General features: G+C 69.8%; 55 protein-coding genes and 1 tRNA gene (2 of these 56 cut by a window edge). 40 read left to right on the top strand and 16 right to left on the bottom strand.

Annotated features, from left to right (window positions below):
- Window positions 1-945, top strand: partial view of a glycosyltransferase family 87 protein gene (locus ACEXQC_RS04305; protein WP_374818774.1) — the 3' portion only. 342 nt of this gene lie to the left of the window's left edge; only the last 945 of its 1,287 coding nucleotides appear in the window; its start codon lies beyond the left edge, outside the window; the stop codon is at window positions 943-945.
- Window positions 890-1,219, top strand: a complete 330-nt coding sequence (locus ACEXQC_RS04300; RefSeq protein ID WP_374818772.1) for a thiamine-binding protein — start codon at window positions 890-892, stop codon at window positions 1,217-1,219. Before ACEXQC_RS04305 ends, ACEXQC_RS04300 begins: the two co-directional genes overlap by 56 nt.
- A gap of 15 nt (window positions 1,220-1,234) precedes the next feature.
- On the opposite strand, the gene ACEXQC_RS04295 is transcribed toward ACEXQC_RS04300, so the two are convergent.
- The 6 genes from ACEXQC_RS04295 to ACEXQC_RS04270 all read right to left on the bottom strand — a co-directional run bounded on the left by ACEXQC_RS04295 (window position 1,235) and on the right by ACEXQC_RS04270 (window position 8,434).
- Window positions 1,235-1,942: a response regulator gene (locus ACEXQC_RS04295; RefSeq protein WP_374818771.1), complete on the bottom strand. Its 708-nt coding sequence runs from the start codon at window positions 1,940-1,942 to the stop codon at window positions 1,235-1,237.
- Between the two features lie 21 nt (window positions 1,943-1,963).
- Complete coding sequence (locus ACEXQC_RS04290) at window positions 1,964-3,289, bottom strand: hypothetical protein (protein WP_374818769.1); 1,326 nt, start codon at window positions 3,287-3,289, stop codon at window positions 1,964-1,966.
- Window positions 3,286-4,449: a sensor histidine kinase gene (locus tag ACEXQC_RS04285; protein WP_374818767.1), complete on the bottom strand. Its 1,164-nt coding sequence runs from the start codon at window positions 4,447-4,449 to the stop codon at window positions 3,286-3,288. The genes ACEXQC_RS04290 and ACEXQC_RS04285 overlap by 4 nt, the downstream gene beginning before the upstream one ends.
- 164 nt (window positions 4,450-4,613) lie before the next feature.
- Window positions 4,614-5,834 carry a homoserine O-acetyltransferase MetX gene (metX, locus tag ACEXQC_RS04280; protein ID WP_374818765.1) on the bottom strand — a complete coding sequence of 407 codons (1,221 nt, stop codon included), beginning with the start codon at window positions 5,832-5,834 and terminating at the stop codon, window positions 4,614-4,616.
- A 101-nt stretch (window positions 5,835-5,935) separates the two neighbouring features.
- Window positions 5,936-7,261: a bifunctional o-acetylhomoserine/o-acetylserine sulfhydrylase gene (locus ACEXQC_RS04275; protein WP_374818763.1), complete on the bottom strand. Its 1,326-nt coding sequence runs from the start codon at window positions 7,259-7,261 to the stop codon at window positions 5,936-5,938.
- A gap of 111 nt (window positions 7,262-7,372) precedes the next feature.
- Window positions 7,373-8,434 (bottom strand): acyltransferase family protein, encoded by a 1,062-nt coding sequence (locus ACEXQC_RS04270; RefSeq protein WP_374818761.1) that lies wholly within the window; start codon window positions 8,432-8,434, stop codon window positions 7,373-7,375.
- 66 nt (window positions 8,435-8,500) lie between these two features.
- Here ACEXQC_RS04270 and ACEXQC_RS04265 point away from each other — a divergent pair, with 66 nt between their 5' ends.
- The gene (locus ACEXQC_RS04265; RefSeq protein ID WP_374818759.1) at window positions 8,501-9,280 is read left to right on the top strand and encodes an SDR family oxidoreductase; all 780 of its coding nucleotides are present in this window, start codon (window positions 8,501-8,503) and stop codon (window positions 9,278-9,280) included.
- Here the strand turns inward: ACEXQC_RS04265 and ACEXQC_RS04260 are convergent.
- The gene (locus ACEXQC_RS04260) at window positions 9,261-10,721 is read right to left on the bottom strand and encodes an MFS transporter (protein ID WP_374818757.1); all 1,461 of its coding nucleotides are present in this window, start codon (window positions 10,719-10,721) and stop codon (window positions 9,261-9,263) included. The two genes, ACEXQC_RS04265 and ACEXQC_RS04260, sit on opposite strands and share 20 nt — an antisense overlap.
- A gap of 22 nt (window positions 10,722-10,743) precedes the next feature.
- Between ACEXQC_RS04260 and ACEXQC_RS04255 the strand changes: the two genes are divergently transcribed.
- Genes ACEXQC_RS04255 through ACEXQC_RS04230 form a run of 6 tightly spaced genes read left to right on the top strand, consistent with a single transcriptional unit; the run spans window position 10,744 to window position 15,163 of the window.
- Complete coding sequence (locus ACEXQC_RS04255) at window positions 10,744-11,250, top strand: phosphoribosyltransferase (RefSeq protein WP_374818755.1); 507 nt, start codon at window positions 10,744-10,746, stop codon at window positions 11,248-11,250.
- Window positions 11,247-11,972, top strand: coding sequence for a type 1 glutamine amidotransferase family protein (locus tag ACEXQC_RS04250; protein ID WP_374818753.1), 726 nt, complete (start codon window positions 11,247-11,249; stop codon window positions 11,970-11,972). The genes ACEXQC_RS04255 and ACEXQC_RS04250 overlap by 4 nt, the downstream gene beginning before the upstream one ends.
- 23 nt (window positions 11,973-11,995) lie before the next feature.
- Window positions 11,996-12,688 carry a uracil-DNA glycosylase gene (locus ACEXQC_RS04245; protein ID WP_374818751.1) on the top strand — a complete coding sequence of 231 codons (693 nt, stop codon included), beginning with the start codon at window positions 11,996-11,998 and terminating at the stop codon, window positions 12,686-12,688.
- A 4-nt stretch (window positions 12,689-12,692) separates the two neighbouring features.
- On the top strand, window positions 12,693-13,283 hold the full coding sequence (locus ACEXQC_RS04240; RefSeq protein ID WP_374818749.1) for a GNAT family N-acetyltransferase: 591 nt from the start codon (window positions 12,693-12,695) through the stop codon (window positions 13,281-13,283).
- A gap of 12 nt (window positions 13,284-13,295) precedes the next feature.
- Window positions 13,296-14,726 carry an amidase gene (locus ACEXQC_RS04235; RefSeq protein WP_374818747.1) on the top strand — a complete coding sequence of 477 codons (1,431 nt, stop codon included), beginning with the start codon at window positions 13,296-13,298 and terminating at the stop codon, window positions 14,724-14,726.
- A 56-nt stretch (window positions 14,727-14,782) separates the two neighbouring features.
- The gene (locus tag ACEXQC_RS04230) at window positions 14,783-15,163 is read left to right on the top strand and encodes an SIP domain-containing protein (protein WP_374818745.1); all 381 of its coding nucleotides are present in this window, start codon (window positions 14,783-14,785) and stop codon (window positions 15,161-15,163) included.
- Here the strand turns inward: ACEXQC_RS04230 and ACEXQC_RS04225 are convergent.
- The 5 genes from ACEXQC_RS04225 to ACEXQC_RS04205 all read right to left on the bottom strand — a co-directional run bounded on the left by ACEXQC_RS04225 (window position 15,160) and on the right by ACEXQC_RS04205 (window position 20,828).
- The gene (locus tag ACEXQC_RS04225; RefSeq protein ID WP_374818744.1) at window positions 15,160-15,570 is read right to left on the bottom strand and encodes a Fe-S oxidoreductase; all 411 of its coding nucleotides are present in this window, start codon (window positions 15,568-15,570) and stop codon (window positions 15,160-15,162) included. The genes ACEXQC_RS04230 and ACEXQC_RS04225 overlap by 4 nt on opposite strands.
- Complete coding sequence (locus ACEXQC_RS04220) at window positions 15,567-17,012, bottom strand: dihydrolipoyl dehydrogenase family protein (protein WP_374818742.1); 1,446 nt, start codon at window positions 17,010-17,012, stop codon at window positions 15,567-15,569. The genes ACEXQC_RS04225 and ACEXQC_RS04220 overlap by 4 nt, the downstream gene beginning before the upstream one ends.
- 23 nt (window positions 17,013-17,035) lie before the next feature.
- Window positions 17,036-17,860 carry an arginase family protein gene (locus ACEXQC_RS04215; protein ID WP_374818740.1) on the bottom strand — a complete coding sequence of 275 codons (825 nt, stop codon included), beginning with the start codon at window positions 17,858-17,860 and terminating at the stop codon, window positions 17,036-17,038.
- 13 nt (window positions 17,861-17,873) lie between these two features.
- Complete coding sequence (locus ACEXQC_RS04210) at window positions 17,874-18,617, bottom strand: PspA/IM30 family protein (protein ID WP_374818738.1); 744 nt, start codon at window positions 18,615-18,617, stop codon at window positions 17,874-17,876.
- Window positions 18,618-18,698: 81 nt separating this feature from the next.
- Complete coding sequence (locus tag ACEXQC_RS04205) at window positions 18,699-20,828, bottom strand: TPM domain-containing protein (RefSeq protein ID WP_374818736.1); 2,130 nt, start codon at window positions 20,826-20,828, stop codon at window positions 18,699-18,701.
- Window positions 20,829-20,993: 165 nt separating this feature from the next.
- Here ACEXQC_RS04205 and ACEXQC_RS04200 point away from each other — a divergent pair, with 165 nt between their 5' ends.
- Both ACEXQC_RS04200 and ACEXQC_RS04195 read left to right on the top strand, forming a co-directional pair.
- Window positions 20,994-21,728: a gamma-glutamyl-gamma-aminobutyrate hydrolase family protein gene (locus ACEXQC_RS04200; RefSeq protein ID WP_374818734.1), complete on the top strand. Its 735-nt coding sequence runs from the start codon at window positions 20,994-20,996 to the stop codon at window positions 21,726-21,728.
- A 187-nt stretch (window positions 21,729-21,915) separates the two neighbouring features.
- Window positions 21,916-23,223 carry a C40 family peptidase gene (locus ACEXQC_RS04195; protein WP_374818732.1) on the top strand — a complete coding sequence of 436 codons (1,308 nt, stop codon included), beginning with the start codon at window positions 21,916-21,918 and terminating at the stop codon, window positions 23,221-23,223.
- On the opposite strand, the gene ACEXQC_RS04190 is transcribed toward ACEXQC_RS04195, so the two are convergent.
- Both ACEXQC_RS04190 and ACEXQC_RS04185 read right to left on the bottom strand, forming a co-directional pair.
- Window positions 23,220-23,432, bottom strand: coding sequence for a hypothetical protein (locus tag ACEXQC_RS04190; protein ID WP_374818730.1), 213 nt, complete (start codon window positions 23,430-23,432; stop codon window positions 23,220-23,222). The two genes, ACEXQC_RS04195 and ACEXQC_RS04190, sit on opposite strands and share 4 nt — an antisense overlap.
- A 144-nt stretch (window positions 23,433-23,576) precedes the next feature.
- Window positions 23,577-23,649, bottom strand: a tRNA-Arg gene (locus ACEXQC_RS04185).
- 78 nt (window positions 23,650-23,727) lie between these two features.
- Here ACEXQC_RS04185 and ACEXQC_RS04180 point away from each other — a divergent pair.
- The 23 genes from ACEXQC_RS04180 (at window position 23,728) to ACEXQC_RS04070 (ending at window position 47,220) form a co-directional block, all read left to right on the top strand.
- Window positions 23,728-24,522, top strand: coding sequence for a transglutaminase-like domain-containing protein (locus tag ACEXQC_RS04180; protein WP_374818728.1), 795 nt, complete (start codon window positions 23,728-23,730; stop codon window positions 24,520-24,522).
- A gap of 27 nt (window positions 24,523-24,549) precedes the next feature.
- Window positions 24,550-26,217, top strand: a complete 1,668-nt coding sequence (locus tag ACEXQC_RS04175; protein WP_374818726.1) for an arginine--tRNA ligase — start codon at window positions 24,550-24,552, stop codon at window positions 26,215-26,217.
- A gap of 28 nt (window positions 26,218-26,245) precedes the next feature.
- Window positions 26,246-27,046, top strand: a complete 801-nt coding sequence (locus ACEXQC_RS04170) for an LmeA family phospholipid-binding protein (protein WP_374818724.1) — start codon at window positions 26,246-26,248, stop codon at window positions 27,044-27,046.
- A 110-nt stretch (window positions 27,047-27,156) separates the two neighbouring features.
- Window positions 27,157-28,632, top strand: a complete 1,476-nt coding sequence (lysA, locus tag ACEXQC_RS04165; protein ID WP_374818722.1) for a diaminopimelate decarboxylase — start codon at window positions 27,157-27,159, stop codon at window positions 28,630-28,632.
- Entirely contained in the window at window positions 28,629-29,981 is a 1,353-nt protein-coding gene (locus ACEXQC_RS04160; protein ID WP_374818720.1) for a homoserine dehydrogenase, read from the top strand. Before lysA ends, ACEXQC_RS04160 begins: the two co-directional genes overlap by 4 nt.
- Entirely contained in the window at window positions 29,981-31,102 is a 1,122-nt protein-coding gene (gene thrC / locus ACEXQC_RS04155) for a threonine synthase (RefSeq protein ID WP_374818718.1), read from the top strand. The genes ACEXQC_RS04160 and thrC overlap by 1 nt, the downstream gene beginning before the upstream one ends.
- Window positions 31,099-32,046, top strand: a complete 948-nt coding sequence (gene thrB, locus ACEXQC_RS04150; RefSeq protein ID WP_374818716.1) for a homoserine kinase — start codon at window positions 31,099-31,101, stop codon at window positions 32,044-32,046. Before thrC ends, thrB begins: the two co-directional genes overlap by 4 nt.
- Before the next feature lie 194 nt (window positions 32,047-32,240).
- Window positions 32,241-34,823 carry a transcription termination factor Rho gene (gene rho / locus ACEXQC_RS04145; protein ID WP_374818714.1) on the top strand — a complete coding sequence of 861 codons (2,583 nt, stop codon included), beginning with the start codon at window positions 32,241-32,243 and terminating at the stop codon, window positions 34,821-34,823.
- On the top strand, window positions 34,823-35,902 hold the full coding sequence (gene prfA / locus ACEXQC_RS04140; protein WP_374818712.1) for a peptide chain release factor 1: 1,080 nt from the start codon (window positions 34,823-34,825) through the stop codon (window positions 35,900-35,902). Before rho ends, prfA begins: the two co-directional genes overlap by 1 nt.
- A gap of 19 nt (window positions 35,903-35,921) precedes the next feature.
- On the top strand, window positions 35,922-36,815 hold the full coding sequence (gene prmC, locus ACEXQC_RS04135) for a peptide chain release factor N(5)-glutamine methyltransferase (protein ID WP_374818709.1): 894 nt from the start codon (window positions 35,922-35,924) through the stop codon (window positions 36,813-36,815).
- 22 nt (window positions 36,816-36,837) lie between these two features.
- A complete protein-coding gene (locus ACEXQC_RS04130; protein ID WP_374818706.1) occupies window positions 36,838-37,026 on the top strand; it encodes a PLDc N-terminal domain-containing protein in 189 nt (62 codons plus the stop codon).
- Between the two features lie 52 nt (window positions 37,027-37,078).
- Window positions 37,079-37,729, top strand: coding sequence for an L-threonylcarbamoyladenylate synthase (locus ACEXQC_RS04125; protein WP_374818703.1), 651 nt, complete (start codon window positions 37,079-37,081; stop codon window positions 37,727-37,729).
- Window positions 37,730-37,732: 3 nt separating this feature from the next.
- Entirely contained in the window at window positions 37,733-38,929 is a 1,197-nt protein-coding gene (locus tag ACEXQC_RS04120) for an MraY family glycosyltransferase (protein WP_374818700.1), read from the top strand.
- A 3-nt stretch (window positions 38,930-38,932) separates the two neighbouring features.
- A complete protein-coding gene (locus tag ACEXQC_RS04115; RefSeq protein WP_374818697.1) occupies window positions 38,933-39,403 on the top strand; it encodes a Cg1360 family ATP-synthase-associated protein in 471 nt (156 codons plus the stop codon).
- 191 nt (window positions 39,404-39,594) lie between these two features.
- Entirely contained in the window at window positions 39,595-40,377 is a 783-nt protein-coding gene (gene atpB, locus ACEXQC_RS04110) for a F0F1 ATP synthase subunit A (RefSeq protein WP_374818695.1), read from the top strand.
- 92 nt (window positions 40,378-40,469) lie between these two features.
- Complete coding sequence (atpE, locus tag ACEXQC_RS04105; RefSeq protein WP_173181709.1) at window positions 40,470-40,658, top strand: ATP synthase F0 subunit C; 189 nt, start codon at window positions 40,470-40,472, stop codon at window positions 40,656-40,658.
- A gap of 31 nt (window positions 40,659-40,689) precedes the next feature.
- The gene (locus ACEXQC_RS04100; protein ID WP_374818692.1) at window positions 40,690-41,241 is read left to right on the top strand and encodes a F0F1 ATP synthase subunit B; all 552 of its coding nucleotides are present in this window, start codon (window positions 40,690-40,692) and stop codon (window positions 41,239-41,241) included.
- Between the two features lie 3 nt (window positions 41,242-41,244).
- Window positions 41,245-42,042, top strand: a complete 798-nt coding sequence (locus ACEXQC_RS04095; protein WP_374818689.1) for a F0F1 ATP synthase subunit delta — start codon at window positions 41,245-41,247, stop codon at window positions 42,040-42,042.
- Window positions 42,043-42,095: 53 nt separating this feature from the next.
- Complete coding sequence (gene atpA, locus ACEXQC_RS04090; protein ID WP_374818686.1) at window positions 42,096-43,733, top strand: F0F1 ATP synthase subunit alpha; 1,638 nt, start codon at window positions 42,096-42,098, stop codon at window positions 43,731-43,733.
- A gap of 2 nt (window positions 43,734-43,735) precedes the next feature.
- Complete coding sequence (locus ACEXQC_RS04085; RefSeq protein ID WP_374818683.1) at window positions 43,736-44,638, top strand: F0F1 ATP synthase subunit gamma; 903 nt, start codon at window positions 43,736-43,738, stop codon at window positions 44,636-44,638.
- Between the two features lie 24 nt (window positions 44,639-44,662).
- Window positions 44,663-46,123: a F0F1 ATP synthase subunit beta gene (gene atpD / locus ACEXQC_RS04080; RefSeq protein WP_259527232.1), complete on the top strand. Its 1,461-nt coding sequence runs from the start codon at window positions 44,663-44,665 to the stop codon at window positions 46,121-46,123.
- A gap of 2 nt (window positions 46,124-46,125) precedes the next feature.
- The gene (locus ACEXQC_RS04075) at window positions 46,126-46,392 is read left to right on the top strand and encodes a F0F1 ATP synthase subunit epsilon (protein WP_374818680.1); all 267 of its coding nucleotides are present in this window, start codon (window positions 46,126-46,128) and stop codon (window positions 46,390-46,392) included.
- 87 nt (window positions 46,393-46,479) lie between these two features.
- Entirely contained in the window at window positions 46,480-47,220 is a 741-nt protein-coding gene (locus tag ACEXQC_RS04070; RefSeq protein ID WP_374818677.1) for a YaaA family protein, read from the top strand.
- 19 nt (window positions 47,221-47,239) lie between these two features.
- Here the strand turns inward: ACEXQC_RS04070 and ACEXQC_RS04065 are convergent, their stop codons facing one another.
- Window positions 47,240-47,755 (bottom strand): methylated-DNA--[protein]-cysteine S-methyltransferase, encoded by a 516-nt coding sequence (locus tag ACEXQC_RS04065; protein WP_374818674.1) that lies wholly within the window; start codon window positions 47,753-47,755, stop codon window positions 47,240-47,242.
- A 107-nt stretch (window positions 47,756-47,862) separates the two neighbouring features.
- Here ACEXQC_RS04065 and ACEXQC_RS04060 point away from each other — a divergent pair, with 107 nt between their 5' ends.
- The 5 genes from ACEXQC_RS04060 to rbfA all read left to right on the top strand — a co-directional run bounded on the left by ACEXQC_RS04060 (window position 47,863) and on the right by rbfA (window position 54,636).
- Entirely contained in the window at window positions 47,863-49,626 is a 1,764-nt protein-coding gene (locus ACEXQC_RS04060) for a proline--tRNA ligase (protein WP_374818672.1), read from the top strand.
- Between the two features lie 60 nt (window positions 49,627-49,686).
- Window positions 49,687-50,685, top strand: coding sequence for a transcription termination factor NusA (gene nusA, locus ACEXQC_RS04055; protein WP_374818669.1), 999 nt, complete (start codon window positions 49,687-49,689; stop codon window positions 50,683-50,685).
- Window positions 50,686-50,752: 67 nt separating this feature from the next.
- Complete coding sequence (locus ACEXQC_RS04050) at window positions 50,753-51,082, top strand: YlxR family protein (protein WP_374818666.1); 330 nt, start codon at window positions 50,753-50,755, stop codon at window positions 51,080-51,082.
- Window positions 51,083-51,167: 85 nt separating this feature from the next.
- Window positions 51,168-54,056 carry a translation initiation factor IF-2 gene (gene infB, locus ACEXQC_RS04045; protein WP_374818663.1) on the top strand — a complete coding sequence of 963 codons (2,889 nt, stop codon included), beginning with the start codon at window positions 51,168-51,170 and terminating at the stop codon, window positions 54,054-54,056.
- A gap of 124 nt (window positions 54,057-54,180) precedes the next feature.
- On the top strand, window positions 54,181-54,636 hold the full coding sequence (gene rbfA, locus ACEXQC_RS04040) for a 30S ribosome-binding factor RbfA (RefSeq protein WP_374818660.1): 456 nt from the start codon (window positions 54,181-54,183) through the stop codon (window positions 54,634-54,636).
- Here the strand turns inward: rbfA and ACEXQC_RS04035 are convergent.
- Window positions 54,633-55,520, bottom strand: coding sequence for an iron-sulfur binding domain-containing protein (locus ACEXQC_RS04035; protein ID WP_374818657.1), 888 nt, complete (start codon window positions 55,518-55,520; stop codon window positions 54,633-54,635). The two genes, rbfA and ACEXQC_RS04035, sit on opposite strands and share 4 nt — an antisense overlap.
- Window positions 55,521-55,542: 22 nt before the next feature.
- Here ACEXQC_RS04035 and ACEXQC_RS04030 point away from each other — a divergent pair, with 22 nt between their 5' ends.
- Window positions 55,543-55,573, top strand: partial view of a nucleoside/nucleotide kinase family protein gene (locus ACEXQC_RS04030; protein ID WP_374818654.1) — the start only. It continues 584 nt past the right edge of the window; the window shows 31 of its 615 coding nt (coding positions 1-31); it begins with the start codon at window positions 55,543-55,545; its stop codon lies off the right edge, out of view.

The following is a 55,573-nucleotide window of genomic DNA, read 5'->3' as shown; positions in this document are numbered from 1 at the left end:
GGCTGGCTGCGCATCGTGGCCGCCTGGTGGTGGCTCGCCTTCCTGCTGCTCGTGGGCCCCGTGGCGGTGGGCAGGATCGACGTGTTCACGGTGGCACTCGCCATCGTGGGGCTGCTCCTCGCCCGCAACCGGCCCGCCGTGGCCGGTGTGCTGCTGGGGCTCGCCACCTGGGTCAAGGTGTGGCCGGCCGTGCTCATCGCGGCGGCCGTCGTGGCGGTGCGCCGCCGACTGCGGTTCGCGGTGGCCGCGGCGTCGACGCTCGTGGCCGTGGCGGCCGGTGCGCTGGCCGCAGGCGGTGGGCTCAACGTCTTCAGCTTCGTGACCGAGCAGACGGGTCGCGGCCTGCAGGTCGAGTCGCCCGTGTCGACCATCTGGATGTGGCTCGCCAGGGCCTCGGATCCGAGCCGGGTCTACTACGACTTCGACATCCTCACCTTCCAGGTCTCGGGCCCCGGCAGCGACGTGGCGGCGGCGGTGATGACGCCCCTCCTCGTGGTGGCCGTGCTCGCTGTGCTGGTGATCGCGGTGCTGGTGACCGCATCCGGCGCCTCGCCCACCTCGGTGCTCCCTCCGCTCTCGCTCGCGCTCGTGATGGCGCTCATCGTGTTCAACAAGGTGGGGTCGCCGCAGTTCATGGTGTGGATCGCCGCCCCCGTCATCCTGGGCATCGTGACCCAGGGCAGGCGCTTCCAGGTGCCGGCCCTCCTGGCCTTCGTGATGGCGGGGCTCACCCAGGTGATCTATCCGATCGCCTACGACTGGCTGCTCTACCTCGACCCCGTGATGCTCGTGGTGCTCACGGTGCGCAACACTCTGAGCATCGCGCTCCTCGTGATCGCGGTGCGCATGCTGTGGAAGAGTAGGAAGCCCACGACGCTTGGAGACGAACATGCTGGTGGCTTTCTCGGTGGCTCCCTCAGGGGGCTCCTCCCACGCAACCGGTGACGGTGACGCGGCGAGTGTCCACGACGCCGTCGCCGCCGCGGTCGAGATCGTGCGCTCCTCGGGGCTGCCCAACTCCACCGACTCGATGTTCACGACCATCGAGGGGGAGTGGGACGAGGTCTTCGACGTCATCAAGCGCGCCACCGAGGCCGTGCAGGCCTACGGATCGCGCGTCTCGCTCGTGCTGAAGGCCGACATCCGCCCCGGGCGCACCGGGGAGCTCACCGGCAAGGTCGAGCGCCTGCAGAAGGCCCTCGACGAGAGACAGCAGTAAGGGGACCGAGCTGCTCTAGCTCGGCAGCACGTCGTCTTCGAAGGTCTCGGCGGTCTGGTTGCCGAGGTACTCGTCGCGCGGCAGAAGGCCGTCCTGGATGGCGCGCTTGCGGAGCGCCACCTTGGTGCCCACGTCGATGCCCACGAGGCGGTACTTCTCGCGGATGCGCTTGAGGTACGACTTCGCGGTCTCCTCGGAGATCTCGAGGGCCTTCGCCACCTGCTTGACGGGCTCGCCGCCGCCGTAGAGCGCCATCACGCGGCGCTCCTGGGCGCTCAGCCGCGGGGATGACTCGAGGTCGTCGGCCGCGAGGGCGAGGTCGAGCTCGGTGGAGATGAAGCTGTCGCCCACCGAGGCAGCACGGATGGCCTCCACGATCATGTCGGCCTCCTCGCTCTTCACGAGGTAGCCGAGCGCGCCGGCGGCGATCGCCTCGCGCACCACCACGGGCTCGGAGTAGGTGCTCATGAGCACCGTCTTGACCCCGGCCGACTTGAGAGCGCGGAGCTTGACCGAGACGGGCAGGTTGTCCTTCAGGTCGAGGTCGAGCAGCACCACGTCGACCGGGAACTCGGGGTGCGTGAGCAACTCAGGCCAGGTCGTGACCGCGGCCACCATGGTGATGTCGTCGGCCGCGCCGCGGATCCACTCGGTGAGGGCACCGAGGAGCATGCGATGGTCGTCGACGATGGCCAGTCGGATCGGTTCACGGGTGATCGTCACGGGGAGCTCCTTACGACCGGATCAGCGTGCGGCGTCCGGTACTACGACATGGGCGTCGACGCTGACTCGGAGGCGGCCCGTGCGGGTCTCCAGCGAGTACTCCCCGACTCGGGACAGTGCGGACCAGACGGCCGGATCGATGCGGCGGCGGGTGATCCCGCCGATCGAGATGGCTATCGGGAGCACCATCCTATCGTCAGCCCTGGCCTGTCCCGCGGCACCTGGGCGACCGATCTCGAGATCGATTGTGGGTGTGGATCGGCCGGATTCGTCGACCAGCAGCCAGATCGCCGAGAGCAGTCCGTCGCGTTGCACGGGCTCGAGGTAGCCGGCGAGGCCGTCGGGGTCGGTCAGGGTGACCGCGGGCCCCAGGTACTCGGACTCGGAGATCGCGTGGCGCAGCCAGGTGTCTCGCCTGCCCGCCACGAGCATGCGTCGGAGATCGGTGGCGAGGCCGGAGGCGGTGGCGGCCAGATCCTTGTCGAGGGGGAGCGGCACGCGCTCGGTCGCCACATCCTGCAGCAGCTCCTCGGCCGCGAGGTCGAGGCGGGCGAGCTCGGTGGAGGCGAGCAGGCCTAGGCCATAGCGGGGAGCGCCGATGGTGCTCTCGGCCACCGTGCGGTCGAGCTCGCGCTGCACGAGGTTGCCGAACGAGCCCACCACGAGGATCCCCGCGAACACCGGCACCACGGTGAGCACGAGCTGCCCCACGCCGATGCTCGCGCTCAGGGGATCGCCGACGCCGGCCCAGATGATGCTGACCACCGAGAGGCCCGTGAGCACGAGGGTGGCGACGAGCACGTTCGAGCTCGGCCGGAAGGTGACGCTGGCCAGCAGGGTCGCTCCCACACCGATGCCCACGGAGCCGTAGCTCGCCCCGTCGCTCATCCCCAGCGCCACTTCGTCGAGCACGAGGGCGACGGCATCGGCGGTGAGCAGCAGCACGAACGCCCGCATCGGCAGGTGACCGCGGATGCGGCGGGCGGTCAGCACCGCCCACCCGAACGCCGCGATCACGATGACCCAGCCGAGGGTCGAGAGGATCCGCCCGTCGTTGACCTGCCAGGTCCAGCCGAGCGAGACCAGGCCGCGCCCGATGAGGATGACGCCGACGATCACGGCACCGATGCCGAGGTAGCCGAGACCGAGGCGGGAATCGCGCTCGATGTTCTGGCGCACCTCGTCGACTGCCCTGGGGCCGATCCGGCGAGCTCGTACGAGCTGGGTGAGGGTGCCGTCGGTGGCCTCCTCGGTTGCACCGGAGCGGCTCCTGCTTCTGGTGCCCTGGCCCTTGGTGTTCTGGCCTTTGGTGTTCTGGCGCGTGCGGGCAGCGGGCGGCTCCGTCATTTCGGCACCTCGAGCACCACGGTGGTGCCGGAGCCCGGCGAGGAGAACAGCCGCACCTTGCCGCCCACGTCGCGGATGCGGGCCATCACCGATTCCGCGAGGCCGAGGCGGCCGAGATCCACCGCGTCGAGGTCGAAGCCCACGCCCGCGTCGGTGACCATGGCGCGCACGGTCGTGTCGTCCTCGGTGATCGTGACATCGGCCGATCCCACCTCAGCGTGCCGGCGCACGTTCTCGAGGCACTCCGAGAGCGAGAGCAGGAAGGCGTCGAGCACGTGGCTCGGCAGGAGGATCTGCCCCGAGCCGTGCCAGGCGACGTGCAGGCCCATGCGGCCGAAGCGCTGCTTGACCGATTCGAGGGTGTGGCCGAGATCGCTCGTCTCCACGCGCTCGAGCGTGTAGCCGCCGGAGGAGCGCGGCATGGGAGTGCCGCCGAGCCTGAGCTGGCGCAGCAGCCTGGCGTCTTCGGCGGCCTGGTTGCGGAGGGCATCCGGATTCACGCCGATGCCGGAGTGCGCCAGCAGCGTGAGGGTGGCGAGCACCGTGTCGTGCAGGAGCCTGGCGCCGTGGCGGCGCTGGGCCTCCCGCTCGCTCGACTGGCGCTCGGCCACGTGGGCGCGACTGAGCCTCGCCATGCCCGCGAAGGCGCGCTGGAGGCTGGCCGAGAGCCAGGTGGCCGCCACGTAGAGCGCCACCCAGCCCACCACGACCGAGGCGATCACGAACGCCCCGCGACCGCTCTGCCAGGTGGCCACGGTCACGAGCACGAGCACCGGCACGTAGCCGGGCAGCACGATCCAGAGCAGGCGGGGGCTCGAGGCGAGGGTGCAGATGAGGGAGGGGATGGCGGTGGAGGCGAACAGCGTGACGCCGTTCGTGGTCGAGAGGTCGTCGACCCGCACACCGGGCAGGCTGAAGGCGGCCAGGGCGGCGAGGGCCGTCACGTAGGTCGCGAGGGGCAGCACCCAGGTGCGCGTGGAGCCGAGCAGGTAGAAGCCGAGGGCCGTGAGTGCCATGAGGAGCAGCGGCGGGGCGATCGATCCGAGGTCGGCGAGGTTGGGGACGATCACGCAGGTCATCGACGACGACGTGAAGAGGAGCCCGAAATTGCGCGCCGTGCGGGTGAGGAGCTTGTGGCGTTCGCGCTCGGTCCGTGGCACCCTCGCATCATACAGACGGCGGGTACCCCCTGAACTGGGGCGAGAACAAGTCGACAGGTGTCGGTAATGTCTACTTCAGTTCTGGGGGGAATTGGCCGGGGATCCGCACGAGAGTGGGATCCCCGGCCGCTTTTGCGTTCGGGTGGTCGTGCGAGGCCGGGCGGTTATGCCGGGTCGGCGAAGAGACGAGCGATCTCACGCCCCACCGCGTCGAACTCGATCAGGAACCCGTCGTGCCCGAACTTCGATTCGATCACCACGGGATCCGTGCCGTCGAGCGTGTTGGGCAGATGGCGGGCGATGAGCACCTGGTCCTCCACCGGGAAGAGCCTGTCGCTGTCGATGCCGAGCACGAGGGCGCGCGCGGTCACCGATTCGAGGGCGGCCACCACACCGGCCCGACCGCGGCCGATGTCGTGCGAGTTCATCGCCTCCACGAGGGTGATGTAGGTGTTGGCGTCGAAGCGACGGGTGAACTTGTTGCCGTGGAAGTCGAGGTACGACTCCACGGCGAAGCGACCGCCCCCGCCGAGCGGGCTGATGCCGCTCTGCCAGCTGCGCTGGAAGCGGTCGTTGAGCTCGCTCGGGCTGCGGTAGTTGAGCAGAGCCATGCGCCTGGCCAGCGCGAGACCCTGGTGCGGGCCTTCGCCGTCTGGGGCGTCGTAGTAATCGCCGCCGCGGAAGGCCGAGTCGGCGCGGATGGCTTCGATCTGCACGGAGTTCAGCGCGATCTGGTCGGCCGAGCTGAGGGCGGGGGCCGCGATCACGGCCACGCGACGCATCGCATCCGGATAGCGCACCGCCCACTCGAGCACCTGCATGCCGCCCATCGAGCCGCCCACCACCGCGAACCAGTCCTCGATGCCGATCGTCTCGGCGAGGGCGTGCTGCGCCCTCACCTGGTCGGCGATCGTGGTGTACGGGAAGCGGGCGCCCCACTCGGCGCCGTCGGGGGCGATGGAGGAGGGGCCGGTGGAGCCCTGGCAGCTCCCGAGCATGTTGGGGGCCACCACGAACCAGCGGTCGGTGTCGATCGGCAGGCCGGGGCCCACGAGGCCCGACCACCAGCCGTCGGTCGGATGGCCGGGCTCGGCGGGGTGGTTGAGGTTGCTGTCGCCCGTGAGCGCGTGCAGCACGAGCACGGCGTTGTCGCGCTCGGGCGAGAGGGTGCCGTAGGTCTGGTAGGCCATCCGCACGTGCGGCACGACCGCGCCGTTCTCGAACACGAACTCCCCGATGTCGGCGAACAGCCGCCGCCCCACGGGGTCGCCCTCCCGCCACGCCCCCGACGCCGGCGGCTTGCCCAGCACCGACCGGATCTGCGCATCCGTCACGAACCCACTGGGTACCGTGTCCTCGTTCGTCTGGTTGGTCTGCCAGTCCATTTTTCTCTTTCTGCGCCGTCACTGCCGAACTCGAGTCTCGCGCACGAAGAAGGCCCCCCGCGGAATGTTACGCGTGGGGGGCCTTCGTTCTGGTGCTGGAGCTAGATGGCGTTGGCGCGGACCACTTCGCGGGCTGCTGCCAGGCCGCTTTCGAGGTCGGTTTTGAGGTCGTCGATGTTCTCGAGGCCCACCGAGAGGCGCACGAGGCCCGGGGTCACGCCCGTGGTGAGCTGCTGCTCGGGGGTGAGCTGCGAGTGCGTGGTGCTGGCCGGGTGGATGACGAGCGAGCGCACGTCGCCGATGTTGGCCAGGTGGCTGAACAGCGAGAGGCTCTCCACGAAGGTGCGCCCCGCATCCACCCCGCCCTTGAGCTCGAACGAGAGCACCGCACCGACACCCTTGGGGGCGTACTTGTTGGCGGCGGCGTACCAGGGGCTCGAAGGAAGACCCGCGTAGTACACGGTGGCGATGTCGTCGTGGGCGTCGAGCCACTCGGCGATCTCCTGCGCGTTCTGCACGTGCCGTTCGATGCGGAGCGACAGCGTCTCGATGCCCTGGATGAGCTGCCAGGCGCTGGCCGGGGCGATCGAGGCGCCGAGGTCGCGGAGCAGCTGCACACGCGCCTTGATGATGTAGGCGATGCCGTCGCCGAGCACACCCGTGTAGCTCGCCCCGTGGTACGACGGGTCGGGCTCGGTGAGGCCCGGGAACTTCTCGACGTTCTTCGACCACTCGAACTTGCCGCCGTCGACGATGATGCCGCCGATCACGGTGCCGTGGCCGCCGAGGAACTTGGTGGCCGAGTGCACCACGATGTCGGCGCCGTGCTCGAGCGGCCGGATGAGGTACGGGGTGGCGATCGTGTTGTCGACGATGAGCGGCACGCCGGCCTCGTGGGCGACCGTCGAGACGAGGCCGATGTCGAGGATGTTGATCTTCGGGTTGCCGATCGTCTCGGCGAAGAACAGCTTGGTGTTGGGGCGCACCGCACGGCGCCACTCCTCGGCGTCGTCCTGGTCCTCCACGAACGTGGTCTCGATGCCGAGCTTCGCGAGCGTGTACTTGAAGAGGTTGTAGGTGCCGCCGTAGATCGACGACGACGACACGATGTGGTCGCCGGCCTGCGCGATGTTGAGCACGGCGAATGTCTCGGCCGCCTGACCCGAGGCGACCAGCAACGCCGCTGTTCCGCCTTCCAGAGCCGCGACCCGCTGCTCCACGACGTCTTGCGTGGGGTTCTGGATGCGGGTGTAGATGTTGCCGAACTCCGCGAGGGCGAAGAGGTTCTTGGCGTGCTCGGAGCTGTCGAACACGTAGGAGGTGGTCTGGTAGATCGGCGTGGCGCGGGCGTTCGTGGTGGGGTCCGGCTGCGCCCCGGTGTGGATCTGCTTCGTCTCGAACTTCCAGTTCGCGGCATTGTCGGTCATGGAGGACTCCAAAGTCAGGGGATCGGAACTGCTGGAAGCGTACGGTCGGGCCGAGCCGCCGCGCAACGAGGCCCGACGCGCGGCGTAACGTACCAGCGGCCCGGGCGATCCCTACCCGCGCCGAACGAAGAGCCAGTCGGCCCTGGGCTCCACGAGCGGCCGGAACACGCGGCGCACGAACGGCTGCGAGAGCACCACCGCCACGAGCACGCTGAACACGATCAGGCCAGGCAGCATCCACCACGGCTGCTCCCCGTCGAGCCACCCCGACTGGCGGAACGGATAGAGCACGAAGGTGTGCAGCAGATACACGTAGAGCGTGGCCTGGCCGTACGACGAGAACCACGTGGTGCCGCGCGGCACGAGGGCGAGGAAGGCGAACACGAGCAGCCCCGCCACCCCGATCGCGACGAGACGCAGAGCACCGGCCCACCACTCGTCGTAGCCGAACGAGGGATAGGCCTCCTGGAAGAGGAACACGCGCCGGATGCTCACCTCGCGCCAGAACGGGAGGCCGACGGCGATCACGACCGCCAGCACGCCGAAGAGAGCCACCGCGCCGGCACGCACGAGCAGCACGGTGCGGGTCGACGCCGTGAGCCACAGCTCGGTGAGCGGCAGCTGCCTGAGCTTCCAGCCGAGCACGAAGAACGGCAGCAGCGCGAACGTGCGGTCGAGCGCGAGCACCCCGTTGAGGGCGGGGAGGTAGCCGCTCGCCACCGAGACGACCACGGAGATGAGCAACGGGAACCGCAGCAGGGCGAGATAGGGGAGCGCCACTCGCCACATGATGAGCGCGAGCAGGAACCACAGCGTCCACGAGGGGCTCACGAAGTCGATCCGAGCCCGACCGGTGACGGCCCACTGGATGCCCGTCCAGATGGTCTCGAAGATGAGGTATGGCAGCAGCAGGTCGGTCACCAGGCGCTTGAGCTGCTTCGGCCCCGGTGCATCCGCCTTGGCGAAGTAGCCCGCCACGGCCACGAAGACCGGCACGTGGAAGGCGTAGATGAAGAGGTAGACGCCGTAGGCCTCATCCGATTCGCCGATGAGCTTGAGGATGGCGTGACCCACCACCACGAGCGTGATCGCCACGAAGCGGGCGTTGTCCCACAGCGGTTGACGCGTCGTGGGCGCTGTCGTCGGGGGAGTGGAGGCGACCGGTGACGACACCGTCTCACACTACCTTTGTAATTACGGAAGGGACCGGGGAGGTCCCGGTCCGTCGAAGGGACGCGGATGAAGCGCGCAGTGGTCACAGGAGCGAGTTCGGGCATCGGGGCGGCCACGGTGCGCCTCTTGCGCACCCACGGCTGGGAGGTGGTGGGCGTCGCCCGTCGCGAGGACAGGCTGCAGGAACTCGCCGCCGAGACGGGAGCCACGTACTTCGTGGCCGACCTCACCGAGCAGGAGGACGTGCAGGCGCTCCGCGACCACCTCGAGGCCACGGGAGGCGTCTCCACCCTCGTCAACAACGCCGGCGGGGCCATGGGCCTCGACCCCGTGGAGGGCGGCACGGCCGACGACTGGCGCTGGATGTACGAGATCAACGTCATCGCCGTGCAGCAGGTGACCCAGGCGCTGCTGCCGATGCTGCGCGCCTCGGTCGAGCCCGGCGGCTCGGCCGACATCCTCACCGTCACCTCGATCGCCGGCCACACCCCCTACGAGGGCGGCGGTGGTTACAACGCGGCCAAGTTCGCCGAGCACGCCATGCTCGACGTGCTGCGGCTCGAGCTCTCGGGCGAGCCCATCCGGGTGCTCGAGATCGCGCCCGGCATGGTGCACACCGAGGAGTTCTCGCTCAACCGCTTCAAGGGCGACCAGGATCGCGCCGACTCGGTCTACGCGAACGTGCCCGATCCGCTGAGCGCCGACGACGTGGCCGCCACGATCGTGTCGATGCTCGAGCTGCCCCCGCACATCAGCCTCGACCTCGTGGTGATCAAGCCCGTGGCCCAGTCGGCGCCCTACAAGGTGGCGCGCGGCGAGCTGAAGGTCAAGCAGCCGGAGAAGTGAGAACGGGCTCCTCCAGCACCGGGTCGGCGAAGGCCAGCTTGGGCACGAAGAAGAGGAGCACGGCAGCCACGAGGGCTCCGGCCGCGCAGATGCTCCACACCGCTAGGTAGCCGCTCAGGCTCGAGGCCGTGGCCGTCACGGCGGTCGAGGCGCCCTGGAAGAGCACCACGGCGAACACCGCCGAGGCGAACGATCCGCCGATCGTCTTGGTGGTGTTCGTGAGGCCCGCCGCGATGCCGGTGTGTCCGAGGGGTGCTGCGGCCGCGGCGGCGGCGGGCAGGGCTCCCACGAGCGCACCCGATCCGATGCCCGCGATCGCCATGTTGACGAACACCTGCCAGGTCTCGACGTGGAACGGCAGGAACAGGCCGTAGCCGATGGCTACGAGGAACGTTGCGGCGATGAGGGCGACCCGCGGACTCGTGCGCCGGGAGACCACGGGGAACAGCAGGGCGCCCACGATCATCGAGATGAGGTAGGCACCGATGAGGTACGAGATCGACGAGGCGGGGAGGCCGAGGCCGTAGCCGTTCACTGGATCCGTGCCGGCGAAGGTGCTGAGCGGGGCCTGCGCGCCGAGCAGGCTGATGCCCACGAGACCGGCGGTGAGCTGCACGGGCCACATGGTGGGCTGCCGCAGCATGCGCAGGTCGATGGCCGGATCCTTCTGCCGCAGCTCGTAGGCGCCGAACGGCAGGAACGAGAGCACCCCGAGGGCGATGAGCGCCCAGACCCACCACGTCTCCGGACCGTTGATGCGCAGGAAGGTGAGCCCGCTGGTCACGAGCAGCAGCCCGAGGGTGAGCAGTGTGAAGCCCAGGATGTCGAGCCGTCGCCCGGGGCTCGGGGTCGACTCGGGCACCCCGAACAGGATGGCGAAGAACACGAGCGTCACGGCGATCGCCGGCACCATCATGGTGAGCGGCACGTCGCCGCCGAGCGCCGTGAAGATCTGCCCGCTCGAGAGAGCGCCGATGATGGCCCCCGCCTCGAGCGCCACCACGAGCAGCCCGGCCGCGCGGCGGGTCTGCGAGGCGGCCCGGCCGGTGCGCCGGCCCCTGTCGAAGATGAGCGCCACCTCGAGCGGCAGCCACACCACGTAGAAGCCCTGCAGCGCCCACGCGATGAGGAAGCTCGTGAAGTCGCCCGCGAGCACGAGCCACCAGCTCGCGAGGGCCGTGAGCACGGTCGAGATGAGCAGGATGCGCTTGTGCCCCACCATGTCGCCCAGCTTGGCGAGCACGGGCACCACGATGGCCGAGAGCAGCAGCTGCGCGGCCTCGAACCAGTTGAAGTCGGCGTCGCGGATGCCGAGGTGACGCACCAGATCCGGGATGAGGGGCACGTAGTAGCCCTGGATGATGCCGCTCGTGATCTCGACGAGGAAGAGGAATCCGATGAGCGAGGCGGTGACGCCCACGACGCCGCTCGGCGACCTCATCGCGTCCGGTAGCCTGGCGTGCATGGAATCGAGCATAGAACCCACCGAGGCCGACACACCCGAGCGGGAGGTGCTCGGCTGGCTCGAGTTCGGAGAGGCGTCCCGCTCGCTCGCGCAGGACATCGTGGAGTCCGGTTTCGAGCCCGATTTCGTGATCGCCATCGCGCGCGGCGGCCTCATCCCTGGCGGTGCCCTCGCCTACGCCCTCGGCGTGAAGAGCTGCGGCAGCCTCAACGTGGAGTTCTACTCCGACATCGAGGAGACGCTGCCGGAGCCCATCATCCTCCCGCCGCTGCTCGACAACGAGCCGCTGATCGGCAAGAACGTGCTTCTCGTCGACGACGTCGCCGACTCCGGCCGCACGCTCGCGCTCGTGGTGGAGCTGCTCGAGAAGGTCGACATCACCGTGAAGTCGGCCACCCTCTACATCAAGCCTCGCTCGGTCATCGCGCCCGACTTCCACTGGAAGACCACCGACCGCTGGATCGTCTTCCCCTGGTCGGCGCACCCGCCCGTGGGTGCCGAATGAGCATCCACCTGGTCGGCGGCGGCTGGCCGGTCGAAGCCGAGGGCGAGGTGTACCGCCCGTTCTTCGAGGAGGTCGCCGCGCACGCCGAAGCGGCGGGCAAGCTCGAAGGGGGCCGGCTGGCCATCGTGCTCGTGCGCGACGGCGACGGCCCGGAGAAGTTCGCCGAGCTCCTGGCGGCCTTCGAGCTGCTCGGCAGGTTCGATCCCGTGGCGGTGCTGGCGCTCGAGAACGCGCCCATCCAGCCCTCCGCGTTCGCGGAGGTCGACGGCATCGTGGTGTGGGGCGGGCTCACCCCCGCCTACCGCACGTCTCTCGAGCCCTCGTTCGGCGAGCTGCGACGACTCGTGGCCGCCGGCGTGCCCTACCTCGGGTTCTCGGCGGGAGCGGCGATCGTGGCCGAGAAGGCCGTGGTGGGCGGCTGGAAGATCGACACCGTCGAGATCGGTGCCGAGGAGGCTGCGGAGGATCTCGAGCAGCTCACCGTGGCTCCCGGCATCGGCCTCATCGACCTCGCCGTCGACGTGCACGCCGCGCAGTGGGGGTCGGTGACTCGGCTCATCGCCGCCACCGAGGCCGGAGTCGTCGACGGAGGGGTCGCGATCGACGAGCACACCGCCCTGGTGATCGGCGAAGGGCCCCTGCGCGTGATCGGCCGCGGCTCGGTGTGGAAGATCACACCCGACTCCGGCAGCGTGCGGGTCTCGACCGTCGGCGCGGGCTGAGCCCGGGCGCCCCGCTCCTCTCCATGCCACCGCTCTCCCTGACCGAGCTCGCCCAAAGCGGGTCGATGGACCCCGACTGGGCCCTGGCTCTCGAGCCCATCGGCGACCGTCTCGCCGCCCTCGGCGACTTCCTTCGCGCCGAGAACGCCGCCGGGCGGGGATACCTGCCGGCCGGCCCCGACGTGCTGAGGGCCTTCCGGGCACCGCTCGACGATGTGCGGGTGCTCATCGTGGGCCAGGATCCCTACCCCACCCCCGGCCACCCGATCGGACTCTCGTTCGCCACCGCGCGCGATGTGCGGCCGATCCCGCGGAGCCTCGCCAACATCTACCGCGAGCTGCACGACGATCTCGGCATCCCACCGGCCGAGCACGGCGACCTCTCGTCGTGGGAGGCCAACGGAGTCCTGCTGCTCAACAGGGTGCTCACGGTCACGCCGGGTGAGGCCGGATCCCATCGCCGCAAGGGCTGGGAGGAGGTGACCGCGCACGCCATCCAGGTGCTGGCCGAGCGCGGTGGGCCGCTCGTGGCGATCCTGTGGGGCAAGGATGCCGAGGGGCTCGTGCCGATGCTCGGCGACGTGCCCTCGATCGCCTCGGCGCATCCGAGTCCCCTCTCCGCGCACCGCGGCTTCTTCGGCTCGAAGCCCTTCAGCAGGGCCGACGCGCTGCTCGCCGAGCAGGGAGCGGATCCCGTGGACTGGCACGTAGGCTGATCGCATGTTGGAAGAGGAGTACCAGCCGCGCCGCCGGCTGCCGAGGAACCTCAGGCCGGCCGTCGACGAGAAGCCCCCGCTCGAGGTGCCGTTCGAGTACACGATCCGGGATGCGGTGGAGAGCGACCTGCCCTACATCCGCGAGATCTACAACCACTACGTCGCCAACACGGTCGTGACCTTCGACGAAGACGCCATGACGCTCAAGGAGTGGCGCCAGAAGTTCGCCTGGACCCGCAAGTTCGACTACCCCTTCCTCGTGGCGCTCTCGCCAGCAGGCACCCTGCTCGGCTTCGCCTACGTCTCGGCCTGGAAGCAGAAGGCCGCGTACCGCCGCACGGTCGAGAACTCGATCTACCTCGGCCCTGCCGCCACGGGCAAGGGGCTCGGCAAGGCCCTGCTCGCCGAGCTCATCACGCGGTCGAAGCAGGCCGGCATCAAGGAGATGCTCGCGGTGATCGCCGATCAGGGGGCCGACGCCTCGATCCGCCTGCACGAGGCCTTCGGCTTCAAGGAGGTCGGTCGGCTCGGCCGCGTGGGCTTCAAGTTCGGACACTGGCTCGGCACGGTGCTGCTGCAGAAGTCGCTCAAGTAGCGCTCGGTCGTCATGAGCGATGCCCTGCACGACCTGAGCGCCCTCGAGCAGTACCGGCTCGTGCAGCGCCGCGAGCTCGGCGTGCTCGAGCTGACCGATCACTACCTCGAGCGCATCGAACGCCTCGATCCCTCGCTCGGTGCCTTCCACACGGTCACGGCGGAGAAGGCCAGGCAGAGGGCGCGCGAGCTCGACTCCGCCGACGACCGCACAGCGCCGCTCTTCGGCCTGCCCTCGGGCGACAAGGATCTCGCCCGCCGGGCGGGGGTGCGCACGACCTTCGGATCCCGTCTCTTCGAGCATGTCGTGCCCGAGGCGAGCGACGAGATCGTGCGGCAGCTCGACGCCGCGGGCACCGTGAGCCTCGGCAAGACCGCCACTCCCGAGTTCGGGCTGTCGGGGTACACCGAGAGCTCCGTGGCGCCCCCCGCCCGTGACCCCTACGACACCCGGCTGGGCCCAGGCGGGTCGAGCGGGGGAGCGGCGGTGGCCGTGGCGGCGGGCCTGCTGCCGTTCGCGCCCGGATCGGACGGCGGGGGTTCCATCCGCATCCCCGCGGCTGCGTGCGGTCTCGTGGGGCTCAAGCCCACCAGGGGGCTCGTGCCCGCGCTCTCGGGCATCGGATCGCTCGGGGGGCTCAGCGTGGCCGGCCCTCTGGCCCGGTCGGTCACGGATGCGGCGATGCTGCTCGACGGCATGATCGCGCGTCGGGGCGGCCGCATCGTGCACCCCTTCACGCTTCGGGCGCCCGAGTACGACGACGGGCCCTACCTCGGTGCCGCCGTGCGCGGAGAGGGACGGTTCCAGATCGGTGTCACCACCGACTCCCCGTGGCGGCACGACTACGACATCACGGTGGCGCCGGAGGCCGAGGCCGCCCTCGCCGTGGCGCGCGACGGCCTCGTGGAGCTCGGGCACGGCATGGAGGAGCTCTCGCTCGAGCCCTCGCCCGAGTACTACGCGGCGTTCCGCACCATCTGGCAGGTGGGCGCCTCCCAGATCGCCGCCGACGACGACACCGAGCACCTGCTCGAACCACTCACCCGGTGGCTCATGCACCGCGGGCGGGCGCTCTCGGCACAGCAGCTCGCGGCGGCGCTCAGCACGCTGTCGGCGTTCGAGCGGTCCATCATCCGGCAGTTCGACCGCTTCGACGCCGTGCTCACTCCCACGCTCGCACTGACGCCGCGCCCGATCGGCTGGCACGACCCCGACGACGGCGAGAGGAACTTCGAGCAGCAGGTGCTCTACTCGCCCTTCACCTCGTTCGTGAACGTGAGCGGACTGCCGGCCATCACCCTCCCGGTGCACCGCACGGTGGAGGGGCTGCCGATGGGGGCGCAGCTCATCGGACGGCCGGGAGGCGAGGCCACGCTGCTCGCGCTGGGCCGTCAGCTCGAGCGCCGGTTGCGCTGGGAGACGGTGCACCCGCCGCAGTGGTGATCGGCACGCGGTGAGGTGTGGCAATCCTAAGTAAGGCATGCCTATACTGAGGTCAAATGTATGTGATCGCCTCTGACGCCACCGACGTGTCCCGTGCCACCGGCCGTGTCCTCATCGCAGGCACCGAAGCCGATCTCGACTCCATCCGCGCGATCGTCGCCCTCCTCGGCGACAAGGCCCGCGGCCAGGTCTTCGTGGAGGTCGCCACGGCATCCGACATCGACCCGATCGCCACTCCCGAGCGGGTCACCGTGGCCTGGCTGCCGCGCGACGTGCGCTCCGGTGCCATGGGATCGGGCCTCGCCTGCGCTCCCGGCCAGGCCGTCGAGCGCGCCGTCACCGCCTGGATGGGCGAGATGTCGACCGGCCTCGCCGACTTCGACGGCGACGACCTGTGCGTCTGGTTCGCCGGAGACGCCGAGATCCTCAGCCGCTAGCCCTTGCGCCGCGGCAGGTAGTTGCCGTCCTCGAGCCCGGCCTCGATCTCGAAGTGGTTGGTGAGCGGATTCTGCCCGGCCAGGGCGTACAGCAGCGGGAACACCATGCCGTACGTCTGCCACTGCCGACGATGCACGGCCTCGTGCCGCAGCACCGACGGGGCGTCGTTGATGCGCGTGAGGTAGACGCCGCCCACGCACGTGCCGCCGCGGCGGAACGCCCACGACGGCAGGCCCGTGAACACGAACAGACCGTCGACCCGTCTGGCCTTGGCGCCGGCGAGCACCACGCCTAGCGATCCGAGCACGAGTCCGACACCGGTGGCGTAGAGGTAGCCGGCTCGAGCGATCGGCGGCGCGTAGAGCACCGCCCGCACCCGCTCCATGCCGTGCCTCCGCTCCGTCATGCGCTCTGCCTGCCGTAGCCCTCGAGCAGGCGCAGCCAGACCTCGCTGATGGTGGGGTAGGAGGGCACGGCGTGCCAGAGCCGGGAGAGCGGCACCTCGCCCACCACGGCCACCGTGGCGGAGTGCAGCAGCTCCTGCATGTCTGGCCCCACGAAGGTCACGCCCACGATCACCTGGCGATCCTCGTCCACCACCATGCGCGCGGTGCCCGTGTAGCCGTCGCTGTGCACGCTCGCGCCGGCCACGCTGCCGATCTCGTAGTCGACCACCCGGGTGCGCAGGCCCTCCTTCTCGGCGGCGGCCGCCGTGAGGCCGATCGAGGCGACGGGCGGGTCGGTGAAGGTCACCTGCGGCACGGCGCGGTGGTCGGCGGTGGCCGCGTGCTTGCCCCAGGGGCCGTCGTGCACGGTCTCGCCCGTGGCGCGTGCCACGATCGCGTCGCCGGCCGCGCGGGCCTGGTACTTGCCCTGGTGGGTGAGCAGGGCGCGGTGGTTCACGTCTCCCGTGGCGTACAGCCAGCCCTCGCCGAGGGGAGCGCCGTCGTCGCCGAGCACGCGCAGGCTGTCGTCGACGTGGAGCCAGTCGCCCGGGGTCAGCCCGATGGCCTCGAGGCCGAGGTCGCCCGTGCGCGGGAGTCGACCGGTGGCCACGAGGATCTCCTCCGACTCCAGCACGGTGCCGTCGTCGAGGGTCGTGCGCACCACGCCGTCGTCTCCGCGCCGCACCTCGGTGGGGGAGTGCTCGAGGTGCAGGCGCACCCCGAGGCCCTCGAGCGAGGTGGCCACGATCTCGCCGGCGAAGGGCTCCTGGGTGGCCAGCAGCTTTCCGCGCGAGACGAGGTCGACCTCGGCGCCGAGCGAGGCGTAGGCGGTGGCCATCTCGACGGCCACGACCCCGCCGCCCACCACGGTGAGGCGCGCGGGGATGCTCTTCGCGCTCGTGGCCTCGCGACTCGTCCACGGGCGCGCCTCGGCGAGGCCGGGCACGTCGGGGAGCAGGGCGGTCGAACCCGTCGAGACCACCACGGCGTGCCGGGCCACGAGGGTGCTCTCTGCGCCGCCCTCCGCGGTGACGCGCAGCTCCTTGACGCCCGTGAACATGGCGTGGCCTCGCACGAGCTCGATGCCGGCGCCCCGCACCCACTCCACCTGGCCTGAATCGTCCCAGCCGCTCGTGAACGAGTCGCGCCGCTTCAGCACGGCCGCCACGTCGATGTCACCCGTCACGGCCTCGGCGGCGCCTCCCACGTGCTGGGCGGACCGCACGGCCTCGCCGCTCCTGAGGAGGGCCTTCGACGGCATGCAGGCCCAGTACGAGCACTCGCCGCCCACCAGTTCCGCCTCCACGAGAGCGACGGTGAGGCCGCCCTGCACGGCGCGGTCGGCCACGTTCTCGCCCACCGCTCCCGCTCCGATCACGATGACATCGAATTCCTGGCTCATGGTCACTCCTCTGGGGTGGGTCTTCAACGTACGAGAGCGGAGACGATCCGCAGGATGGTGGGGAGGTCGCCGACGGCGGCACCCGGATCGGCCGGGGCGAACTCGGTGATCCCCGAGCCGACGAGCTCGAACTCCGCCCGCACCGCCCTGATGGCGTCGGTGAGCTCCGTGACCCCGACGCCGAAGGGCTCGGGGAAGGCGACCCCGGTGATCTCGGCCGGATCGAGCACGTCGAGATCGACGTGCAGGTACACCGAGCGGGCGCCGGTGGCGCGCACGGCGGCCACGACGGCCTCGGGGGTGCGCAGCCTCTCGGGAGGCAGCAGCACGATGCCGGCCTCGGCCACATGGTCGGCCTCGGCGTCGTCGAGCGAGCGCGTGCCGGCGAGGATGAGCCGCCCGGGCTCGAGCAGGGGAGACGGCGCGAGGTCGGCGGGGCCGCCGCCGAGCAGAGTGCGCACGACCATGCCGTGGAACGCACCGGAGGGCGACGACTCCGGGGTGTTGAGGTCGGCGTGCGCGTCGAACCACACCACGGCCACGTCGTCGCGACCGGCCAGGGCGTGCCTGATGGCCGCGAACTCGACCCCGCAGTCGCCGCCGACGATGAGCGGCGTGCCGGTGACCTGCTCGAGCGCCGCCGTCAGCGACTCGGCGATCTGGGCGATCGAGGAGTAGCGGTGCACCCCCGTGTCGAGGGATTCACCCGCGCCCGCCGGCACCTCCACCACCGTGGTGGAGGCGGCCGGCAGATCTCCGCGAATGGCGTCGGCGCCGTCGATCAACCGCATGGCCCTGCTCGAACCCGAGCCCTGCCACGCGGGGACGACGACGAAGTGCGTGCTCACGCCTCGACCGGCGCTACTGGCCGTCGGTGACGGTCTTCTGAGCCGAGCCGGCCTTGAGGGCGGCGAGTCGCGCCTCGACCTCGGTGAGCTCGCCCAGATCGTCGAGGCTCTCGAACTGCGAGTCGAGGCTCGAGGCGTTGAGCTCCTCCTGGCCACGCACGCGGGCCTCCTCGCGGCGGATCTTGTCCTCGAAGCGGCCGAGGTCGCTCGTGGGGTCGAGCACGTTGATGTTCTTCAGCGCATCCTGCACCTTGCCCTGCGCCTCGGCCGTCTTGGCACGGGCCACGAGGTTGTCGCGCTTCGACTTGAGCTGGCCGAGCTTCTCCTTCATGGAGGTGAGGCCCGTCTTGAGCTTCTCGACCGACTCGGTCTGCGAGGCGATCGAGGGCTCGGCGTCGCGCGCCTCGTTCTCGGCGTTCAGCTGGCGGGTGAGAGCCACCTTGGCGAGGGCGTCGAACTTGTCGGCGTCTGCGGTGCTGCCTGCGGCGCGGAACTCATCGGCCTTCGTGCTCGCCGCGAGAGCCTTGCGGCCCCAGTCGGCGGCGGCGGCCACGTCGGCGCGGTGGTCGTCCTCGAGCAGACGCAGGTTGCCGATGGTCTGCGCGATCGCGCTCTCGGCGTCGGCGATGTTCGACGTGTAGTCGCGCACGAGCTGGTCGATCATGAGCTGGGGGTCTTCGGCCTGATCGATCAGGTTGTTGATGTTGGCCTTCGCGAGCTGCGCGATGCGGCCGAAGATCGACTGCTTGGTGGACATCGTGTTCTCCTTCTGTTCTGGTTCTGATCGATGAGGTTCTGATCGATGAGGTCGTGTGTACGGGGGTGGGGGGCGAAGCGGCTAGAAGCGGCCGCCACCGCCTCGGCGGCCCGAGGAGCGCCCGCCGCTCGAACGACGCGAGCCCGAGCTCGAGGAGCGCGAGCGGCCGCTGTAGCCACCCCCGCGGCTGCCGCCGCCCCAGCCGCCGCTGGATCCGCTGCTCCAACTGCTGCCTCCGCCGCCCCCGCCGCTGAGGAGACCGCCGAGGATGCCGCCGAGCAGCCCTCCGCTGAAGCTGTCGTCGTCGTCGCCGCGACCGCCGCCGTCGTACGCGCCGTTCGAGCTCTGGCCGTACGAGCCCTGAGCGGTCGACACGTCGAGTCTGGCGGCCGAGGTGGCGCGGCTCGCGAGCTGGGAGGCCGTGGTGGCATCGCGCAGGGAGGCCTCCGGATCGGTCGTGGCCGTGGCGAGTGCCTGGTCGAGGTGGCGCTGCGCCTCCGAGAGCCGTGTGCGCGCATCCGGCCCCACGGCGCCGCGGCGGGTCTGCAGGAAGCTCTGCGCCTGGCCCACCTCGTTCTGGGCGGTCGCGATGGCACGGTCGCGCTGCACGATGAGCCTGGCGGCGCGCTCCTGCTCACCGCGGATGGCGGCGAGAGCCGTGTCGAGGGGTGCGTCGGCGGCCTCGAGGGCGGCGCGGGCGGTGAGCGGGTCGCGGGCGCCGATGCTGCGCGAGCGGTCGAGCTCCACGCTCACGGTCTGGGCGAGGGGTGCGAGGTCGGCGGGCGCCTGACCTGCTGCCTGCAGCCGGGCGGCCTCGGCGACGTCGCGTTCCGCATCGCCCACGACGGCGGCCAGACTGCCGGCCGCACTCTCGAGCTCGGTCTCGAGAGTGGCGATGGCCCCCACGAGGGTGCGCGACTGGCCGATGGCCTGGCGGGCGGCGCGGATGCCCAGGGCCGCCTCGGCGGTCTTGCCCGCGGCGATCTCCGTGCGCGCGGCCTCGAGCTCGTTCGTGGCGAAGGTGCGCAGGCTCTCGAGCTGGGTCACGCTGCCGTCGACCGTGCTCAGGGCGTTCGCGTCGTACCGCTCCACGAGGCGGGTCACCCTGGCCTTCGCGTCCGTGGTCTCGGTGGCGAGGGCGGCGAGATCGGTGTCGGCCGCGGCGAGGGAGGCCGCGGGGTCGCGCTCCACCTCGCGGAGGGCCGCGAAGGAGTCGACCTGGGCGTCGAGCTGGTCGGAGGCCGAGTCGCACATCGCGATGATCTGCTCGCACCAGGCGCGCCGCTCCTCGTCGGTGTCCGGCACCGCGTCGTCGAGCTTCTGCTTGAGCGCGAAGGCCTCGCTGCGCGTCGTCTTCACGGCGGCGAGCACCTGGGAGTACTGCGCGGTCGCCTCGGTGCCGAACTGGGCCACGGCGAAGCCGAGCTCCTCCTCGCTCGAGGTCACGGCATCGTCGAGGTCCACGAGCACGGCGCCCACCCGCTGCTCGAGCTCCTTGAGGCTGGGACCTGCGACGGCCGCCTTCTCGGTGGCCACCGCGTCGAGGCGACGACGACGGCGGATGACGAGCGCGATCACGAGGGCGGCCACGATCACGATCACGAGGATCGCGATGAGCCAGAACACGGCGGCGGGGAGGCCGCCCGGCGTGCTCTCCGAGTCGCCGCCCGAGGCGCCGAGCTCGCGGTCGAGCCCCTCGGCCACGGCCACGCCGGCCCCTGCCCAGTCGTCGTCGCGCAGGGCGGGGATGAGGTCGTCGGTCTCGATCCGGGAGAGCGTCTCGTCGTCGAGCGCGAAGTCGGAGGCCACGGAGAACTGGTACAGCCGGTCGTCGACGGCCACCGCGAGCAGCACGTCGTTGGTGCCGAACTGGTTGATGTCGGCCACCTCGTCGGCCCAGGCCCCGCGGTCGGAGGGGTTCTCGAAGCGGTCGGTGTAGATGACGAAGAGGTTGACGCCCTGCTCGGTGGCGAGCGTGTCAACGGCCTCCTGCACCTCGGACTCGGCGGAGCCGAGCACTCCCACCTCGTCGACGACGTACCGGCCGTCGAGCGAGACGGGGTCACCCGCGTGGGCGGCGAGCGGCGTCAGGAGGCCACCCGGGGTGGCGAGCAGTGCCGCGGCGGCCACGAGGGCGGCTGCGGCGGCGAAGACGGCGGCGGACAGGGGGCGGCGAGTGGCCGCGCGACGGAGGCGGTGCGGTGCTCTCATTGCCTGAATCCTAGGAGGGCTGACTCCTCACCGCTACGGAACCGGGTGTTCTCCCCGTGATTGCTGAACGTCCTCCGAGCGGGCGGCCCCGGATGCGGCGTCGCGGATGTGTCGTCCCGTTACGGGGCGCGTGCGACCGGGAGCCGAGATCGCGAGGATGGATGCATGACCTCCGGAGCCCGCCTCAGCGTCGTGGTCGCCACGCGCGACCGGCCGCTCGCCCTGGAGTACGCCGCCTACTCGAAGCTCCTGCTCGCACGTGCCGTGGCCGACTCCGAGGCCGTGGGCTGGCAGGTCGATGTGGTCTCCGCCGCGGAGGAGGGCGCGCTCGGCACTCTGCGCCGCACCGAGCGCTCGGCGGCGATCGTGGTGCTGGGCGGCGAGGACATCGCGCCCGAGTACTACGGCGCGGCGCGCGGCTACGCGAGGGAGGGCGCCCACCTCGAGCGTGCCGACGACGCGCAGCTCGCACTCGTGCGGCGCGCGGCCGAGCGCGCGACGCCGCTCGTGGGCGTCTGCCGTGGCCACCAGATCATCAACGTGGCCCTCGGCGGCACACTCCTGCAGGATCTCGGCGACTCCTCCTCGCACCGCAACGAGGGTGTTCCTGTGCACCGCGTGATGTCGACGCACGACGTGGCGCTCGCGGCGGAGTCGAGGCTCGCCGCGCGCTTCGGCGGCGCACTCAGCACTCGGAGCGCCCACCACCAGGCCATCGACCGGCTCGGCCGGGGTCTCCGCATCGCCGCCACGGCGGAGGACGGGCTCATCGAGGCGGTCGAGCACCGCGAGCTGCCGATCGTGGGCGTGCAGTGGCACCCCGAAGACGTGCGGGCGGAGCGCGGCCAGTTCGCCGGCATCCTCTCGTCGGTCACGCGCGCCGCAGCTCTCGCCGCCTGATCGCGCGCGCTGCCTGATCGCCCGTCTGATCACCCTCCCTGCCCGAGGGAAGGGCCGCTTATAACCCCGATTCCCACCTCGGGGCTGACATTGTGCTCGGCGTGTTGCTAATGTGATCGATGTTGTTGCTGTGACTCGTGTGACGTAAGTGTTCACGATCGCCTGATCCGATCACCGGGGGAGACCCATGCGCCGCACCGAGACATCCGCCTTCCGGGCTCCACGCCGACTGGCCGGGCCCTGCGCGCTGTTCTCGGCCACGGTGCTCGCCGCCACCCTGCTCATCTCGTCTCCCGCGATGGCCACCGACTACCCCTCGTGGGACGACGTGCAGGCCGCGCAGCAGAGCGAGAGCGCCAAGGCCGCCCAGATCAGCGAGCTCGAGGGCCTCATAGCCGGTCTCCAGGACGACGTCGACGCCGCCCAGGTCGTGGCGAACGAGGCGTGGCAGGTGGATCAGACGGCGCAGAAGGCTCTGGCCGCCGGTCAGCGGAAGGCCGACGGCCTGGCTTCTCAGGCGGAGCAGGCGAAAGCCGACGCCGCCGCCTCGAGCAAGCGTGCCGCGGGTCTCGCGGCCCAGTTCGCCCGCAGTGCGGGCAACGACCTCACGTCGCAGCTCATGGTCTCCGGCGATGGCAGCGACGACCTGCTCTACCAGCTCGGCGCCATGTCGAAGCTCAGTGAGACGAGCAAGACCGTCTTCGACCAGGCCGAGCAGGATTCGAACACCGCGGACTCGCTGAGCGAGCAGGCCGCCGTGGCCGAGTCCAAGCTCGAGGGCCTCGCCACCGCGGCCGCCGAGTCGCTCCAGTCGGCGCGCGACGCGCAGCAGACCGTGCAGAGCGCCCTGCTCGAGCAGGAGGCGCACGAGGCCGAGCTCACGGTGCAGCTCGACGCCCTCAAGACCAACACCGCCCTCACTCAGGCGCAGTTCGAGGAGGGAGTGCGCGTGGCCGAGCAGGCCCGCATCGCCAAGGAGCAGGAGGAGGCGGCGGCGCAAGCGGCCGCCGAGGCGGAGCGTCAGCGTCAGGAGGCGGCCGACGCCGCCGAAGGCGGTTCCGGTTCCGGCGGCGGGGGAGGCGGCGGTGGTGGCGGTTCCGCTCCCGCCCCGGCACCGTCTGCACCCGTCAACGTGTCGCCGCCCGCGCAGTCGTACAGCGGCCAGGCGGTCGTGGACTACGCCGAGCAGTTCGTGGGCGTCGTGCCCTACGGCTACGGAGCCGACCCCAACGACAGCTTCGGCTGCGACGGCCTCACCCAGTACGTCTACGGCCAGTTCGGCATCCAGCTACCGCGTCTCGTGAGCCGCCAGGCGGCCATGGGTGTGCGTGTGTCGGCGCAGGATGCGCAGCCGGGCGACCTCGTGGTCTGGCCGGGATCGCACATCGGCATCTACGACGGGCACGGCGGAGTCATCCACTCGCCCGACTGGGGCCGGTACGTGACCCACGCCAACGGGCTGTGGGGCAGCTACTACTTCGTGCGCCTGGTCTAGACCGAGGTCGGGCGCTTGGCGTAGGGAGTGACCGACTCGATCGAGCCGTCGGCCTTCCGCACGATGTGGTCGCACTGGCGCGTCCGCGCCCAGGTGCGGCCTTCGGCGATGGCCTGGGTGCGGATGACGTGTGATGACAGATCGGTGTCTTCGCCCTGCATGCGGTTGTGCCACATGTTGTGGCTCCGGTAGGTCTCGATGGCGCTCATGCTCTCGGATCCTCTTCATCGATGGACTGCCCTGATGTGCGCGGATGGGTGGTCCGCGTGGCGCTCATCCTAGAGGCCCGAGAGGGGGAAGATGAGGATTTCGAGGGAAATCGACTCGGCCGAGACGGCGGGTGGTGACGAGGGTGCCCCCAGCAGGATTTGAACCTGCGGCCTTCTGCTCCGGAGGCAGACGCTCTATCCCCTGAGCTATGGGGGCCCGGGTGCCTCCAGGTTAGCAGGGTCGGCGGAGCGATCCTGTCACCGGAGGGCCTCAGGCCGTGTCAGGATCGGGAGCATGCAGCGCACCGTCTTCGCCTCGATCGACGCGACCGTCGACAAGGCCACCACCGTCGTCTTCTCCCTCGCCGTCGCCGAAGGCGTCGAGACCTCCCGAGAGCTCATCGAGTACCGCGCAGGCGGCGAGCTCGTGACTCCCGAGGAGGTGTTCGACCAGCACGGCACCCGACTGCACACCTTCGAGGTGCCGGCCGGTACGCTCACCGCACGTTACGAAGCGGTGGTCGACGGTCGGGTGGAGCCCGCCCCCGTGCTGCCGATGGACCTCATCCGCTATCTCCGGCCGAGCCGCTACTGCGAGTCGGACACCCTTCTGCCCACCGCGGTGGCCGAGTTCCACGGCCTGCACGGGCGCGTGCTGCTCGAGGCGGTGAGCTCGTGGGTGGGATCGGAGCTCAGCTACGTGCCCGGTTCGAGCGCGCCCACCGACGGCGCGGTGCAGACCCTGCTGCTCCGCCAGGGCGTGTGCCGCGACTACGCGCACCTCGTGATCGCGCTGCTGCGCGCGCTCGACGTGCCGGCCCGCCTCGCCTCGGTCTACGCCCCCGGTCTCTCGCCCATGGACTTCCACGCCGTGGCCGAGGCCTACGTCGACGGCGCATGGCAGGTGGTCGACGCCACGACCCTCGCGCCGAGGCAGAGCCTCGTGCGCATCGCCACGGGCCGAGACGCCTCCGACACGGCGTTCCTCACCACCAACGGCGGCTTCCTCCGCCTCGACCGGCTCGAGGTCGGCGCCGTGGTCGACGAGCTGCCCACCGACGACATCCGGGAGCTCGTGCAGCTCGGCTGAACCGCGGCGGCGGTAGGATTGTTCGCCGTGACTCCTGAAGCCCTCTCCGCCGCCCTCTTCACGATCGTGAGCACCCATCTCGCGGGCTCCACAGCCGCCGAGGGTGTCGTGATCACCGAGGCCGACACGGTGCTGGAGCGCCCCCGCAACCGCGACCACGGCGACTGGGCGTCGAACATCGCCATGAAGCTCGCCAAGCGGCTCGGCCGCAACCCGCGCGAGTTCGCGCTCGAGCTCGTACCCGCCATCGAGGCCGTCGAGGGCGTCGACGCCGTGGAGGTGGCCGGCCCCGGCTTCATCAACATCCGGCTCGATGCCGCCGCGGCGGGCGAGATCGCTCGCTCCGTGGTGGAGGCGGGCGACTCGTACGGGCACAACACGGCCCTCGCCGGCCACGTGATCAACATGGAGTTCGTCTCGGCCAACCCCACCGGTCCGCTGCACATCGGCCACACGAGGTGGGCGGCGCTCGGCGACTCGATCGCGCGCGTGCTCAAGGCCTCGGGGGCCGCCGTCACGACGGAGTACTACATCAACGACGCCGGCAGCCAGATGGACGTCTTCGGCCTCTCGGTGCTCGCCGCAGCCAAGGGTGAGCCCACCCCGGAGAAGGGCTACCCCGGCGCCTACATCGGCGAGCTCGCCCAGCGGGTGCTCGCCGAGCGCCCCGATCTGCTCGACCTGCCCCAGGAGGAGGCCGTGGCGATCGCGCGCGACCTTGCCTACGGATTCCAGCTGGCCGAGATCAAGCAGTCGCTCGAGAGCTTCCGGGTGCACTTCGATGTGTTCTTCTCCGAGCTCTCGCTGCACGCGGCAGACCCCGAGACCGGTCGCACCGCGATCGACGACGCCGAGTCGCGCCTGCGCGCCCAGGGCCATGTCTTCGAGGCCGACGACGCGGTCTGGGTGCGCACCACCGACTTCGGCGACGACAAGGATCGTGTGCTCACGCGCGGCAACGGCGTGGTCACCTACTTCGCGGCGGACGCGGCGTACTACCTCAGCAAGAAGGATCGCGGCTTCGGCGAGAAGATCTACCTCCTGGGTGCCGATCACCACGGCTACGTGGGCCGCCTCAAGGCCCTCGCCGCCGCCGCGGGCGACGACCCGGCCGTGAGCCTCAGCGTGCTGATCGGCCAGCTCGTCAACCTCAACGGCGCCAAGCTCTCCAAGCGCGCGGGCAACATCATCGAGCTCGACGACCTGCTCTCCTGGCTCGGTGCGGATGCGCTGCGCTACTGGCTCGCACGCTACCCCGCCGACTCGCCGCTCTCGCTCGACGGCGAGCAGCTGCGCTCGCGCTCGAACGACAACCCCGTCTTCTACGTGCAGTACGCCCACGCGCGCACCCGCTCGGTGGCCAGGAACGCGGCGGCGGCCGGCGTCACGCGGGACGACTTCGAGCCCGCGCTGCTCGTGCATCCCACCGAGACGGCGCTCATCGGCGCCCTGCAGGAGTTCCCCCGCGTGGTGGCCCACGCGGCGGAGCTGCGCGAGCCGCACCGCGTGGCGCGCTACCTCGAGGAGCTCGCCGGCCAGTTCCACCGCTGGTACGACGCCACGCGTGTGCTGCCGCTCGGCGACGAGCAGATCGCGCCCGTGCACGGCACGAGGCTCTGGCTCAACGACGCCACGGGGCAGGTCATCCGCAACGGCCTCGACCTCATCGGAGTCGCAGCGCCCGACCGCATGTGACCTGCGGCACCCGTGGGAGGATGTGCGCATGAGCACCGCGCCGACCCTGCCCATCGAGCCGACCCCCGGCTTCCAGCCCGCTCCCGCGAGGCGCCGTGCGCGGCGGTGGCCGTGGGTGCTGCTCATCGTGATCGTGCTGCTCGCGGTGGCCGTCGTGGTGGCCGACATCGCCCTGCGCGCCTACGCCGAGGGGCGGGCCGCCGAGGAGATCTCGGCGCAGCTGCCCGAGAACATCGAGGGCGACATCGACGTGACGATCGGCGGCACGTCGTTCCTCGCCCAGGTGCTCGCGGGTTCGCTCGAGCGCGTCGACCTCGATGCGCCGCAGCTCACGGCGAACGGCATCCCGCTCGCCGCCCACGTGGTGGCCACGGGGGTGCCGACCGATCTGTCGAAGCCCATCGCCGACGTCACGGCCACGGTCACACTCGATCAGACCGCCGTCGACGAGGTGGCGCAGCTGCCCGGCGACGCCACGCTCAAGCTCGGCGACGCCGGCCAGGTCTCGTTCGACGGCACGGTGAGCCTCTTCGGCTTCTCGCTCGGCTACACCGTCGCGGGCACCGTGGAGGGCTCGGGCACCGAGGTGACCGTCGTGCCCGTGAGCGCCACCCTCACGCAGGGCGCAGGCAGCCTCGACATCGACCTCGACCAGCTGCTCGGCACGGTGGCCGACAGCCCCATCCCGCTGTGCGTGGCCGAGTACCTCCCGCAGGGTGCCGAGATCGACGACATCGCCATCGACGGGGGCGAGGCCACCGTGCAGCTCTCCGCCCAGGACTTCGTGGCCGACGAGCAGGGCCTCAGCACCTTCGGCACCTGCAGCTGACAGGCTAGGATCGACTGCATCCGAGTGCTCACACCTCGGAGTCGGCTTCAGGGACCAAGCCAGGTCCGCTCGCCCCTTGTGCCTTCCGACACAGCAAAGGGATCCGCTTCATGACGTCCAGCCCGCTCGCCCCCGCGTGGCTCGGCCATCCGGCCGACGCGAACACGCTCACCGCGCCGATCTGGTCGCGCACCGCCGAACGCGACGGCCACGGCGGCCTCGCCCTCGGCGGCATCGCGGCCACCGAGCTCGCGAGCCGCTTCGGCACCCCGCTCTACGTCATCGACGAGAAGGAGGCGCGGGAGCGCGCCGCCGAGGTGCTCGCCGCCTTCCGCGCCGCCGCCCTGCGCATCGGCACGACCGCCACGGTCTACTACGCCGCCAAGGCCTTCCTCAGCATCGAGGTCGCGCGCTGGATGGCCGAGGCCGGCCTCTCCATCGACGTCTGCAGCGGGGGTGAGCTCGCGGTGGCCCTCGCGGCCGGCGCCGACCCCGCGCGCCTCGCTCTGCACGGCAACAACAAGTCGGTCGTTGAGATCGAGCGCGCCGTGCAGGCCGGAGTGGGCGTGATCGTGATCGACAGCGCCCTCGAGATCCAGCGGGTCGCCGCGGCGGCCGAGCGGAACGGCGTGCAGCAGACCGTGCGCCTGCGCGTCAACAGCGGCGTGCACGCCCACACCCACGACTTCCTCGCCACCGCGCACGAGGACCAGAAGTTCGGGGTGCGGCTCGACCAGGGCGCCGAGTACGTGGCCGCCATCCGCTCGCACGCCTCGCTGCGCTTCCTCGGCCTGCACTGCCACATCGGCTCGCAGATCTTCGGCGTCGACGGTTTCAGCGAGTCGGCCGCCCGGCTGCTCGAGCTGCACGCCGAGCTGCTCGAGGGCGGCGAGGTGCCCGGCCTCAACCTCGGCGGCGGCTTCGGCATCGCCTACACCGAGGCCGACGACCCCGAGCGCATCGAGGTGCTCGCCGACGGTCTCGCCGACGCGGTGGCCGCCGAGTGCGAGCGCCTCGGCATCCCCGTGCCCGCCCTCGCGTTCGAGCCGGGTCGCTCGATCATCGGCACCGCGGGAGCCACCCTCTACGAGGTCGGCACCATCAAGGACGTGCTCGTGCAGGTGCCGGCCGACGACGGCACGGCCACCGACCACGTGCGCCGCTACGTGAGCGTCGACGGCGGCATGAGCGACAACGCGCGCCCCTCGCTCTACGGCGCCGACTACACCGTGCGGCTCGCGAACCGGTCGTCCGAGGCGGATCCGGCGCTCGTGCGCGTGGCGGGCAAGCACTGCGAGAGCGGTGACATCGTGGTGAACGCGGCCTACCTGCCTGGCGACGTCGCCCCAGGTGACCTCCTCGCGGTGCCGGCCACGGGGGCGTACTGCCATTCGCTCGCCTCCAACTACAACTACCTGGGCCGACCGGCCGTGGTGGCGGTGCAGGGCGGTGAGGCGAGGGTGCTCATCCGTCGCGAGACCGAGCACGACCTGCTCTCACGCGACACGGCCTTCGCCCCCCAAGCCAGCACAGACGCCCGCACAGATGTCAGCACCGACGCCAGCACCCGTGGAGACGAACGATGAACATCGAGTACCGCAACCTCAGGATCGCCCTGCTCGGCGCCGGCTCCGTGGGCAGCCAGGTGGCCCGCCTGCTGCTTGAGCAGCGCGACGAGCTCGCCTCCCGCGTGGGTGCGGGGCTCGAGCTCGTGGGTGTCGCCGTGCGCGACGTCGACGCGGCGCGCGACTTCGACATCCCGCGCGAGCTGCTCACCACGGATGCGCACACGCTCATCCGGTCGGCTGACATCGTGATCGAGCTCATGGGCGGCCTCGAGCCGGCCCGTGAGTACATCCACCTCGCCATCGCCTCCGGTGCCGACGTGGTCACGGGCAACAAGGCGCTGCTCGCCACCTACGGGCCCGAGCTGTTCGCCGCTGCCGACCAGGTGGGCGCCCAGCTCTACTACGAGGCGGCCGCGGGCGGTGCCATCCCCATCATCCGACCGCTCCGCGACTCGCTCGCGGGCGACAGGGTCGTGCGCGTCATGGGCATCGTGAACGGCACCACCAACTTCATCCTCGACCGCATGGACGTGGAGGGCGACACCTTCGAGAACGCCCTCGCCATCGCCACCGAGCTCGGCTACGCCGAGGCCGACCCGACAGCAGACGTCGAGGGCTTCGACGCCGCGCAGAAGGCGGCCATCCTCGCGAGCCTCGCCTTCCACACCGCCGTGCCCGTCGAGTCGGTGCACCGCGAGGGCATGACGACCGTCACGGCCGCGCAGGTCGACGCCGCCCGCAAAGCCGGTTACGTCGTGAAGCTGCTCGCCATCTGCGAGCGGCTGACCGATCCGGAGACGGGTGTCGAGGGCGTGGTGGCCCGCGTGCACCCCGCTCTCATCAGCGCCCGGCATCCGCTCGCCGCCGTGCACGCCGCGAAGAACGCGGTGTTCGTGCAGGCCGAGGCCGCCGGCGACCTCATGTTCTACGGCGCGGGAGCCGGGGGAGTGGAGACGGCCTCCGCCGTGCTCGGCGACCTCGTCTCCGCCGCACGACGACACGTGGCGGGCGGCCCGGGCGTGGGCGAGTCGACGCACGCCAACCTCGCGGTGCTCGGCATCGGATCCGTCACCACGCGCTACCAGCTCACGCTGGTGGTCACCGACAAGCCGGGAGTGCTCGCGCAGATCGCCGGGCTGTTCAGCGAGCACGGCGTCTCGGTGGAGGCCGTGCAGCAGACGGTGGCGAGCGCACCGCTGGCCGCCGACGGGTCGCGGTCGGGCGACCAGCCGCTCACCGCTACCCTGGTAATCGTCACGCATGAAGCCACCGAAGCCGCTCTCGCGGCCACGGTGGCGGCTGTTTCCGCCCACGACGCCGTCGTGCGCGTGGAATCAGTCCTACGAGTTGAAGGAGACACGCCCTAGTGGCCGACAGCACCCCGAGCATCCCCTCCCGCGGCATCCCTTCACGGCAGTGGCGGGGTGTGCTGCACGAGTACGCCGACCGTCTCGACATCACGGATGCGACGCCCATCGTGACGCTCGGTGAGGGTGGAACCCCGCTCATCCCGGCCCCTGCGCTCTCCGCCCGCACGGGTGCCAAGGTCTTCGTCAAGTACGAGGGCATGAACCCCACGGGCTCCTTCAAGGACCGCGGCATGACGATGGCCATCTCGAAGGCCGTCGAGCACGGCGCCAAGGCCGTCATCTGCGCCTCCACGGGCAACACCTCGGCCTCGGCCGCCGCCTACGCCACGCACGCGGGCATCACCGCAGCCGTGCTCGTGCCCGAGGGCAAGATCGCCATGGGCAAGCTCAGCCAGGCCATCGCGCACAACGCCGAGCTCATCCAGGTGCAGGGCAACTTCGACGACTGCCTCGACCTTGCCCGCGACCTCTCGGCCAACTACCCCGTGCACCTCGTGAACTCGGTCAACCCCGACCGCATCAACGGCCAGAAGACCGCGGCCTTCGAGGTCGTCGAGGCGCTGCAGGATGCGCCCGACTTCCACCTGCTGCCGGTGGGCAACGCGGGCAACTACACCGCGTACTCGCGCGGCTACACCGAGGAGCTCGAGCGCGGCGTCATCACCAAGCTGCCCCGGATGTTCGGCTTCCAGGCCGCCGGTTCCGCCCCCATCGTGCTCGGCCGCCCGGTCAAGAACCCCGACACCATCGCGAGCGCGATCCGCATCGGCAACCCCGCCTCGTGGGAGCTGGCCCTCGCCGCCCGCGAGGCCACCGACGGCTACTTCGGCGCCATCAGCGACGAGCACATCCTCGCCGCCCACCGCCTGCTCTCGGCCGAGGTCGGCATCTTCGTGGAGCCCGCCTCCGCCATCGGTGTCGCAGGTCTCCTCGAGCGCGCGGAGGCCGGGCAGATCCCCGCCGGCTCCACCGTGGTGATCACCGTCACCGGTCACGGCCTCAAGGACCCGCAGTGGGCGCTCCGCACCGCTGACGGCGACGACATCACCCCCACGATCGTGTCGGTGGACTCCGCCGAGATCGCGGGCGTGCTCGGCCTGAAGAAGTCGGCGTCGTGAGCTACGCAGACGGCTTGCTCGCCGGTCGCTCCGTGACCGTGCGCGTGCCGGGAACCACCGCCAACCTCGGCCCCGGATTCGACACGCTCGGCCTCGCTCTGGCGATCTACGACGAGCTCACGGTCGCCGTGCGCGACGAGCCCGGCGCGTTCGTGCAGGTCGAGGGCGTGGGCGCAGGTGAGGTGCCCACCGACGAGTCGAACCTCGTGGTGCGGGCCATCGCGCACACATTCGCCGCCTACGGCCAGGAGCTGCCCGGGCTGCACCTCACCGCGAAGAACGTCATCCCGCACGGCCGCGGCCTCGGCTCCTCCGGTGCCGCGATCGTCTCGGGCGTGATGGCCGCAAAGGGGCTGCTCGAGGGCATCGTGGAGATCGATCCGCTCGGCCTGCTCGCGCGCGCCACCGAGATGGAGGGCCACCCGGACAACGTGGCGCCCGCCCTCTTCGGCGGTCTCACCATCGCGTGGGTCACTCCCGAGGGCCCCCAGTTCAAGAAGCTCATCGTGCACCGCGGCGTCTCGCCCCTCGTGCTCGTGCCGGAGAAGACCATGTCGACCGCGCTCGCGCGGAGCCTGCAGCCCGAATCCGTGCCGCACGCCGACGCCATCTTCAACGTCTCGCGCTCCACCCTGCTCATCGCCGCCCTCATCCAGAGCCCCGAGCTGCTGCTCGCCGCCACGGAGGACAAGCTGCACCAGAGCTACCGTGCGAGCGCCATGCCCGAGACGGACAGGCTCATCCAGGCACTCCGCGCCGAGGGCTTCCCCGCCGTGGTGTCGGGGGCCGGCCCCAGCATCCTCGTGCTGTGCAGCGACCCGGGCCAGCGGCTCGCGGCCGCCGATCTCGTGGCTTCGCTCAGCGACACTCCCTGGAGATCGCTCGTTCTGGCCGTGGATTTCAAAGGTGCTACAGTGATAACGCACCCGGACGAAGTCGAATAGCCTTCTGGCCTAAGAATGCCGTCCCGGTCGCTTTCACTCAACCTCATTCCTGCCGCGTGCAGAGACGTATCCGGCTCCTCGAACGACCATGGCGGTTCTCCGTCCGGTCGTTCGCAGCCCAGGTGCACACCCTTCACGCCGACAGTTCTCTGCCTGGCTTTTCGTAGCCGACAGGGGAAGGACACCGAATCCCCGTGACTGACGTCAACACCCCCGCTCCCGATCTCTCGACCCTCAAGGTCTCCGAGCTGCAGGCCATCGCCGCGCAGCTGGGCATGGCCGGAGCCTCCAAGCTCCGCAAGGGCGAGCTGATCGACGCCATCAAGAAGGTCCAGGCCGGCGCCGTCGAAGCGCTGCCCGAGGCCATCACCCTCGACTTCGAGGCCGCCGCCGAGGAGGCGCCGGCCGCTCAGGCCGCGCCCGCTGCTGAGGCTGCCCCCGTCGTCGAGGCTCCCGCAGCGGAGGCCGCTCCCGAGCAGCCTGCCGCCGAGGCGCCCGCCGCCGCCGTGTTCGACGGGCCGATCGTGCCCGACGAGCTGCTGCGCTCGGCTCCCACCAGCACCGCACCCCGCGAGCCGATCGTCATCGATCTGCCCGAGGGCCCCGTGACCCCCAAGCGCCGCTCGCGCCGCGTCACCACCGAGCGTGTGTCGACCGACCGCGTGCCGGCCGGTGGCCACGTGAACCACACCGAGGGCGTCGAGGCGCCCGTGGTGCCCGCAGACGCACCCGCCGTGTCGGCCGATGCCCCCTTCTCGTTCGAGACGCCGCAGCGCGACGCCGCGCAGGCCGGTGCCGAGCAGAACGGTGCCGCGCAGGCCGAGTCCGCTCCATCGAGCAGCGCCGCGTCCGGCACCGTCGAGTCCGAGGCCCCCCAGGCGGCCGACGGCGACGACTCCGCCGAGGCACCCCAGCCCGAGCAGCGTCGCGGCAACCGCCGCGACATCGCCCGCCTGAGCCGCGCCGAGCGCGAGCAGGCCCGTCGCGAGCGCATCGAGGCGGCCCGCGCCGCGCAGAACGGCGGCGAGCAGAGCCGTCCCACGCAGAACGACGGCGATGCCGCTCAGAACGACGCCGCGCAGGCCGTGCAGGCCGAAGCAGCGCAGCCCACCACCGAGGCGGATGACGCACCGGTGGAGCAGTCGAACGAGTCGAGCGACTCCGGCGAGCAGAACGAGCGCGGCGAGGGCACCGAGCGCGAGGGTCGCGGCCGTGGCCGCAACCGTCGCAGCCGCGGTGGCTCCGGCAACGGCGACCAGAACTCCAACGGCGGCCAGCAGAACGGCAACCAGCAGAACAACGGTGGCCAGCAGAACAACGGCAACCAGAACAACGGCCAGCAGAACGGTGGCCAGAACGCCCAGGGCGGCGCCCGCGGCGGCGAGCAGAAGCAGGATGCGCAGCTCGAGGAGCGCGGCAACGACCGCGGCCAGGGCAACCAGAACCGCGACGCCAACCGCGACAGGGACGCCAACCGCGACCGCGATGCCAACCTCGGCGAAGACCGTGGAGCCCGCAGCCGCTACCGCGACCGCAAGCGCCGCGGCCAGACCGGTGGCGACGAGATCGAGCCCGAGATCTCGGAAGACGACGTGCTCATCCCCGTCGCCGGAATCCTCGACATCCTCGACAACTACGCCTTCGTGCGCACGAGCGGCTACCTCCCGGGCAACAGCGACGTCTACGTCTCGCTCGGTCAGGTCAAGAAGTACAACCTGCGCAAGGGCGACGCGATCGTCGGCTCCATCCGTCAGCCGCGCGAGAACGACTCCAACGGCCGCCAGAAGTACAACGCCATCGTGCGCATCGAGTCGATCAACGGCCTGCCCGTCGAAGAGGCTCAGAACCGCGTGGAGTTCGGCAAGCTCACCCCGCTCTACCCGCAGGAGCGCCTGCGCCTCGAGACCGAGCCCGGCAAGCTGACCCAGCGCATCATCGACCTCGTCGCCCCCATCGGCAAGGGCCAGCGCGGCCTCATCGTGGCGCCGCCGAAGGCCGGCAAGACGATCGTGCTGCAGCAGATCGCCAACGCGATCTCCACGAACAACCCCGAGGTGCACCTCATGGTCGTGCTCGTCGACGAGCGGCCCGAAGAGGTCACCGACATGCAGCGCACGGTGAAGGGCGAGGTCATCGCCTCCACCTTCGACCGCCCCGCCGAGGACCACACCACGGTCGCCGAGCTCGCCATCGAGCGCGCCAAGCGCCTCGTGGAGCTCGGTCACGACGTGGTCGTGCTGCTCGACTCCATCACCCGCCTCGGCCGCGCCTACAACCTGGCGTCGCCGGCCTCCGGCCGCATCCTCTCGGGCGGTGTCGACGCCTCGGCGCTCTACCCGCCGAAGCGCTTCTTCGGAGCCGCTCGCAACATCGAGAACGGCGGATCGCTCACGATCCTCGCCACCGCGCTCGTGGAGACCGGTTCGAAGATGGACGAGGTGATCTTCGAGGAGTTCAAGGGCACCGGCAACTCGGAGCTGCGCCTCTCGCGTCAGCTCGCCGACAAGCGCATCTTCCCGGCCGTCGACGTCAACGCGTCGAGCACCCGCCGCGAGGAGCTGCTCATGGGCGCCGACGAGACCAAGATCACCTGGAAGCTGCGTCGCGCCCTCGCCGGTGTCGACCAGCAGCAGGCCCTCGAGATCGTTCTCGGCCGCCTCAAGGAGACCTCCTCGAACGTGGAGTTCCTCATGCAGGTGCAGAAGTCGATGCCCGCTCCCGCCACCGGTCACGTCACCAACGGCCACAACGGGCACAGCACGCACAAGGGCGAGTGATGTTCGAGTCCGTCAGCGCGCTGCAGGCCGAGCACGACGACCTGCAGCAGCAGCTGTCCGATCCCGAGCTGCACGGCGATCCGGCGCGCTCCAAGCGCGTCAACCGCCGCTACGCCGAGCTCAGCCGCATCGTGGCCGCGCACCTCGCATGGCAGCAGAGTGTCGACGACCTCGCCGCCGCCCGCGAGTTCGCGGGGGAGGACGAGGCGTTCGCCGCCGAGGTGCCCGCTCTCGAGGAGCAGGTCGTGCAGACCGAGGAGAAGCTCAGGCGACTCCTCATCCCGCGCGACCCGGATGACGCACGCGACGTGATCATGGAGATCAAGGGCGGCGAGGGCGGTGCCGAGAGCATGCTCTTCGTGGCCGATCTGCTGCGCATGTACCTGCACTACGCCGAGTCGAAGGGCTGGAAGACCGAGCTCCTCGAGCGCACCGAGAGCGATCTCGGTGGCTACAAGGACGTGCAGGTCGCCGTGAAGGGCAAGTCGACCGACCCCGCGGAGGGCGTCTGGGCTCACCTCAAGTACGAGGGCGGCGTGCACCGCGTGCAGCGCGTTCCCGCCACCGAGTCGCAGGGGCGCATCCACACCTCGGCCGCCGGCGTGCTCGTGTTCCCCGAGGTTGACGAGCCCGAAGAGGTCGAGATCAGCCCCAACGACCTCAAGATCGACGTGTTCCGCTCGTCGGGCCCCGGTGGTCAGTCGGTCAACACCACCGACTCCGCCGTGCGCATCACCCACCTGCCCACGGGCATCGTGGTGTCGATGCAGAACGAGAAGAGCCAGCTGCAGAACCGCGAGGCCGGCATGCGCGTGCTGCGCGCCCGCATCCTCGCCAAGCAGCAGGAGGAGCTCGACGCCGAGGCGAGTGCCGCGCGCAGGAGCCAGATCCGCTCCGTGGACCGCTCCGAGCGCATCCGCACCTACAACTACCCCGAGAACCGCATCGCCGATCACCGCACCGGCTACAAGGCGTACAACCTCGACCAGGTGATGGACGGCGCGCTCGAGCCCATCATCCAGTCGGCCATCACGGCCGACGAGGAGGCGCGCCTCGCCGCGATCGGCGGGGACTCATGAGCTCGGTGAAGGCTGCAGCATGAGCGACGTCTCCGTGATCGAGCGCCCCGTGACCGTGCGGTCGCTCTTCGAGCGCGCCGTCGACATCCTGGCCTCGAGCGGCATCCTCGACCCCCGGGTCGACGCCGAACTGCTCATCGGGCACGTTCTCGGAGCCTCGCGCGGCCGCGTGCAGTCGCTCACGGTGACGGATGCGCCGATCGGCCCCGAGGAGACGCTCGCCATCCTCGAGGCCGTCGAGCGCCGAGCCGCTCGCGAGCCGCTGCAGCACATCACGGGCACCGCCTGGTTCCGCTCGCTAGAGCTCTCCGTGGGCCCCGGCGTCTTCGTGCCGCGACCCGAGACGGAGTTCGTGGCCGGCCTCGCCATCGACGCACTCCGCGCCGTGGTGCCGGCAGCCGAGGGCGCACCCTCCGCCGTCGACCTCGGAACGGGGAGCGGCGCCATCGCGCTCGCCCTCGCCACCGAGGTGCCGCACGCCGAGGTCGTGGCCGTGGAGAACTCCACCGCCGCGTTCATCTGGGCCAAGGAGAACTTCCGCCGGGTCGGCGCCGCCAACGCGCGCCTGGTCTTCATCGATCTCGCCGCCGCCCTGCCCGAGGTGCACGGTACCGTCGACGTCGTCGTCTCGAACCCCCCGTACATCCCGCTCGGAGCCATCCCGCGCGACCCCGAGGTGCGGCTGCACGATCCCGAGCACGCCCTCTACGGGGGCGAGGACGGTCTCGACGTCGTGCGCAGCGTCTCGAGCACGGCCGCACGACTCCTCCGCCCCGGCGGCACCCTCGTGATCGAGCACGGCGAGCTCCAGGGCGCCGAGATCCGGGCTCTGCTCGAGGCCGACGGCTGGCGCGCCACGGCCACCCACCGCGACCTCACGGGCCGCGATCGCGCCACCACCGCGCTACGCTAGAACCCCACGCCAGGAGGCAATCATGGAACCGGTCTCATTCACCTTCGGGGTCGTCGGCCTCATCATCTTCATCATCACGGTCGTGTCGATCGTGAAGAACCCGAACCACGGCGGCGTGGGCAAGTTCGTCTGGATCCTGGTGGCGTTCTTCCTCTCGATCCTCGGTTCCATCCTCTGGCTGATCTTCGGGCGGGGCCGGGTCGCCAAGTAGCCGCCCTGCCGCCGAGGGGCGGCAGACGGCTCCGGCTATCATGGACCACGAGATGGCTGCACTTTACGACTGCTCCGCACCGACGGAGCTCCTCACCGGAATGCGCCTCTCGAGGGCCGCGATCGCCAAGGGCGAGCTCGTGGTGCTCCCCACCGACACGGTCTACGGCGTCGCCGCCGACGCCTTCACCCCGGCGGCCGTGCAGCGGCTCCTCGACGCGAAGGGCCGCACCCGGCAGTCGCCGCCCCCCGTGCTGATCCCCGGGCTCACCACGCTCGACGCGCTCGCCACGAGCATCCCGGATGCCGTGCGCGACCTCGTGGGCGCGTTCTGGCCCGGCGGCCTCACCATCATCCTGCAGGCCACGCCCTCGCTGGCCTGGGATCTCGGCGAGACGGGCGGAACGGTCGCCCTGCGCATGCCGGATGACGAGATCGCGCTCGCGCTGCTCGCCGAGACCGGTCCGCTCGCCGTCTCGAGCGCCAACCTCACCGGCCGCCCCGCGGCCACCACAGCGGCAGAGGCCGAGGCGATGCTCGGAGACAGCGTGTCGGTGTACCTCGACGGGGGAGCGCGCACCGGGGGAGCGGCCTCCACCATCCTCGACGCCACCGACCCCGCCTCCTTCCGCATCGTGCGCCACGGCGCCGTGAGCGACGAGCGCCTGCGCGAGGTCATCGGCGACCTCCTGGCAGGTGCCTGACCCATGCGGTTCTACCTCCTCGTCGCCCTCGTCTCCGCCGTGGTCACCTTCGGCCTCGCGTTCGTCATCTACCGGTTGAGCAACAAGTTCCGGCTCTACCCCAAGATCCGTGAGCGCGACGTGCACACGCGGCCGACCCCGCGCCTCGGCGGCATCGCGATGTTCCTCGGCGTCGTGATCGCCATCGGCGTCGCCTCGCAGATCAGCTGGTTCCGGCTCGTCTTCGCGGAGCCGGGCAAGGTCTGGGCCATCCTCGGTGCCGCCCTCATCATCGTTCTCATCGGCGTGGCCGACGACATCTGGGATCTGGACTGGCTCACCAAGCTCGCCGGCCAGATCATCGCGGCGTTCCTCCTGGCCTGGCAGGGCGTGCAGATCGTCTCGCTGCCGATCGGCGGGTTGACCATCGGATCGAGCGGCATGTCGCTCGTCATCACGATCCTCGCGGTCGTGCTGGTCATGAACGCCATCAACTTCATCGATGGTCTTGACGGCCTCGTGGCGGGTGTGGCGCTCATCGCCAACGGCGTCTTCTTCATCTACAGCTACCTGTTGGCGCAGGACACCTCGCCCACCGACTACTTCAACCTCGCCTCGCTCATCACGGCCGTGCTGATCGGCGCGTGCGCGGGCTTCCTGCCCCTCAACTTCCACCCCGCGAAGCTCTTCATGGGCGATGCGGGAGCCCTGCTCGTGGGCCTGCTCATGGCCACGAGCGCCATCGCCGTCACGGGCCAGATCGACCCCGCGCAGCTCGGCCGGTCGCAGCTGCTGCCCGCGTTCCTGCCGATCCTCCTGCCCTTCGCCATCCTCGTCATCCCGCTCCTCGACTTCGGGCTGGCCATCTTCCGGCGTCTCCGCGCGGGCAAGAGCCCGTTCAGCGCCGACCGCAAGCACCTGCACCACCGTCTGCTCGACATGGGGCACTCGCACCTGCAGGCCGTGCTCATCTTCTACGCGTGGACCACGGTCGTCTCGGTGGGCTGCCTGCTGCTGTTCGTGCTGCAGCCCTACTGGCTCGCGTTCATCTTCCTCGGGGTGGGCATCGTGGTCTGCACCGTGGTGACCCTCGCCCCGCTCAGCCCGCTGAAGCGGCGCGAGATCGAAGCCCAGACCGCGGATGCGGGCACCCTCGAGGCCTCACGCCGAGCCGGCGACGACCCGCTCGACGCCGCCGCCGACGACATCAAGGAGCACTAGACCGTGACAGACCCCACCCTCCGCGGCGACTATCCCAAGCCCGCCGCCAACCTGGTCTTCTCGACCATCCTCAAGTGGGACGTCATCCTCGCCGTCGTGATCGCGATCGTCGGCGGAGTCGTCGGCTACCTCGTGGTGGGCCCGAACGGCGTGTGGAGCGCCCTCATCGGCACCGGCATGGTGCTCGTGTTCGCGGGAGTCACCTCCGGTTCGATCCTCGTGGCCAACCGCTTCCACGCCTCGCCGATCTACACGACGCTCTTCTTCGTGATCGTGCTCGGATCCTGGATCGTCAAGTTCGTGCTCTTCATCGTGCTCGTGGTGCTGCTCCGTGGCCAGCCGTGGCTCAACGACGTCGTGCTGTTCCTCAGCATCGTGGCCGCCGTGCTCGGCACGCTCGTGGTCGATGTGGTCGTCGTGGCCCGCAGCCGCATGTCCTACGCCTCCGACGTGCGCCTCCCCGGCGGGCAGTGAGCCGATCTCGATTAGTCAGGCAACCCTTTGTCTTGATAGGGTTACGACGTTCGTTCCGCTGTCGGAAAGCGTGTCACACGCAATGACGCAGCACACCCCCCACCCGTTCGTCGTCGCGAGAACTCTCGGAGTTCCACGCCCCGAAACAGGAGATAGCGCTGATAGCTAACGCTGTGAACCTGCTAGCCCCCATGGCAACCTCCGACGATGGTGGTTTCCACGGTCCGTCGATCGAGGAGTTCTTCCCGGACGCCATCTTCTTCGCTGGCACGGATTTCGAAATCAACCGGATCGTCCTCATCCGCTTCCTCGCGGTATTGGCGATCATCCTCATCTTCTGGCTCGGTACGCGCCGCATGAAGGTGGTGCCCGGCCGCTTCCAGTCCATCGTCGAGATGGGCCTGGACTTCGCCAGGGTCAACATCGCGGAAGACCTGCTCGGCAAGAAAGACGGCCGTCGCTTCCTCCCGCTGATCACCACGATCTTCTTCGCGGTGCTGTTCATGAACATCACGGGCATCATCCCGTTCCTGAACATCTCTGCGAACTCGACCATCGGCATGCCGCTGGTGCTCGCGGTGGTCGCCTGGTTCGCCTTCATCTACGCGGGCCTCAAGAAGCACCCGGGAGCGTTCTTCAAGAACGCGCTGTTCCCGCCCGGAGTGCCGAAGCCGCTCTACATCATCGTGACGCCGATCGAGTTCCTCTCGACCTTCATCCTCCGGCCGATCACCCTCACGCTCCGACTGCTCATGAACATGGTCGTGGGTCACCTGCTGCTGGTGCTCTTCTTCGCAGCCACCCAGTTCTTCTTCTTCTCGGCGGGCGGGTTCTACACGCTCTTCGGTGTCGGAACACTGGCCTTCGGCTTCGTCTTCACCCTGTTCGAGATCCTCGTCGCCGTTCTCCAGGCGTACGTGTTCGCCCTACTCACCACTGTCTACATCCAGCTCGCGCTGGCTGAGGAACACTAAGCGGTTCAGGCGCCCGCCCGAACCACCTACGGAAGGAAACAAACGTGGCAGATGTATCGATCCTCGCTGAGGTCACCGGCAACGTCGCGACCATGGGCTACGGCCTCGCAGCGATCGGCCCCGCCATCGGCGTGGGCATCGTGGTCGGCAAGACCATCGAGGGTGTGGCCCGCCAGCCCGAGCTCGCCGGTCGCCTCCAGGTGCTGATGTACATCGGTATCGCGTTCACCGAGGCGCTCGCGTTCATCGGTATCGCGACGTACTTCATCTTCACCTCCTAGTAGCCCAACTTCGATCGATAAGGAGGCTGGAATGCTTCAAGCAGTTCTGGCTGCGACCGAGGGCGAAACGTCGAACCCGCTTATCCCGGCGTCGTATGACATCATCTGGTCTGCGGTGTGCTTCGTCGTCATCCTCTTCTTCTTCTGGAGGCTCGTCCTGCCTCGCATGAAGAAGCTCCTCGACGAGCGCTCTGCGGCGATCGAGGGCAACATCGAGAAGGCCGACGTCGCCCAGCGCGAAGCCGAGGCCGCTCTCGAGCAGTACACCGCTCAGCTGGCCGAGGCTCGCGCCGAGGCCGGCAAGATCCGCGAGCAGGCTCGGGTGGATGCCCAGCGCATCGGCGCCGAGATCAACGCCCAGGCCCAGGCCGACGCCGAGCGCGTCAAGTCCAACGCCCAGGTCGCGATCGAGGCCGACCGCCAGGCCGCTCTCGTGTCGCTGCGCTCCGAGGTGGGCTCGCTCGCCATCGACCTCGCCTCCGGCGTGGTGGGGGAGTCGCTCTCCGACGACGCGAAGGCGACGGCGCTCGTCGACCGCTTCCTCGCCGACCTCGAGGCCTCCGACACCGCGGGAAAGAAGTAGCACATGGGAAGCGCGACCAGAGTTGCCCTCGGAGACGCCAAGGCTCGCCTGTCGAGCCTGGGCTCCGCGGTCGATCTGGCCACGGGAGAAGAGCTCTTCGCCGCTGGTCGGATCATCGGTGATTCGTCACACCTGCTCGGAGCCCTCTCCGACCCCGGCGCCGAGAACAGCGCCAAGGCCGCGCTCGTGAAGCGGCTCTTCGGTTCGGCGTACGACGCCAAGACCGTCGAGCTGCTCGTGGGTGTCGCCGAGAGCCGCTGGTCGACTCACACCGACCTGCTGGCCGGCATCGAGGAGATCGGCATCCGTGCGGTGGCCACCTCGGCACCCGCCACAGCGTCGGTCGACTCGGAGCTGTTCGAGTTCGCCCGAGCCGTGTCGAGCGACGCGGAGCTCGAGCTCGCGCTCGGCTCCAAGCTCGGCTCCGTCGACCAGAAGCGCGCCCTCGTGGAGCGACTGCTGCAGGGGCGGGCCTCGGCTCAGACCGTGGCGATCGTGCGCCAGCTGGTCACCCAGCCGCGCGGCCGCCGCATCGGGGAGCTCATCCGCTTCGCGTCGTCGATCGTGGCCGACCAGTCCGGCTCCGCCGTGGCCACGGTCACCACCGCCACCCCACTCGGGGCGGCGCAGCGCGAGCGCCTCGAGAAGACGCTGGCGGCGCAGTACGGGCATTCCGTGCTGATCAACCAGGTCATCGACCCCTCGGTCATCGGCGGCGTGCGCATCCAGCTCGGCGACGACGTGATCGACGGCAGCGTGGCGACACGCATCAACGATTTGAGACTTCAGCTCGCTGGCTAATCCGCGGGCACCGGAACACACTGGGGTTCGACCCCACCAGAAAAGGGAAAACGATGGCTGAACTTACGATCCGCCCCGATGAGATCCGCGACGCCCTCAAGGACTTCGTCGCGGCCTACGAGCCCGGCAAGGCCTCCACCACCGAGGTCGGCTACGTGATCGACGCCGCTGACGGCATCGCGCACGTCGAGGGTCTGCCCGGTGTGATGGCCAACGAGCTCATCCGCTTCGCCGACGGCACGCTGGGCCTCGCCCAGAACCTCGACGAGGACGAGATCGGCGTCGTGGTGCTCGGTGAGTTCACCGGCATCGAAGAGGGCCAGGAAGTCACCCGCACCGGCGAGGTGCTCTCGGTTCCCGTGGGCGACGCCTACCTCGGCCGCGTGGTCGACCCGCTCGGCAACCCCATCGACGGTCTCGGCGAGATCGCCTCCGAGGGTCGCCGCGAGCTCGAGCTGCAGGCGCCAGGCGTCATGGCCCGCAAGAGCGTGCACGAGCCCATGCAGACCGGCATCAAGGCCATCGACGCCATGATCCCGATCGGCCGCGGCCAGCGCCAGCTCATCATCGGTGACCGCCAGACCGGCAAGACCGCCATCGCGATCGACACCATCATCAACCAGAAGGCCAACTGGGAGTCGGGCGACGAGAACAAGCAGGTGCGCTGCATCTACGTCGCCATCGGCCAGAAGGGCTCGACCATCGCCTCGGTGAAGGGCGCGCTCGAAGACGCCGGAGCGATGGAGTACACCACCATCGTGGCGTCGCCCGCCTCGGACCCCGCCGGCTTTAAGTACCTCGCCCCCTACACCGGCTCGGCCATCGGCCAGCACTGGATGTACGGCGGCAAGCACGTGCTCATCATCTTCGACGACCTGTCGAAGCAGGCCGAGGCCTACCGCGCCGTGTCGCTGCTGCTGCGTCGTCCGCCGGGACGCGAGGCGTACCCCGGCGACGTCTTCTACCTGCACTCGCGTCTGCTCGAGCGCTGCGCCAAGCTCTCCGACGAGCTGGGCGCCGGATCGATGACCGGCCTGCCGATCATCGAGACCAAGGCCAACGACGTCTCGGCCTACATCCCCACCAACGTGATCTCGATCACTGACGGCCAGATCTTCCTCCAGTCCGACCTCTTCAACGCCAACCAGCGCCCCGCGGTCGACGTGGGAATCTCGGTCTCGCGAGTCGGTGGCGACGCCCAGGTGAAGTCGATCAAGTCGGTCTCCGGAACGCTCAAGCTCGAGCTCGCCCAGTACCGCTCGCTCGAGGCCTTCGCCATGTTCGCCTCCGACCTCGACGCCGCGTCGCGTCGTCAGCTCGCTCGAGGCGCTCGCCTCACCGAGCTGCTCAAGCAGCCGCAGTACTCGCCGTTCCCCGTCGAGCAGCAGGTCGTCTCGATCTGGGCCGGCACGAAGGGCAAGCTCGACGAGGTTCCCGTGGAGGACATCCTGCGCTTCGAGGCGGAGCTGCTCGACTACATCGGCCGCACCACCGAGATCCTCACCACCCTGCGCGAGACCAACAAGCTCGACGACGCCACGACCGCCGACCTCGACAAGGCGATCGACCAGTTCAAGCTCGAGTTCCAGACCGGTGAGGGCAAGCCGCTCGCCTCGGTCGGTTCCGAGAAGTTCGACGCCACCAAGGCCGAGGACGTCGGCCAGGAGAAGATCGTCAAGGGTCGCCGCTAACCATGGGTGCACAGCTCAGGGTCTATCGGTCGAAGATCAAGTCCGCCCAGACGACCAAGAAGATCACGCGGGCGATGGAGTTGATCTCCGCCTCGCGCATCCAGAAGGCCCTGCAGCGGGTCAAGGCCTCAGGGCCCTACTCGCAGGCGATCACCCGTGCGGTCTCGGCCGTGGCGACGTACTCCAACGTCGACCACCCGCTCACGAGTGAGCGCGAGAAGCTCGACAGCGCAGCGATCGTGATCTTCACCTCCGACCGCGGTCTCGCCGGTGCCTTCTCCTCGTCGGTGCTCAAGGAGGCAGAGGGCCTCGCCGAGCTGCTCCGCAGCGAGGGCAAAGAGGTCTCCTACTACCTCGTGGGTCGGAAGGCCGTGGCGTACTTCAACTTCCGCAAGCGCGGCAGTGTGAAGACCTGGACGGGCAGCACCGACCAGCCCGTCTTCGAGACCGCCAAGGAGATCGCCGATGCGGTCGTCAGTGCGTACAACCTCGACGACGCCGAGGGCGGGGTGGATGAGATCCACCTGGTCTTCAACCGCTTCGTGAGCATGGTCACGCAGGCCCCCGAGGTCGTGCGACTGCTGCCGCTCGAGATCGTGGAGGGCGACGTGCCCGAGACGCCCTCGAACGACGTCTACCCGCTGTACGAGTTCGAGCCGGATGCCGAGACCGTTCTCGACAAGCTGCTGCCGATCTACGTCGAGAGCCGCATCTACAACGCCATGCTGCAGTCCGCCGCCTCCGAGCACGCGGCCCGTCAGAAGGCCATGAAGTCGGCCAGCGACAACGCCGACAACCTGATCCGTGACTACACCCGGCTGGCGAACAACGCCAGACAGAGTGAGATCACGCAGCAGATTTCCGAAATCGTGGGTGGGGCCGACGCACTGGCCTCCGCCAAGTAGTCACCGAAGAAAAGAGATTGCACAATGACTGACACAGCTACCGCGCCAGTCGTGGCCTCGACACCGGCCGGTGTCGGCCGTGTTGCGCGCGTCACGGGCCCGGTTGTCGACATCGAGTTCCCGCACGACTCGATTCCCGAGGTCTACAACGCACTGAAGACCACACTCAACGTGGCCGGCGTCTCGACCGAGATCACGCTCGAGGTCGCTCAGCACCTCGGTGACGACCTCGTGCGCGCCATCGCGCTCAACCCCACCGACGGCCTCGTGCGCGGCCAGGAGGTGCGCGACACCGGTTCCGCCATCACGGTCCCCGTGGGCGACGTCACCAAGGGTCGCGTCTTCAATGTCATCGGCGAGGTGCTCAACGCAGAACCCGGCGAGACCATCGAGATCACCGAGCGCTGGCCCATCCACCGCCGCCCGCCGGCGTTCGACCAGCTCGAGTCGAAGACCCAGCTCTTCGAGACCGGCATCAAGTCGATCGACCTCCTCACGCCGTACGTGCTGGGTGGAAAGATCGGTCTCTTCGGTGGAGCCGGCGTGGGCAAGACCGTGCTCATCCAGGAGATGATCCAGCGCGTCGCGCAGAACCACAGTGGTGTGTCGGTGTTCGCCGGTGTCGGTGAGCGCACCCGTGAGGGCAACGACCTCATCCACGAGATGGAGGAGGCGGGCGTGTTCGACAAGACCGCCCTCGTCTTCGGCCAGATGGACGAGCCGCCGGGAACGCGTCTTCGCGTGGCCCTCTCGGCTCTGACCATGGCGGAGTACTTCCGCGATGTTCAGAACCAGGACGTGCTGCTCTTCATCGACAACATCTTCCGCTTCACGCAGGCCGGTTCGGAGGTGTCGACCCTTCTGGGCCGCATGCCCTCCGCGGTGGGCTACCAGCCGAACCTCGCCGACGAGATGGGTGTGCTCCAGGAGCGCATCACCTCGACGCGTGGTCACTCGATCACCTCGCTGCAGGCCATCTACGTGCCCGCCGACGACTACACCGATCCGGCGCCGGCCACCACCTTCGCCCACCTCGACGCGACCACCGAGCTCTCGCGTGCGATCGCCTCGAAGGGTCTGTACCCGGCGATCGACCCGCTGACCTCAACCAGCCGCATCATGGACCCCCGCTACTTGGGCGCCGAGCACTACCGTGTGGCCACGAACGTCAAGCAGATCCTCCAGAAGAACAAGGAGCTGCAGGAGATCATCGCCATCCTCGGTGTCGACGAGCTCTCCGAGGAAGACAAGGTGACCGTGTCGCGTGCACGTCGCATCGAGCAGTTCCTCTCGCAGAACACCTACATGGCCAAGAAGTTCACCGGCGTGGAGGGTTCCACCGTGCCGCTGAAGGACACCATCGAGTCGTTCGACGCGATCACCAAGGGTGACTTCGACAGCGTGGCCGAGCAGGCGTTCTTCAACGTCGGTTCGATCAGCGACGTCGAGGAGAAGTGGGCTCAGATCCAGAAGGAGAACGGCTGATCATGGCCTCCCCTCTGAACGTCAGCGTCGTCTCGGCCGATCAGGAGATCTGGTCGGGAGAGGCGTCGATGGTGATCGCCAAGACGGTCGAGGGCGAGATCGGCATCCTCGCCGGTCACGAGCCGCTGCTCGCGATCCTCGCCGCCGGTGAGGTGCGGGTCAACGCCACCTCGGGTGAGCGCCTCGTCGCCCGTGCGGACGACGGGTTCCTCTCCGTGGAGAACGACACCGTCATGATCGTCGCCCGCGACGCCGAACTGGTCAAGTAACCTTCCGCCGATTCGTCGGCTCCAGACCGCCGCACCCCGCTCCTGTGGAGCCGGGTGCGGCGGTCTTCGACGTGAAAGGGGTCGCCCGTGCTGATCCTCCTTCCCCCCTCCGAGACCAAGCGCGACGGGGGAGTGCCCGCGCCGCTCGACTACGCGGCTCTCGCGCATCCCGCCCTCTCGACCACCAGGCGCGCGCTCGTGCGTGAGGTCTCCCGATTGGCGCGTACGCCCGACGACATGATGCGCCGGCTGAAGCTCGGCCAGAAGCTCGCCTTCGAGGTGGAGCGCAACCGCACGCTCGCCTCGGCCCCGACCATGCCCGCTCTCGACCGCTACACGGGGGTGCTCTTCGAGGCGCTCGGGGCGGAGACCCTCTCGCCCGAGGCGCGGGCGTTCGCCGAGGAGCACGTGCGCATCCACTCCGCGCTCTTCGGGCTGCTGGGGGCGGGCGACCCCATCCCGGCGTACCGGCTCTCGCACGACTCGCGGCTCGAGGCCGCCTCGCTGAAGGCGCGCTGGGCGGCGACCGTGGCGAAGGAACTCGCCACCCACGCCGGTGAGCTCATGCTCGACCTCCGCTCCGAGGCCTACGTGGGCCTCGGTGCCGCACCGGCCGGGAGCTACTACCTCCGGGTGGTGAGCCGGGGGCCCGACGGCACGGTGCGAGCGCTCAACCACTTCAACAAGAAGGGCAAGGGGATGCTCGTGCGAGCGATCGCCGAGAACGGCGTGGACTTCGCCGGCATCGACGACCTGCTCGCCTGGGGGGCGGCATCCGGAACGCGGTTGAGCCTCTCGCCGAGCGGTGAGCTGGTGCTCGAGGTCTGAGTGCGATCCGCCCGGCGCGTCAGCCATCGTGGGGCACCCCTTCGTGGTGGAGCAGCCACGACTTCGTGCGCACGCCCTCGCCCCAGCTCCACCCCGTGGCCCTGCCCGCGGCGGAGAGCACCCGGTGGCAGCCGACGAGCAGGGGAGTGGGGTTCGACGCGATGGCGCCACCCACCGCACGACCCGATCCGCGGCGCCCCACCGAGGCCGCGATGGTGCCGTAGGTGGTGAAGCGCCCCCAGGGGATGGCGGCGAGCTCCTGCCAGACCGCCACCTGGAACGGCGTGCCCCGGTGCAGCAGAGGCACCGTGAACCGGCGCCGGTAGCCGTCGAAGTAGTCGAGCAGCTGGGCCACCGCTTCGTCGGCGACCGCGTTGGAGTCGTAGGCGAGGCCGTCGTGCGGCAGGAGCCCGTGGCGCTCGATGGCCACCGCCGTGACGCACTCTCCGTCGCTCGCCACCTCGATGCGGCCGATCGGCGTGCTGCACCGCTGCAGGTAGGGCGAGGCCGAGCGGAGCTGCGTGAGGGTGTCCATGCGTCGACCGTAGGAACAGCACCCGCGCCCGCCCCGCCGGGAGGCCGGATCTGGGGACGGCCAACGCGCATCCGGCCGCCTGTGCAGGACTCGCTAAACTCGGTGTCGTGTCTACACGCCTCTCGACCTACTTCCTCCGTACCCTCCGCGAAGACCCCTCCGACGCGGAGGTGACCAGCCACCGCCTGCTCGTGCGGGCCGGCTACATCCGCCGCCAGGCGCCTGGCATCTTCGCGTGGCTGCCGCTCGGTCTGCGCGTGAAGGGCAAGATCGAGGCGATCGTGCGGCGGGAGATGGCGGCCGCCGGTGCCTTCGAGGTGCACTTCCCCGCCCTGCTGCCGAAGGAGCCCTACGAGGTCACCGGCCGCTACGACGAGTACGGGCCCGGCATGTTCCGGCTCTCCGACCGCAAGGACGCGGGGATGGTGCTCGCCCCCACGCACGAGGAGGTCTTCACGCTGCTCGTGAAGGACCTCTACAACAGCTACAAGGATCTGCCGCTCTCGATCTACCAGATCCAGGACAAATACCGCGACGAGGCGCGCCCCCGGGCCGGCCTCCTGCGCGGTCGCGAGTTCACCATGAAGGACGCCTACTCCTTCGACTACACCGACGCCGGTCTCGACGCCTCGTACCAGGCGCAGCGCGACGCCTACGAGCGGATCTTCACCGCCCTCGGCCTCGAGTACGTGATCGTCAAGGCGGATGCGGGGGCGATGGGCGGCTCGAAGAGCGAGGAGTTCCTGCACCCCACCCCCGTGGGCGAGGACACCTTCGTGCGCTCGGCCGGCGGCTACGCGGCCAACGTGGAGGCCTTCACCACGCTCGCGCCCGAGCCCCGCTCGTTCGAGGGCCTCACGCCTGCCGAAGTGCTCGACACCCCGGACACCCCCACCATCCAAACCCTCGTCGATCGGGCCAACAGCGCGCATCCCCGGCCCGACGGCCGCGCCTGGACCGCCGCGGACACGCTCAAGAACGTGGTGCTCGCCCTGAGGCAGCTCGACGGCACACGCGAGCTCGTGGTCGTCGGTCTCCCCGGCGACCGTGAGGTCGACCTCAAGCGCGCCGAGGTGGCGTTCGCGCCCGCCGAGGTCGAGCCCGCTACCGAGGCCGACTTCGCCGCGCACCCAGGCCTCGTGAAGGGCTACATCGGCCCGTGGTCGCAGGAGGGCGCCGTGCTGGGCGAGAAGAGCAGCACCGGCATCCGCTTCGTGGTCGACCCGCGCGTGGTCGACGGCACGGGCTGGATCACGGGTGCCAACACCCACGGCAAGCACGTCTTCGGCCTCGTGGCCGGGCGCGACTTCACCACCGACGGCACCATCGAGATCGCGGAGGTGCGCGCAGGCGACCCCGCCCCCGACGGCTCGGGCCCCGTGGAGCTCGCCCGCGGCATGGAGATCGGCCACGTCTTCCAGCTCGGCCGCAAGTACGCCGAGGCGCTCGGGCTCAAGGTGCTCGACGAGAACGGCAAGCTCGTGACCGTGACGATGGGCAGCTACGGCATCGGCATCACGCGCATCCTCGCCATCATCGCCGAGCTCCACAACGACGCCAACGGCCTCATCTGGCCGCCCGCCGTGGCGCCCTTCGACGTGCACGTGATCGCCACGGGCAAGGATCCCGCCGTCTGGGAGGCCGCGGAGCAGGTGGTGGCCGAGCTCGACGCCAAGGGCCTCGAGGTGCTCTTCGACGACCGCCCCAAGGTGTCTCCCGGCGTGAAGTTCGGCGACGCCGAGCTCATCGGCGTGCCGCGCATCGTGATCGTCGGCCGCGGTGTGGCCGAGGGCGTCGTGGAGCTGTGGGATCGTGCCACGGGGGAGCGCACCCAGGTGGCCCTGGATGCCGTGGCGGCGAGCTTCGGGTAGTCTCTAGGTTCGACCGCCGGAGTCTCGGCGGTCTTCAGATCTGAACAGAGGAGGCCGGAAGTGGACATCGACCTCAGCGTCTTACGTCTCCTGGAGCGCGAACGAGAGATCCCCTTCGAGGAGCTCGTGGGCATCATCGAGCAGGCGATCCTGACGGCGTACCTCAAGCACACCGATCGCCCCGCGACGAGCGAGGACGGCACCGACTCCGCTCGAGTGCACCTCGACCGCAAGACCGGTCACATCGGCATCTTCGTGCCCGAGGTCGACGAGGACGGCGTGGTGATCGGCGAGGCCGAGGAGAACCCGAGCGACTTCGGTCGCATCGCGGCGTTCGCGGCCAAGCAGGTCATCAACCAGCGGCTGCGCGACATCGGCGACGACAAGGTGCTCGGCGAGTTCAAGGGCCGCGAGGGCGACATCATCGCCGGCGTCATCCAGCAGGGCCCCAACCCGCGCATGATCCACGTCGACCTCGGCACCATCGAGGCCATCATGCCGCCCGAGGAGCAGGTGCCGGGCGAGACCTACGCGCACGGCTCCCGCATCCGGGTGTACGTCACGAGCGTGTCGAAGGGCCCCAAGGGCCCCGCCATCACCGTCTCGCGCACGCACCCCTCGCTCGTGCGCAAGCTGTTCGCACTCGAGGTGCCCGAGATCGCCTCCGGCGTGGTCGAGATCATGTCGCTGGCCCGCGAGGCCGGCCACCGCACCAAGATCGCCGTGCGCGCCACGGAGCCCGGCATCAACGCCAAGGGCGCCTGCATCGGCGAGCTCGGCCAGCGCGTGCGCGCGGTCACGGCCGAGCTCGGCAACGAGAAGATCGACATCGTCGACTACTCCGAGGATCTGCCGACGTTCGTGGCCAACGCGCTCTCGCCCGCCAAGGTGTCGAGCGCCTTCGTGATCGACTCGGCCACCAAGGCCGTTCGAGCGCTCGTGCCTGACTACCAGCTCTCGCTCGCCATCGGCAAGGAGGGCCAGAACGCCCGCCTGGCGGCCAAGCTCACCGGAGCGAAGATCGACATCCAGCCCGATTCGATCCTCGATGGAGACTGAGCGACGATAGTCGGTCAGGCTCCCGAGTCGTCGACGCGATCAGCGTCGACGACTCGGATCGACTCGAATGCGTTTCGACCCACGCCAGTGGCGGTCGAACGGCCGCTCGGGATTATGGAGTACCATGGAACCTGTTAGAACGTGCGTCGGATGTCGTGCGCGCGCCACCCGATCCGCCTTGCTGCGGGTCGTGGCCAGGGTCAGTGCTCCTCAAGGGCACATACTGGTCGTCGACGAGACGGCCACACTTCCCGGGCGAGGCGCTTGGCTGCATCCCTCACCTGATTGCTTCCACACCGCTGTCACGCGGCGAGCTTTCGGGCGTGCGCTCCGGGTCGAGGGAATCCTCGACACGACGACATTAGAGAACAGGCTGAACGGCACCGTGAACCCATGAGTGACAACTGATGAGCGGCTCGAAATGAGACCCGTCCGTTTTTAGCGGCCTGCCCTGTCTGGGGTAGGCCTCAGACAGGAGAATTGTGGCTGCAAAACCACGTGTACATGAAGTCGCCGCCGAGCTCGGTGTCGACAGCAAGGTCGCCCTTGCGACACTCAAAGAGATGGGTCAGTTCGTCAAGGGCCCGTCGTCGTCGATCGAGCCCCCTGTGGCCCGTCGACTCAAAGAAGCCCTGATGAAGGCCGGCGCGGGCTCGACCGGCGCCGCTGAGGCAGCGGCACCCGCCGCTCCCGTGGCCAAGACCAATGGCCCCCGCCCCGGTGGCGCACGCCCCGGAGCCCGTCCCGGCCCCGCGGCCCCCGCCGCTGCCGAGGCTCCTGCCGCAGCGCCCGCTCCCACCGAGGCCCCGGCCCCGGCTGCGAAGCCCACTGCCGAGAAGCCCGCTGCTTCCGCTGCTCCCGCACCCGCCGCCCCTGCGGCACCGGCTGCCGAGGCACCCGCCGCGTCGGCACCCGCCGCGCCGGCCGGTCCGTCCGCTCCTGCACCCGGTGCGCCCGCCGCTGCCGCTCCCGCCGCTCCTGCGGCCGGTGGCGACTCCGCCGCTCCCCGCCCCGGCGCCCCGCGCCCCGGCAACAACCCGTTCGCGAGCCAGCAGGGCATGCAGCGTCCCGGCGGTCCCCGCCCGGGTGCTCCGCGCCCCGGCAACAACCCGTTCGCGAGCCAGCAGGGCATGCAGGGCGCAGGCGCCGGAGCAGCGCCGGGAGCCGGCAACGGCATCCCGCGTCCCGGTGCTCCTCGCCCCGGCGCCCCGCGTCCCGGTGCTCCCCGCCCCGGTTCACCGCGTCCGGGTGCTCCTCGCCCCGCAGGCGCAGGCGGCTTCCAGCGCCCCGGTACCGGTGCGGGCTTCCGCCCCGGTGCGGCTCAGGGTGGCGGCGCTCGTCCGGCTCCCGGCAGCCCCGGCTTCCGCGCCGGTGGCGCTCCCGGCGGCTTCGCGCCGCGCCCGGGTGCCGGCGGTCGTGGCCGTGGACCCGGTGGTGGAACCGCCGGTGCGTTCGGTCGCGGTGGCGGCAAGAGCAAGGCTCGCAAGTCGAAGCGCACGAAGAGGGCCGAGTTCGAGCTGCGCGAGGCTCCGTCGCTGGGTGGCGTGAGCGTTCCCCGCGGCGACGGCAACACCATCGTGCGTCTGCGTCGAGGTGCCTCCATCACCGACTTCGCCGACAAGATCGACGCGAGCCCCGGAAACCTCGTGACCGTGCTGTTCCACCTCGGTGAGATGGCGACGGCCACGGAGTCGCTCGACGAGGCCACCTTCCAGGTGCTCGGCGAAGAGCTCGGCTACAAGATCATGGTCGTCTCCCCCGAGGAGGAGGACCGCGAGCTGCTCGAGGGCTTCGACATCGACCTCGACCAGGAGCTCGAGGACGAGGGCGACGAGGATCTCGAGATCCGTCCCCCCGTCGTCACGGTCATGGGTCACGTCGACCACGGAAAGACGCGTCTTCTCGACGCGATCCGGAACGCCAACGTGGTCGCCGGCGAGGCGGGTGGCATCACCCAGCACATCGGTGCCTACCAGGTCATCACCGAGCACGAGGGCCGCGTACGCCCGATCACCTTCATCGACACCCCGGGTCACGAGGCGTTCACCGCCATGCGTGCTCGTGGTGCGCAGGTGACCGACATCGCCATCCTCGTGGTGGCGGCCGACGACGGCATCATGCCGCAGACGATCGAGGCGCTCAACCACGCCCAGGCGGCCAACGTGCCGATCGTGGTCGCGGTCAACAAGATCGACAAGCCCGACGCCAACCCGGCCAAGGTGCGCCAGCAGCTCACCGAGTACAACCTCGTGGCCGAGGAGTACGGCGGAGACGTCATGTTCGTCGACGTGTCGGCGCGCAACGACATCGGCATCCAGGACCTGCTCGACGCAGTGCTCCTCACCGCGGACGCCGGTCTCGACCTGCGGGCCAACCCCAACAAGGATGCTCGCGGTGTGGCCATCGAGGCCAAGCTCGACAAGGGCCGCGGCGCTGTCGCGACCGTGCTCATCCAGTCGGGAACGCTCCGGGTGGGCGACGCGATCGTGGCCGGAACCGCCTACGGGCGAGTTCGTGCCATGGTCGACGAGAACGGCGAGACCGTCACGGAGGCGACCCCGTCCCGTCCGGTCCAGGTGCAGGGACTCTCTTCCGTGCCCCGCGCCGGCGACACCTTCCTCGTCACCGAGGAGGACCGCACCGCTCGTCAGATCGCCGAGAAGCGTGAGGCCGCCGAGCGCAACGCCTCGCTGGCCAAGGCCCGCAAGCGCATCTCGCTCGAGGACTTCACCCGTGCACTCGAAGAGGGCAAGGTCGAAGCGCTCAACCTCATCATCAAGGGTGACGTCTCCGGTGCCGTCGAGGCACTCGAGGAGTCGCTGCTCAAGATCGAGGTCGACGACAGCGTGCAGCTGCGCATCATCCACCGCGGTGTGGGTGCCGTCACGGAGTCGGACGTCAACCTGGCGACCGTCGACAACGCGATCATCATCGGGTTCAACGTGCGGCCCGACACCAAGGCGCGCGAGCGTGCTGCCCGAGAAGGTGTGGACATCCGCTTCTACTCGGTCATCTACAACGCTCTCGACGACATCGAGAACTCGCTCAAGGGCATGCTCAAGCCCGAGTTCGAAGAGGTGCAGTCGGGTGTGGCCGAGATCCGCGAGGTGTTCCGCTCCTCGAAGTTCGGCAACATCGCCGGTGTCATCGTGCGCTCGGGAACCATCACGAGGAACGCGAAGGCCCGGGTCATCCGCGAGGGTGTCGTGGTGGGGGACAACCTCGCCATCGAGTCGCTGCGTCGCTTCAAGGACGACGTCACCGAGGTGCGCACGGACTTCGAGGCCGGTATCGGTCTCGGCAAGTTCAACGACATCCAGATCGGCGACGAGATCGAGACGATCGAGATGAAGGAGAAGCCGCGCGTCTAGCATCTGCTAGAACTGGCGTGAGCTGATGGAGGAGTGGTGAGGCCTGGTCTCACCACTCCTCCTCCTCTCGTAGTGACGAAAGTCGTAGTGACGAAAGTCGTAGAGACGAAAGAGAAGGAAGATCATGGTTGATCCGGCTCGTGCCGCCAAGATGGCGGACCGCATCAAGGTCATCGTCGCGAAGCGACTCGAGAAGGGCATCCGCGATCCTCGACTCGGATTCGTGACCATCACCGATGTGCGTGTCACGGGAGACCTGCAGCACGCCTCGGTGTTCTACACCGTGTACGGCGACGATCAGGAGCGCGCCGACAGCGCCGCGGCCCTCAAGTCGGCCACGGGAATGCTGCGCACCGAGGTGGGCAAGAACATCACCGCCCGGCTCACGCCGTCGCTCGAGTTCATCGCGGATGCGCTGCCCGAGAACGCCAAGGTGCTCGACAGCCTGCTGGCCGAGGCGCGCGCCCGCGACGCCGAGGTGGAGGGTCTCGCCAAGACGGCCACCTACGCCGGCGACGAGGACCCGTACGTGAAGCCCCGCACCATCGAGCCCGACGAGGCCCAAAAGCCCGTCGACTAGGGCAGAGCGAACAGGTCGTCCTCCACGGTGACCACGAGGCCGTCGTGGAGGAGGCCTGCGAGTGCGCGGCCGTAGCGCGCGCCGTCCGGCACCGCTTCGGCGAGGCGGGCGGCGGGCACCGGATGCGGCGTCGACCTCAGCACCTTCAGCACCGCACCGCGCGCCTGGCGGTCCGAGCCCTCGTAGGCCTTCTGCACCGCGCGGCGGGCCACCTCGGTGGCGGGGTAGCCCTCCGCCCGCCAGGCGCACTGCGCGGCGAGCGGGCAGAGGTCGCACTTGGGGGAGCGCGCGGTGCAGACGATCGCGCCGAGCTCCATCATGCCCGCGTTGAAGCGCGCCGCAGCGACGTCGTCCTCCGGCAGCAGTGCCGTCATGGCGGGCAGATCTCGCTTGGCGTTCGGGGCGGGCGCATCCGGAAGCCCGTCGACGGCGCGCGCGATGACGCGGCGGATGTTGGTGTCGACCACAGGGTGCCGGTCGCCATAGGCGAACACCGCGATGGCGCGCGCGGTGTAGTCGCCGATGCCGGGGAGGGCGAGCAGGGTCGGCACGTCGCGGGGCACCACGCCACCGTGCTGCTCGGTGATGGCCACGGCGCAGGCGTGCAGTCGCAGCGCCCGACGCGGGTAGCCGAGCGACTGCCAGGCGCGCACCGCCTCGCCCGGCGCCTCCGCGGCGAGAGCGGAGGGCTCCGGCCACCGCTCGAGCCACTCGGCGAGCCTCGGCACGACGCGCACCACGGGGGTCTGCTGCAGCATGAACTCGCTCACGAGGGTGCCCCACGCGGGGAAGCCCGGGCGGCGCCACGGCAGATCACGGGCGTTGGCGGCGAACCAGTCCACGACCGCCGTGTCGAGAGCACGGTCGGACGGGTGACCTGGCATGGCACAAGCCTAGACTCGGAGCATGGTCACCCCCGCCACACCCGCGAGCGACT

Origin of the sequence: Herbiconiux liukaitaii (assembly GCF_041927495.1) — a bacterium.
Lineage (GTDB): Bacteria > Actinomycetota > Actinomycetes > Actinomycetales > Microbacteriaceae > Herbiconiux > Herbiconiux liukaitaii.
Note: the sequence above shows the minus strand (reverse complement) of the source record. Positions and strands in the feature narration are given on the sequence as shown.

What these genes read in the sequence shown, in the direction of transcription:
- ACEXQC_RS04120 (WP_374818700.1), top strand. Translation starts at nt 37,733, where the DNA reads ATGCGGTTCTACCTCCTCGTCGCCCTCGTCTCCGCCGTGGTCACCTTC.
- ACEXQC_RS04095 (WP_374818689.1), top strand. Translation starts at nt 41,245, where the DNA reads ATGGGAAGCGCGACCAGAGTTGCCCTCGGAGACGCCAAGGCTCGCCTG.
- ACEXQC_RS04065 (WP_374818674.1), bottom strand. Translation starts at nt 47,755, where the DNA reads ATGGACACCCTCACGCAGCTCCGCTCGGCCTCGCCCTACCTGCAGCGG.
- ACEXQC_RS04250 (WP_374818753.1), top strand. Translation starts at nt 11,247, where the DNA reads ATGAGCATCCACCTGGTCGGCGGCGGCTGGCCGGTCGAAGCCGAGGGC.
- ACEXQC_RS04240 (WP_374818749.1), top strand. Translation starts at nt 12,693, where the DNA reads ATGTTGGAAGAGGAGTACCAGCCGCGCCGCCGGCTGCCGAGGAACCTC.
- ACEXQC_RS04180 (WP_374818728.1), top strand. Translation starts at nt 23,728, where the DNA reads ATGCAGCGCACCGTCTTCGCCTCGATCGACGCGACCGTCGACAAGGCC.
- atpB (WP_374818695.1), top strand. Translation starts at nt 39,595, where the DNA reads ATGGCAACCTCCGACGATGGTGGTTTCCACGGTCCGTCGATCGAGGAG.
- ACEXQC_RS04200 (WP_374818734.1), top strand. Translation starts at nt 20,994, where the DNA reads ATGACCTCCGGAGCCCGCCTCAGCGTCGTGGTCGCCACGCGCGACCGG.
- ACEXQC_RS04230 (WP_374818745.1), top strand. Translation starts at nt 14,783, where the DNA reads ATGTATGTGATCGCCTCTGACGCCACCGACGTGTCCCGTGCCACCGGC.
- ACEXQC_RS04035 (WP_374818657.1), bottom strand. Translation starts at nt 55,520, where the DNA reads ATGCCAGGTCACCCGTCCGACCGTGCTCTCGACACGGCGGTCGTGGAC.
- atpE (WP_173181709.1), top strand. Translation starts at nt 40,470, where the DNA reads ATGGGCTACGGCCTCGCAGCGATCGGCCCCGCCATCGGCGTGGGCATC.
- ACEXQC_RS04050 (WP_374818666.1), top strand. Translation starts at nt 50,753, where the DNA reads ATGCGTTTCGACCCACGCCAGTGGCGGTCGAACGGCCGCTCGGGATTA.
- atpA (WP_374818686.1), top strand. Translation starts at nt 42,096, where the DNA reads ATGGCTGAACTTACGATCCGCCCCGATGAGATCCGCGACGCCCTCAAG.
- ACEXQC_RS04170 (WP_374818724.1), top strand. Translation starts at nt 26,246, where the DNA reads ATGAGCACCGCGCCGACCCTGCCCATCGAGCCGACCCCCGGCTTCCAG.
- ACEXQC_RS04100 (WP_374818692.1), top strand. Translation starts at nt 40,690, where the DNA reads ATGCTTCAAGCAGTTCTGGCTGCGACCGAGGGCGAAACGTCGAACCCG.
- prmC (WP_374818709.1), top strand. Translation starts at nt 35,922, where the DNA reads ATGAGCGACGTCTCCGTGATCGAGCGCCCCGTGACCGTGCGGTCGCTC.
- ACEXQC_RS04205 (WP_374818736.1), bottom strand. Translation starts at nt 20,828, where the DNA reads ATGAGAGCACCGCACCGCCTCCGTCGCGCGGCCACTCGCCGCCCCCTG.
- rbfA (WP_374818660.1), top strand. Translation starts at nt 54,181, where the DNA reads ATGGTTGATCCGGCTCGTGCCGCCAAGATGGCGGACCGCATCAAGGTC.
- ACEXQC_RS04275 (WP_374818763.1), bottom strand. Translation starts at nt 7,261, where the DNA reads ATGACCGACAATGCCGCGAACTGGAAGTTCGAGACGAAGCAGATCCAC.
- ACEXQC_RS04245 (WP_374818751.1), top strand. Translation starts at nt 11,996, where the DNA reads ATGCCACCGCTCTCCCTGACCGAGCTCGCCCAAAGCGGGTCGATGGAC.
- ACEXQC_RS04190 (WP_374818730.1), bottom strand. Translation starts at nt 23,432, where the DNA reads ATGAGCGCCATCGAGACCTACCGGAGCCACAACATGTGGCACAACCGC.
- ACEXQC_RS04195 (WP_374818732.1), top strand. Translation starts at nt 21,916, where the DNA reads ATGCGCCGCACCGAGACATCCGCCTTCCGGGCTCCACGCCGACTGGCC.
- ACEXQC_RS04300 (WP_374818772.1), top strand. Translation starts at nt 890, where the DNA reads ATGCTGGTGGCTTTCTCGGTGGCTCCCTCAGGGGGCTCCTCCCACGCA.
- lysA (WP_374818722.1), top strand. Translation starts at nt 27,157, where the DNA reads ATGACGTCCAGCCCGCTCGCCCCCGCGTGGCTCGGCCATCCGGCCGAC.
- ACEXQC_RS04225 (WP_374818744.1), bottom strand. Translation starts at nt 15,570, where the DNA reads ATGACGGAGCGGAGGCACGGCATGGAGCGGGTGCGGGCGGTGCTCTAC.
- ACEXQC_RS04260 (WP_374818757.1), bottom strand. Translation starts at nt 10,721, where the DNA reads ATGAGGTCGCCGAGCGGCGTCGTGGGCGTCACCGCCTCGCTCATCGGA.
- ACEXQC_RS04075 (WP_374818680.1), top strand. Translation starts at nt 46,126, where the DNA reads ATGGCCTCCCCTCTGAACGTCAGCGTCGTCTCGGCCGATCAGGAGATC.
- ACEXQC_RS04235 (WP_374818747.1), top strand. Translation starts at nt 13,296, where the DNA reads ATGAGCGATGCCCTGCACGACCTGAGCGCCCTCGAGCAGTACCGGCTC.
- ACEXQC_RS04160 (WP_374818720.1), top strand. Translation starts at nt 28,629, where the DNA reads ATGAACATCGAGTACCGCAACCTCAGGATCGCCCTGCTCGGCGCCGGC.
- atpD (WP_259527232.1), top strand. Translation starts at nt 44,663, where the DNA reads ATGACTGACACAGCTACCGCGCCAGTCGTGGCCTCGACACCGGCCGGT.
- ACEXQC_RS04210 (WP_374818738.1), bottom strand. Translation starts at nt 18,617, where the DNA reads ATGTCCACCAAGCAGTCGATCTTCGGCCGCATCGCGCAGCTCGCGAAG.
- ACEXQC_RS04130 (WP_374818706.1), top strand. Translation starts at nt 36,838, where the DNA reads ATGGAACCGGTCTCATTCACCTTCGGGGTCGTCGGCCTCATCATCTTC.
- ACEXQC_RS04290 (WP_374818769.1), bottom strand. Translation starts at nt 3,289, where the DNA reads ATGACGGAGCCGCCCGCTGCCCGCACGCGCCAGAACACCAAAGGCCAG.
- ACEXQC_RS04220 (WP_374818742.1), bottom strand. Translation starts at nt 17,012, where the DNA reads ATGAGCCAGGAATTCGATGTCATCGTGATCGGAGCGGGAGCGGTGGGC.
- prfA (WP_374818712.1), top strand. Translation starts at nt 34,823, where the DNA reads ATGTTCGAGTCCGTCAGCGCGCTGCAGGCCGAGCACGACGACCTGCAG.
- ACEXQC_RS04125 (WP_374818703.1), top strand. Translation starts at nt 37,079, where the DNA reads ATGGCTGCACTTTACGACTGCTCCGCACCGACGGAGCTCCTCACCGGA.
- metX (WP_374818765.1), bottom strand. Translation starts at nt 5,834, where the DNA reads ATGGACTGGCAGACCAACCAGACGAACGAGGACACGGTACCCAGTGGG.
- ACEXQC_RS04265 (WP_374818759.1), top strand. Translation starts at nt 8,501, where the DNA reads ATGAAGCGCGCAGTGGTCACAGGAGCGAGTTCGGGCATCGGGGCGGCC.
- ACEXQC_RS04085 (WP_374818683.1), top strand. Translation starts at nt 43,736, where the DNA reads ATGGGTGCACAGCTCAGGGTCTATCGGTCGAAGATCAAGTCCGCCCAG.
- ACEXQC_RS04255 (WP_374818755.1), top strand. Translation starts at nt 10,744, where the DNA reads ATGGAATCGAGCATAGAACCCACCGAGGCCGACACACCCGAGCGGGAG.